This window comes from Cupriavidus gilardii, assembly GCF_008801915.1.
GTDB lineage: Bacteria > Pseudomonadota > Gammaproteobacteria > Burkholderiales > Burkholderiaceae > Cupriavidus > Cupriavidus gilardii.
This window is the reverse complement of sequence record NZ_VZOV01000005.1, coordinates 113,671-170,085: the sequence shown is the minus strand read 5'-3', so window position 1 is coordinate 170,085 and position 56,415 is coordinate 113,671. Positions and strand designations below refer to the sequence as shown.

At 65.7% G+C, this 56,415-nt stretch carries 53 protein-coding genes and 1 pseudogene (1 of these 54 only partly in view); 25 read left to right on the top strand and 29 right to left on the bottom strand.

Annotated features, from left to right (window positions below):
• From F7Q96_RS09360 to sctV, 8 genes are all read right to left on the bottom strand, one after another.
• On the bottom strand, positions 1–114 hold the start of the coding sequence (locus F7Q96_RS09360; RefSeq protein WP_151022528.1) for a type III secretion system protein SctK. It extends 708 nt beyond the left edge of the window; only the first 114 of its 822 coding nucleotides appear in the window; the start codon lies at positions 112–114; its stop codon lies off the left edge, out of view.
• Positions 114–923: a type III secretion system inner membrane ring lipoprotein SctJ gene (sctJ, locus tag F7Q96_RS09355; protein ID WP_226995067.1), complete on the bottom strand. Its 810-nt coding sequence runs from the start codon at positions 921–923 to the stop codon at positions 114–116. Before sctJ ends, F7Q96_RS09360 begins: the two co-directional genes overlap by 1 nt.
• Positions 920–1,348 (bottom strand): hypothetical protein, encoded by a 429-nt coding sequence (locus F7Q96_RS09350; protein WP_053823831.1) that lies wholly within the window; start codon positions 1,346–1,348, stop codon positions 920–922. Before F7Q96_RS09350 ends, sctJ begins: the two co-directional genes overlap by 4 nt.
• 101 nt (positions 1,349–1,449) lie before the next feature.
• A complete protein-coding gene (locus tag F7Q96_RS09345; RefSeq protein WP_006580119.1) occupies positions 1,450–1,653 on the bottom strand; it encodes a hypothetical protein in 204 nt (67 codons plus the stop codon).
• Positions 1,654–1,782: 129 nt separating this feature from the next.
• A complete protein-coding gene (locus F7Q96_RS09340) occupies positions 1,783–2,982 on the bottom strand; it encodes an FHA domain-containing protein (RefSeq protein ID WP_244959173.1) in 1,200 nt (399 codons plus the stop codon).
• The gene (gene sctC, locus F7Q96_RS09335; protein WP_226995064.1) at positions 2,982–4,727 is read right to left on the bottom strand and encodes a type III secretion system outer membrane ring subunit SctC; all 1,746 of its coding nucleotides are present in this window, start codon (positions 4,725–4,727) and stop codon (positions 2,982–2,984) included. Before sctC ends, F7Q96_RS09340 begins: the two co-directional genes overlap by 1 nt.
• Positions 4,728–4,847: 120 nt before the next feature.
• Positions 4,848–5,114 carry a flagellar biosynthetic protein FliQ gene (locus F7Q96_RS09330; protein WP_006580269.1) on the bottom strand — a complete coding sequence of 89 codons (267 nt, stop codon included), beginning with the start codon at positions 5,112–5,114 and terminating at the stop codon, positions 4,848–4,850.
• Between the two features lie 3 nt (positions 5,115–5,117).
• Positions 5,118–7,253 carry a type III secretion system export apparatus subunit SctV gene (sctV, locus tag F7Q96_RS09325; RefSeq protein ID WP_053823830.1) on the bottom strand — a complete coding sequence of 712 codons (2,136 nt, stop codon included), beginning with the start codon at positions 7,251–7,253 and terminating at the stop codon, positions 5,118–5,120.
• A 513-nt stretch (positions 7,254–7,766) separates the two neighbouring features.
• Between sctV and sctQ the strand changes: the two genes are divergently transcribed.
• Complete coding sequence (gene sctQ, locus F7Q96_RS09320; RefSeq protein ID WP_249041660.1) at positions 7,767–8,936, top strand: type III secretion system cytoplasmic ring protein SctQ; 1,170 nt, start codon at positions 7,767–7,769, stop codon at positions 8,934–8,936.
• Positions 8,933–9,592 carry a type III secretion system export apparatus subunit SctR gene (gene sctR, locus F7Q96_RS09315; protein ID WP_006576043.1) on the top strand — a complete coding sequence of 220 codons (660 nt, stop codon included), beginning with the start codon at positions 8,933–8,935 and terminating at the stop codon, positions 9,590–9,592. The genes sctQ and sctR overlap by 4 nt, the downstream gene beginning before the upstream one ends.
• A 54-nt stretch (positions 9,593–9,646) precedes the next feature.
• Here the strand turns inward: sctR and F7Q96_RS26795 are convergent, their stop codons facing one another.
• Positions 9,647–9,820, bottom strand: a complete 174-nt coding sequence (locus F7Q96_RS26795; RefSeq protein WP_170265853.1) for a DUF6726 family protein — start codon at positions 9,818–9,820, stop codon at positions 9,647–9,649.
• Positions 9,821–10,025: 205 nt separating this feature from the next.
• On the opposite strand from F7Q96_RS26795, the gene F7Q96_RS09310 reads away from it, so the two are divergent.
• Together F7Q96_RS09310 and F7Q96_RS09305 are read left to right on the top strand one after the other, a co-directional pair.
• On the top strand, positions 10,026–11,603 hold the full coding sequence (locus F7Q96_RS09310; protein WP_151022559.1) for a L,D-transpeptidase family protein: 1,578 nt from the start codon (positions 10,026–10,028) through the stop codon (positions 11,601–11,603).
• A 51-nt stretch (positions 11,604–11,654) separates the two neighbouring features.
• Complete coding sequence (locus tag F7Q96_RS09305; protein ID WP_053823827.1) at positions 11,655–12,218, top strand: YcbK family protein; 564 nt, start codon at positions 11,655–11,657, stop codon at positions 12,216–12,218.
• A 15-nt stretch (positions 12,219–12,233) separates the two neighbouring features.
• Here the strand turns inward: F7Q96_RS09305 and F7Q96_RS09300 are convergent, their stop codons facing one another.
• The 3 genes from F7Q96_RS09300 to F7Q96_RS09290 form a co-directional block, all read right to left on the bottom strand.
• Complete coding sequence (locus tag F7Q96_RS09300; RefSeq protein ID WP_170265854.1) at positions 12,234–13,460, bottom strand: amidohydrolase family protein; 1,227 nt, start codon at positions 13,458–13,460, stop codon at positions 12,234–12,236.
• 19 nt (positions 13,461–13,479) lie between these two features.
• Positions 13,480–14,454 carry a Bug family tripartite tricarboxylate transporter substrate binding protein gene (locus F7Q96_RS09295; RefSeq protein ID WP_082371726.1) on the bottom strand — a complete coding sequence of 325 codons (975 nt, stop codon included), beginning with the start codon at positions 14,452–14,454 and terminating at the stop codon, positions 13,480–13,482.
• A gap of 73 nt (positions 14,455–14,527) precedes the next feature.
• Positions 14,528–15,787, bottom strand: coding sequence for an NAD(P)/FAD-dependent oxidoreductase (locus tag F7Q96_RS09290; protein WP_053823823.1), 1,260 nt, complete (start codon positions 15,785–15,787; stop codon positions 14,528–14,530).
• Between the two features lie 119 nt (positions 15,788–15,906).
• On the opposite strand from F7Q96_RS09290, the gene F7Q96_RS09285 reads away from it, so the two are divergent.
• From F7Q96_RS09285 to F7Q96_RS09235, 11 genes are all read left to right on the top strand, one after another.
• Positions 15,907–16,770, top strand: a complete 864-nt coding sequence (locus tag F7Q96_RS09285) for an IclR family transcriptional regulator (protein WP_053823822.1) — start codon at positions 15,907–15,909, stop codon at positions 16,768–16,770.
• 183 nt (positions 16,771–16,953) lie between these two features.
• A complete protein-coding gene (locus F7Q96_RS09280; protein WP_053823821.1) occupies positions 16,954–18,927 on the top strand; it encodes a PhoX family protein in 1,974 nt (657 codons plus the stop codon).
• A 171-nt stretch (positions 18,928–19,098) separates the two neighbouring features.
• Positions 19,099–19,671 carry an OB-fold protein gene (locus tag F7Q96_RS09275; protein ID WP_053823820.1) on the top strand — a complete coding sequence of 191 codons (573 nt, stop codon included), beginning with the start codon at positions 19,099–19,101 and terminating at the stop codon, positions 19,669–19,671.
• A gap of 287 nt (positions 19,672–19,958) precedes the next feature.
• The gene (locus tag F7Q96_RS09270; protein ID WP_053823819.1) at positions 19,959–21,044 is read left to right on the top strand and encodes a LacI family DNA-binding transcriptional regulator; all 1,086 of its coding nucleotides are present in this window, start codon (positions 19,959–19,961) and stop codon (positions 21,042–21,044) included.
• 83 nt (positions 21,045–21,127) lie between these two features.
• Positions 21,128–22,150, top strand: a complete 1,023-nt coding sequence (locus F7Q96_RS09265; RefSeq protein WP_053823818.1) for an ABC transporter substrate-binding protein — start codon at positions 21,128–21,130, stop codon at positions 22,148–22,150.
• Between the two features lie 70 nt (positions 22,151–22,220).
• On the top strand, positions 22,221–23,054 hold the full coding sequence (locus F7Q96_RS09260) for an ABC transporter permease (protein ID WP_053823817.1): 834 nt from the start codon (positions 22,221–22,223) through the stop codon (positions 23,052–23,054).
• Positions 23,055–23,064: 10 nt separating this feature from the next.
• The gene (locus F7Q96_RS09255) at positions 23,065–23,985 is read left to right on the top strand and encodes an ABC transporter permease (protein WP_053823816.1); all 921 of its coding nucleotides are present in this window, start codon (positions 23,065–23,067) and stop codon (positions 23,983–23,985) included.
• Positions 23,978–25,054, top strand: coding sequence for an ABC transporter ATP-binding protein (locus tag F7Q96_RS09250; protein WP_053823815.1), 1,077 nt, complete (start codon positions 23,978–23,980; stop codon positions 25,052–25,054). Before F7Q96_RS09255 ends, F7Q96_RS09250 begins: the two co-directional genes overlap by 8 nt.
• Entirely contained in the window at positions 25,051–25,935 is an 885-nt protein-coding gene (locus F7Q96_RS09245) for a phosphodiesterase (RefSeq protein WP_082371725.1), read from the top strand. The genes F7Q96_RS09250 and F7Q96_RS09245 overlap by 4 nt, the downstream gene beginning before the upstream one ends.
• 365 nt (positions 25,936–26,300) lie before the next feature.
• Positions 26,301–26,996, top strand: a complete 696-nt coding sequence (locus F7Q96_RS09240; protein ID WP_053823814.1) for a hypothetical protein — start codon at positions 26,301–26,303, stop codon at positions 26,994–26,996.
• A gap of 373 nt (positions 26,997–27,369) precedes the next feature.
• The gene (locus tag F7Q96_RS09235; RefSeq protein WP_151022522.1) at positions 27,370–28,179 is read left to right on the top strand and encodes a hypothetical protein; all 810 of its coding nucleotides are present in this window, start codon (positions 27,370–27,372) and stop codon (positions 28,177–28,179) included.
• Positions 28,180–28,480: 301 nt separating this feature from the next.
• Here the strand turns inward: F7Q96_RS09235 and F7Q96_RS09230 are convergent, their stop codons facing one another.
• Entirely contained in the window at positions 28,481–30,457 is a 1,977-nt protein-coding gene (locus F7Q96_RS09230) for an AAA family ATPase (protein WP_170265855.1), read from the bottom strand.
• 515 nt (positions 30,458–30,972) lie between these two features.
• Positions 30,973–32,115: a citrate/2-methylcitrate synthase gene (locus F7Q96_RS09225; RefSeq protein ID WP_151022518.1), complete on the bottom strand. Its 1,143-nt coding sequence runs from the start codon at positions 32,113–32,115 to the stop codon at positions 30,973–30,975.
• A 119-nt stretch (positions 32,116–32,234) separates the two neighbouring features.
• On the opposite strand from F7Q96_RS09225, the gene F7Q96_RS09220 reads away from it, so the two are divergent.
• From F7Q96_RS09220 to F7Q96_RS09200, 5 genes and pseudogenes are all read left to right on the top strand, one after another.
• Entirely contained in the window at positions 32,235–33,188 is a 954-nt protein-coding gene (locus F7Q96_RS09220) for a 2-hydroxyacid dehydrogenase (protein WP_053824601.1), read from the top strand.
• A gap of 162 nt (positions 33,189–33,350) precedes the next feature.
• A pseudogene (locus tag F7Q96_RS09215) lies at positions 33,351–34,110 on the top strand (SDR family oxidoreductase).
• 107 nt (positions 34,111–34,217) lie between these two features.
• The gene (locus F7Q96_RS09210) at positions 34,218–35,198 is read left to right on the top strand and encodes a Bug family tripartite tricarboxylate transporter substrate binding protein (RefSeq protein WP_053823811.1); all 981 of its coding nucleotides are present in this window, start codon (positions 34,218–34,220) and stop codon (positions 35,196–35,198) included.
• Positions 35,199–35,327: 129 nt separating this feature from the next.
• The gene (locus F7Q96_RS09205) at positions 35,328–36,494 is read left to right on the top strand and encodes a GGDEF domain-containing protein (protein WP_053824600.1); all 1,167 of its coding nucleotides are present in this window, start codon (positions 35,328–35,330) and stop codon (positions 36,492–36,494) included.
• A 156-nt stretch (positions 36,495–36,650) separates the two neighbouring features.
• Positions 36,651–37,883 (top strand): methyl-accepting chemotaxis protein, encoded by a 1,233-nt coding sequence (locus F7Q96_RS09200; RefSeq protein ID WP_082371723.1) that lies wholly within the window; start codon positions 36,651–36,653, stop codon positions 37,881–37,883.
• A 14-nt stretch (positions 37,884–37,897) separates the two neighbouring features.
• On the opposite strand, the gene F7Q96_RS09195 is transcribed toward F7Q96_RS09200, so the two are convergent.
• The 5 genes from F7Q96_RS09195 to F7Q96_RS09175 form a co-directional block, all read right to left on the bottom strand.
• Complete coding sequence (locus F7Q96_RS09195; RefSeq protein WP_226995061.1) at positions 37,898–38,743, bottom strand: phytanoyl-CoA dioxygenase family protein; 846 nt, start codon at positions 38,741–38,743, stop codon at positions 37,898–37,900.
• 23 nt (positions 38,744–38,766) lie between these two features.
• On the bottom strand, positions 38,767–39,174 hold the full coding sequence (locus F7Q96_RS09190) for a cupin domain-containing protein (RefSeq protein WP_053823809.1): 408 nt from the start codon (positions 39,172–39,174) through the stop codon (positions 38,767–38,769).
• A gap of 29 nt (positions 39,175–39,203) precedes the next feature.
• On the bottom strand, positions 39,204–39,704 hold the full coding sequence (locus tag F7Q96_RS09185) for an Ohr family peroxiredoxin (protein ID WP_053823808.1): 501 nt from the start codon (positions 39,702–39,704) through the stop codon (positions 39,204–39,206).
• Between the two features lie 13 nt (positions 39,705–39,717).
• A complete protein-coding gene (locus F7Q96_RS09180) occupies positions 39,718–40,470 on the bottom strand; it encodes an SDR family oxidoreductase (RefSeq protein WP_053823807.1) in 753 nt (250 codons plus the stop codon).
• A gap of 164 nt (positions 40,471–40,634) precedes the next feature.
• The gene (locus F7Q96_RS09175; RefSeq protein WP_053823806.1) at positions 40,635–41,651 is read right to left on the bottom strand and encodes a GlxA family transcriptional regulator; all 1,017 of its coding nucleotides are present in this window, start codon (positions 41,649–41,651) and stop codon (positions 40,635–40,637) included.
• A gap of 255 nt (positions 41,652–41,906) precedes the next feature.
• Here F7Q96_RS09175 and F7Q96_RS09170 point away from each other — a divergent pair, with 255 nt between their 5' ends.
• Positions 41,907–42,935, top strand: coding sequence for a LysR family transcriptional regulator (locus F7Q96_RS09170; protein ID WP_053823805.1), 1,029 nt, complete (start codon positions 41,907–41,909; stop codon positions 42,933–42,935).
• A 36-nt stretch (positions 42,936–42,971) separates the two neighbouring features.
• Here F7Q96_RS09170 and F7Q96_RS09165 read toward each other — a convergent pair whose 3' ends face one another.
• From F7Q96_RS09165 to F7Q96_RS09155, 3 genes are read right to left on the bottom strand one after another with little or no spacing between them, the layout of a single operon-like run.
• Complete coding sequence (locus F7Q96_RS09165) at positions 42,972–43,730, bottom strand: enoyl-CoA hydratase/isomerase family protein (protein ID WP_151022516.1); 759 nt, start codon at positions 43,728–43,730, stop codon at positions 42,972–42,974.
• A gap of 53 nt (positions 43,731–43,783) precedes the next feature.
• On the bottom strand, positions 43,784–44,524 hold the full coding sequence (locus F7Q96_RS09160) for a glutathione S-transferase family protein (protein ID WP_053823803.1): 741 nt from the start codon (positions 44,522–44,524) through the stop codon (positions 43,784–43,786).
• 50 nt (positions 44,525–44,574) lie between these two features.
• Complete coding sequence (locus F7Q96_RS09155) at positions 44,575–45,555, bottom strand: quinone oxidoreductase family protein (RefSeq protein ID WP_053823802.1); 981 nt, start codon at positions 45,553–45,555, stop codon at positions 44,575–44,577.
• A 213-nt stretch (positions 45,556–45,768) separates the two neighbouring features.
• On the opposite strand from F7Q96_RS09155, the gene F7Q96_RS09150 reads away from it, so the two are divergent.
• Positions 45,769–46,968, top strand: a complete 1,200-nt coding sequence (locus F7Q96_RS09150; RefSeq protein WP_053823801.1) for a CaiB/BaiF CoA transferase family protein — start codon at positions 45,769–45,771, stop codon at positions 46,966–46,968.
• A gap of 106 nt (positions 46,969–47,074) precedes the next feature.
• A complete protein-coding gene (locus F7Q96_RS09145) occupies positions 47,075–48,076 on the top strand; it encodes a Bug family tripartite tricarboxylate transporter substrate binding protein (protein ID WP_053823800.1) in 1,002 nt (333 codons plus the stop codon).
• A 65-nt stretch (positions 48,077–48,141) separates the two neighbouring features.
• Here F7Q96_RS09145 and F7Q96_RS09140 read toward each other — a convergent pair whose 3' ends face one another.
• Complete coding sequence (locus tag F7Q96_RS09140) at positions 48,142–48,825, bottom strand: GntR family transcriptional regulator (RefSeq protein ID WP_053823799.1); 684 nt, start codon at positions 48,823–48,825, stop codon at positions 48,142–48,144.
• Between the two features lie 317 nt (positions 48,826–49,142).
• Between F7Q96_RS09140 and F7Q96_RS09135 the strand changes: the two genes are divergently transcribed.
• On the top strand, positions 49,143–49,781 hold the full coding sequence (locus F7Q96_RS09135) for a DUF4142 domain-containing protein (RefSeq protein WP_053823798.1): 639 nt from the start codon (positions 49,143–49,145) through the stop codon (positions 49,779–49,781).
• Here F7Q96_RS09135 and F7Q96_RS09130 read toward each other — a convergent pair.
• The 3 genes from F7Q96_RS09130 to F7Q96_RS09120 form a co-directional block, all read right to left on the bottom strand.
• Positions 49,690–50,160 carry a hypothetical protein gene (locus tag F7Q96_RS09130; protein WP_144425941.1) on the bottom strand — a complete coding sequence of 157 codons (471 nt, stop codon included), beginning with the start codon at positions 50,158–50,160 and terminating at the stop codon, positions 49,690–49,692. The two genes, F7Q96_RS09135 and F7Q96_RS09130, sit on opposite strands and share 92 nt — an antisense overlap.
• Before the next feature lie 41 nt (positions 50,161–50,201).
• Entirely contained in the window at positions 50,202–51,884 is a 1,683-nt protein-coding gene (locus F7Q96_RS09125; protein ID WP_053823797.1) for a hypothetical protein, read from the bottom strand.
• Positions 51,885–51,949: 65 nt separating this feature from the next.
• Positions 51,950–52,912, bottom strand: coding sequence for a Bug family tripartite tricarboxylate transporter substrate binding protein (locus tag F7Q96_RS09120; protein WP_053823796.1), 963 nt, complete (start codon positions 52,910–52,912; stop codon positions 51,950–51,952).
• Positions 52,913–53,156: 244 nt separating this feature from the next.
• Here F7Q96_RS09120 and F7Q96_RS09115 point away from each other — a divergent pair, with 244 nt between their 5' ends.
• Complete coding sequence (locus tag F7Q96_RS09115; RefSeq protein ID WP_053823795.1) at positions 53,157–53,855, top strand: GntR family transcriptional regulator; 699 nt, start codon at positions 53,157–53,159, stop codon at positions 53,853–53,855.
• Positions 53,856–53,936: 81 nt separating this feature from the next.
• On the opposite strand, the gene F7Q96_RS09110 is transcribed toward F7Q96_RS09115, so the two are convergent.
• From F7Q96_RS09110 to F7Q96_RS09100, 3 genes are all read right to left on the bottom strand, one after another.
• Complete coding sequence (locus tag F7Q96_RS09110) at positions 53,937–54,689, bottom strand: amino acid ABC transporter ATP-binding protein (RefSeq protein ID WP_053824598.1); 753 nt, start codon at positions 54,687–54,689, stop codon at positions 53,937–53,939.
• A gap of 40 nt (positions 54,690–54,729) precedes the next feature.
• Positions 54,730–55,383 (bottom strand): amino acid ABC transporter permease, encoded by a 654-nt coding sequence (locus F7Q96_RS09105; protein ID WP_053823794.1) that lies wholly within the window; start codon positions 55,381–55,383, stop codon positions 54,730–54,732.
• A gap of 67 nt (positions 55,384–55,450) precedes the next feature.
• Positions 55,451–56,254 (bottom strand): amino acid ABC transporter substrate-binding protein, encoded by an 804-nt coding sequence (locus F7Q96_RS09100; protein ID WP_053823793.1) that lies wholly within the window; start codon positions 56,252–56,254, stop codon positions 55,451–55,453.
• Positions 56,255–56,415: the final 161 nt, after the last annotated feature.

Below are 56,415 nucleotides of genomic sequence, written 5' to 3'. Positions count from 1 at the left end.
ATGCGCGAGCGGGCGCTGCGCGAAATCGGCGACCGCGCGGGCCAGCGCAAGCGACGGCACATGCGAGGACGCATGCAGGCCATGCGGCAGACCCGGCGCGGCCAGCGCGACCATCAGGCACGGCTCCTCGTCGACGGACGGGCGCCAAGGCGGCCGAACGCCTGCCGCAGGCCGCCGCGTTTCCACGCCAGCACGCCGAGCCCGGCGAGCGCCAGCGCGGCGATCACCGCCCCCGCGATCGCGGCGAAGCGGCCGACCGGGAAGCCCTGGCTGGCCGGTGCACGGGCGACCGGCCCGATGGGCGTAAACGGCCGCGCCTCGACCAGCGACAGCGAGACCTTGTCGTGGGTCACGCCCTCGATGCTGTGGGCGACCATGTCCTTGACCGTCGGCACCAGCAGGCGCAGGTCGGTATCGGGACGATGCTTGATGAAGACCGCCGCCGACGACGGCCGGATCTTGTCCGACAGCGGATCGGTGGCCGGGATCACCACATGCACCCGCGCAGTCACCACGCCGTCGATGTTGCGCAGCGTTTCGGACAGTTCCTGCGACAGCGCGAAGATATAGCGCATGCGCTCTTCGGTCGGCGTGGCCACCAGTCCCTGCTTCTGGAATACCTGGCCCAGCGACGAGAAGCGCTCGCCGGGCAGCCCTTCGCTGCGCAGGATCTCCAGCGCGGCGGGCAGCTGCGCCTCGTCGACGCGCACGCTCCAGCCGGTCTCGCCGGCGCGGACCTTGTCGGCGTCGATGCCCTCGGCGGTCAGCACCGCCAGCATCTGGTTCGCCTCGGCCTCGTTCAGCGAGGCATACAGGTCGACGCGGCAGGCCGCGAGCAGCAGCGCCAGTGCGAGCGGGGCAAGACGCGACAGCCGGCGCCGCCGCGTGGCCGGCATGGCCGAAGCCGCAGAGATCGGCGTCATTGCTGGTTCTTGAGCAGGCTGTTGAACAGATTGGTGCCCGCGCTGCCGATGCTCGACGTGACATGGATCGACGAGAACAGCTCGAGCGATTCGGTCTGAAGCATCATGGCCTGATACACCACGTCGCTGGTGCTGCCCTGCTGGATCGCGGCGAACATGCTCTCGCGCATCTCGTCGAGCCGCGCGGCCTGGCGTGCCGCCTCTTCGCCCGCCGACACATAGGTGGTGCGGATCGCGGCGCCGAGCGACGACGAGCTCGGCTCGCTGGCGGTGGTGCCGCCGGCGGCGCCATGCTGCACCATCTCGGCAAACGTGCGCGCGTCGGCCGGATCGGCGGCCTGGTTGGCCTGTGGCGCCTGCTGGTGCGCGGACACGGTAGCCGTATCGGCAACGGCGCCTTGGGCGGCGATCGCGGTGGGATCCATCGCTGTTCTCCTCGACTGAAATCAGGGACAAGCGGGTCAGGGTGCGCGGCGCGCCGGACCGGCGCCGTGGCCGTCCGGCGACGCGCGCGACCCCGCCGCCGTCAGTTGGTCCTCGACGTCTGCTTGACGTCCTGCATCGCGCCCTGGACCAGGTTGGCCTTCTGCGTGTTGTGCGCCATTTCGCTGCTGACCACGGCGTTCTGACGGGTCAGCGTGTCCTGCAGGGCCATGATGTTCACCGAGAACTCCTGGGCCTTCTGCTGGATTTCCTGCATCTTGGCGTTCAGATCGACTTCACCAGCCATTTCCATCTCCTTCGTCAAGTGGTACTCAAGTGGTACTGCCAAACACTCCACATCGGCGATGCGGAACCGATCTGCCGCGGCCCCTTGCGAGAGACCGCGGCGAATTCCTGCGGCGCACTCCAGCGCTCCCTAGCGCTGCGGCGGCGGCTCGCCGCCCTTGCCTTCCTTCAGCACCAGCCCGTCCGCTTCGATCTTCTCGATCTCGGCGCCGTTCTTCAGCACGGCCCCTTCGAAATACCGGCTGCCGTTGGCCAGCTGCACATAGCGCGTGCCGTCGCCGTTGTCGGTAATGCTGACCACCCGCGCCGGAAACACGCCCTGCCAGTTGTCCCAGCGGCCCTCGCGCAGATGGCGCCGCCGGCTGTCGGCGGTCTCGCGGTAGTCGATGCGGTCGGACACCAGCACGCCGGGGTGCAGGTCCTCGATCACGCGCTTGACCTTGTCGCGGCCCGCCACCGGGTCCGCCGTGCCGGTCAGCACCACGCGGCCATTGCCCTGATAGGCGATGCCGACGCCCGGCTCGTCGACGTAGCGCTGGATGTGTTCGATGATGTCGTCGGCCGAGCGGACCTGCTGCTGCACGCCGCGCCCGAACGGCGCCAGCGCCTGCGCGATGCGTTGGCGATCGACGCGCGAATTGACGAAGCCGCGCACGGCGACCGCGCCGTTGGGCAGCGACACCACCTCCAATTCCGGATAGCCGGCGACGGTCTCGCGCACCGCGGCCGGGTCGACCTGCGCGGTACGGGCGAATCCGCCGTCTTGCGACAGCGTGGCGGCCAGCCAGCCGGCACCGATCAGCAGCGCCACCACCAGCACGCCGATGCCGCCCAGCACCCAGCGGCTGGACTGGCGCACCGGCTCGTCGCTGTCGGCGCGCGCGGCGCGGCGGCCCGATTCGGCCCACGCGAACAGCGTGTCGGTAGTCTCGGAAGCCGCCGGCGCGGCGCGCAGCAACTCCATGTCGAGCGAGCCGACCGTCAGGATGTCGCCACCGGCCAGCGCGATCACGCGCTGCGTGGTGTCGCGGCCGTTGACCTTGACCTGCGCCTCGCCGATGCGCTCGGCCGACACCGCCAGCTCGCCGACGTTCAGCACCAGATGGCGCGGCTGCACGTCGTCGCCGGGCACGCTGATGTCGACGTCGCTGGCGGCGCCCAGCACATTGGCACCGCGCCGCAACGAGATCACCCGCCCGTAGACGGCGCCGCCCAGCAGCCGCAGCGTCCAGCCGGCGGCGCCGGCCTCCTGGCGCGGCGGGCCGGCGAGCGGATCGGCGTGGGGATCGACGTACGAATCGGCGTGCGGATCGGCGTGCAACGTGGCCATCAGCTCATCCCCGGCATCACCAGACGCGGTGTCAGCAGGTAGAAGCGTTCCATGTTGGCCTGGCGCTTCTCCTGGTACTTGAACAGGTTGCCGATGATCGGCACGTCCTGCAGGAACGGCACGCCCGACGATGCGCGCAGCTTCTCTTCCACCGTGTAGCCCGCTATCAGCAGGCTCTTGCCCTCGTCGACCATCGCCTGCGTGGTGATCGAGCGGCGCCGCACGATCGGAATGTTGTCGACGGTCTCGCCGGACAGGTCGCCATCGGCGATATCGATGCTCAGCATCACCGCGCGCCCTTCCCGCTCGTCGATCACCAGCGGCGTCACCCGCACCGCGGTGCCGGCGACCACGTTGAACAGGCCGGCATCCTGGAAGCCGTCGACGCGCACGTAGAACTCGCGCATGTTCTCGAGCGCGGCCTCGGTGTTGTCCAGCGTCAGCACCTTGGGGCGCGCGACGAAGTTGGCCTGGCCGCGCTCGGCCAGCGCCTTGACGCGGGTCAACAGGTAGCGCGTGACGTCGTTGCCGATCGCGCCGGTGAACTGCAGGCCCGAGCCGGCGGTATTGCCGGTGGTGCCGCCCTCCGAACGCGCATTGCCGAAGGTCAGCGGCGAACCGCCGCCACCGCCAAGCTGCAGGTCGACGTGCCGCGTATGCAGGCGCCAGTCGACGCCGAGGCTGTCCAGGTTTTCCTGGCTGATGTCCATGATCGTGACCTCGATCTCGATCAGCCGCGGCTTGACGTCGAGCGACGAGATCAGGCGCTGGTACTGCGCCATCCGTTCCGGAACATCCCGGACGATCACCGCGTTCAGCCGCGTATCGGCCTGGAACTGCGGCAGGCCGCCAAAGCCCCAGTTGCCGAAGCCGGGCTGGCCGATGCCGGTGGAGCCGTCGTTCATCGACTCGAGCACCTGGCGCGGATTGGCCTGCGGCAGCGTCATGTTGTTGGCCCCGCCGCTGCGCAATTCGGCCATGCGGCTGGCGCCGCGGCTCGGGCCCATGCTGACCGGCGTGGTCGCCGTGCCGGCGCGCTGGCGCCCGTACAGGCTGCGCAGCACCGTGACGACGCCCGGCACCGTGATGTCCTTGCCGGAACGATTGATGCGGAAGTCCGACGCCCACGAGTACTTCAGCGGGAAGATCTGCACCTCGGCGCGGTCGTCGTTGACGGCGCGATCGTCGAAGGCGCGCACCGCCGAGCGCACGGTCTCGACATAGCGCTTCGGGCCCGAGACCATCACGGTGCCGTCGTCGTCGTTGATCGTGATCGGATAGCGCGAGTCGATGACCTGCATGTGTTCGAGCGCATCGTTCAGCCGGTCCCCTGCCCCGCGCGCGAACGGAATGACCTCGCTGCGCGCCTCGCCGGCCGGCTCGATATAGAGCAGCGAGCCGTCGTAGTAGTAGGTCAGGCCATAGCTGGCGCAGACGCTGCGCAGGATCGACAGCGGCGAATCGGAGAAGCGGCCGCTGATGGTGCCGTCCACGCGCGAATCGACCACCGCGGTGGTGCCCTGCGTCGACGCCAGCTCGCGCAGGAAGTCCGCCACGCGCTTCTCGCTGGCCGAGATCTGGAACGGCTTGCCGGGCCAGTTCAGGTCGGCCGCGTGCAGCGGCCCGGCCGCGCCGAGCCACAGGGCGAGCAGCAGCGCCACCGCCACCATCATGCGCAGCGCGCCCGCATACCGCGGCGGCAGCGTCTTATCTGTCGACGGACGGCCCTGCATTGCGCCCGCCATGGCCAGACATCGAGGTCCGAACCGTTCGCTTGTCAACATATCCTCCCCGGTTTTCCACTGCGTGATTTTGCGTAGCTGTCGTGCGTAACTGTCGTGCGTAACTGCCGTGCGAATCTGTCGTTACAAGAAGGTCAGCATGGTCTGGATCGCGCGCTGCGAGAACCGCATCACCTCGCCGCCGAGCCAGCCGCCCAGCAGCACCAGCGACACCAGCACCGCGATCAGCCGCGCCGAGGTGCCGATGCTCTGATCCTGGATCTGGGTGACCGCCTGCAGCACCGCCACCACCAGCGCCACCACGGTGCCGATCAGCACCACGGGCAGCGTCACCCACAGCACCACCAGCAGCGCCTCGCGCGTGATATCGAGAATCGTGTCGGCGCCCATCGCTCACTCGACCTCGGGATTGCGGATCCAGCCGACCGGCACCAGGCGCACGTCCTCGTCGACTTCCTGGTAGGACAGCACCGGCAGGCGCGGTGCGACCGGCTCGATCAGCCGCTTGATGTAGCGGCGCACGTCGACGCTGACGACCACCACCACGCGCGCGGCGTTTGCCTTTTCCAGCAGTTGGCGCAACTGCTCGCGGATCTCGCGGGTGACGTCGTGGCTCAGCAGCAGCAGGTTGCCGCGCGCGGCCTTCTCGATCGCGCCCTGCACGCGTTGCTCCAGCGCGGGTTCGAACAGCACCGCGTCGATCGCGCGTTCGCCGCCGACATGGCGGCTGGTGATCAGCCGGCCCAGATCGACGCGCACCAGTTCGGTCAGCGCGATCGCATCGGTTTCCTTGGGTGCCCAGGTCACCAGGCTTTCGAAGATCGTGCGCAGGTTGCGGATCGGCACGTCTTCCTGCAGCAGGCGGCGCAGCACCTCGGTGACGCGCTGCAGCGGTACCACGCGGGCCAGTTCCATCACGAGGTCCGGCGCCTCGGCCTGCACCACGTGCATCATCTCCTGCACGTCCTGGATGCCCAGCAGCGGCGCGGCATGCTGCTTGATCACCGCGCCGACATGGACGGCCAGCACTTCCTCGCAGGACAGCGTGCGCGGCGCCCCCGGGGCCCGCGCGTCGCTGATGGCTTCGCGGCCGGCGCGGCCGGTCGGCTTGTCCTGCGGAATCCATACCGCCTCGGCAAACGGCCCGAACGGCGCGCCGACCACAGCGCGGCCCTGGTCCACCAGGGCGCGCGAGCCCGGCTCGACCAGCTCCATGCCCGGCCGCAGCGCGCCGCGCGAAGCCACCACGTCCTGCACGCGGATCGCGTAGGTATCCGGCTCGCCCAGCGGGCGGTATTCGATCCGCAGCCGCGGAAAGACCATGCCCAAGTCCGATTCGACCTGGCTCTTGGCGATCGTCATGCGCTGCTCGAACTGGCGCATGTCGAGGCGATCGCGCAGCGTCGGGTCCAGGTCGAGCGCCAGCGCGGGCGCCACCGCCGAGCGCGTATCGTCCGACTTGCGCTCGTCCGGCATCTCGATCCAGGTCACCGTGCCGGCGGTCCGTTGGCCGCGGCGCATCAGCCAGTAGCCGCAGCCGGCCACCACCAGCGCCATCGTGGCGAACGTCCATTTGGGGAAGCCGGGCACCACCAGGAACACGGCGATCGCCACGCCCGACACCAGCAGCGCCTTCGGCTGGGCCAGCAGCTGGCGGCCGATCACGGTGCCGAGGTTGGCGGCACGGCTGTCGCTGTCGTCCGACGACACACGGGTGATCACCACGCCGGCGGCGATCGACACCAGCAGCGACGGGATCTGCGAGACCATGCCGTCGCCGATGGTCAGGATCGCGTAGCGCTGCAGCGCGTCGCCGATGCTCATGTCCTTCATCAGCGTGCCGATCGTGATGCCGGCCAGGATATTGACCAGCGCAATGACGACGCCCGCGATCGCGTCGCCCTTGACGAACTTCATCGCACCGTCCATCGCCCCGTGCAGCTGGCATTCCTGCTCCAGCTCGCGGCGCCGCTCCTGTGCCTGGGCGGCGCTGATGGTGCCGGCGCGGACGTCGGCGTCGATGCTCATCTGCTTGCCCGGCATCGCATCCAGCGCGAAACGGGCGCCGACCTCGGCCACGCGCTCCGAGCCCTTGGCGATCACGATGAACTGCACGATCGCGATGATCAGGAACACCACGCCGCCGACCACGACGTTGTTGCCGACGATCAGCTTGCCGAAGGTCTCGATGATGTGGCCCGCATTGGCGTGCAACAGGATCAGCTTGGTCGACGCGATATTCAGCGACAGCCGCAGCAGCGTGGTGAACAGCAGCAGCGAGGGAAACGTCGACAGCGACAGCGCCGACGGAATATAGGTGGCGACGATCAACAGCGTCAGGCTGATGCCCAGATTGATCGTCAGCATCAGATCCAGCAGGAAGGTCGGCAGCGGCAGCACGAACAGTGCGATCACCGCAAACAGCAGCAGCGTCAGCGCGATGTCGGACTGGCGCGAGGCCGCCGCAGCCATCTGCTGCAGGCCCGGCGCGGGGCCGATCCCCTTGGTGAATCCCGACAGTTTTGCCATGACGCGATATGTGGGCTGCTATTGGGCTGCTTTAGGGCTGCTTTAGGGCTGCTATTGCGGTGCTTTTGGGCCTTCTGGCCCCTGCAATGGTTCGATCGGCCGTCCCCGGGGCGAGCCTGCCCGACGCGATGCCACGGCAAGCCGAGCCACGCCGCCGCGGCGCACCCCTGGCGAACGGTGAGCGCAGTGTATGGCGGCTGCGCCACGCGACCAATACCGAGGATTCGTAGCAGCGGGACTGCGCAGGGGGTGCCGGGGGCCGCCCCTACCAAGGCTCGTAGTGGACGGCGCTGCACCTGCTTCCGTATCGTTCTCCCGTCGCGCATCTGCCATGCAGCTGCGTACTTCGTTTGCGTACTTCGGTCACCGGCTGCGGCCGCTGCGGCCAGCATCGCGCCGCCGGCGGGCCTTGCCATGCCTCTGCCATTCATGACGTCATCCGTTGCGCTCAGCGAATCCCCAGCGTCGGCAGGCCCCTTGTCAGCGGGCCGCGGCGGGCCGGCGCGTGCGCGCGTGCGGCTGCACCGCCCGGGAACCGGCGACACCCCGATCCGCGAACTGGACGCCGCGCCCGAGCTGCCGCATGTCGAAGCCGATGTGGCGGCCCTGGCCAATCGCCTGCTGTGCCGGACGGCGCCATTGCGGTTGCGCCTGGCCGGCGCCGACTGGTTGCTGCATTTCGAGCCGCAGGACGGCCCCGCGGCCGGCGGGTCGGCCTCTTCGCACGGCGGACTGGACGTCCACCGCAACGCTTACGCCTTCACGATCGGCGAAACGCGCGGACAGCTGTCGTTCGATATTCCGAGCGAACGCCGGCTGCTCGGCGTGGACGGCGCCGCGGAGACGCTGCCCGCGCTGCTGCGGCAAGCGTTGATGGCGGATGCACTCGCCCAGGTCGCGGAAGCCGCGGCCGCCGTATCCCGGCAGCCGTTCGCCTGGCAAGGGGATGGCGCCGGCCCGCGCTCGCGGGCGCCCTGCTTCGGCCTGACGCTGCGGCGTATCGCCGATGGCGGCGACGACCGCGACGGCACCAGCGGCAGCGAGGCGCTGCACGCGACCCTGCAGCTTGACGAGCCCGAACGCCTTGCCGCGCTGCCGCTGCTGCAGCGCGGAGCCGATACGCCGCTGGCGCCGTGGCTGGCACAACTGCGCGTGCCGCTGGCCGTGCGCATCGGCACCACTGCCATCGCGGTCGGCGAGATGCGCGATATCCGTCCCGGCGACATCGTCGGCATCGAACAGTGGCAGACGCATGGCGGCGCGCTGGCCGTCCATTGCACCACCGGTGCCGCGGGACTGGGCTGGCCCGCGCTGGCCGAGGGGCGCCGCATCACGATTCAACGCCCGACCGGCGCCCCCGCCGCGCCGTCGGCTCATGGAGACAGCATGGAAGACCGCAACAACGGGCAGCGCGACTTGCCGCATCCGGACGCCGCCCCGGCCGCGCTCGATCGGCTGGAAGAACTGGAGGTGTCGCTGCGCTTCGAGGTCGGCGACGTCTCGCTGGCGCTGGCCGACCTGCGCGAGGTGCGGCCCGGCTACGTATTCGAACTGCCGCAGCCGCTGAAACAGAGCGAGGTGCGCATCGTCGCCGGCGGCCGCATCCTGGGCACCGGCACGCTGATCGCGGTGGGCAACCGGCTCGGCGTGCGCGTGTCGAGCTTCGCCGCGGGTGACGCATGAGCGGCAATCTGTACAACCCGGTACTGATCCTCACCGTCATCCTGGCGTTCGGCATTGCGCCGTTCGTCGCGCTGATGGTGACCAGCTATACCAAGCTGGTGATCGTGTTCGGGCTGCTGCGCGCCGCGCTGGGGCTGCAGCAGGTGCCGCCCAACATGGTGCTGAACGGCATCGCGATCATCCTGACCGCCTATATCATGGCGCCGATCGGCGCCGATGCCTTCGACGCGATCGAGCGGCGCGCGCAGAGCAATGCGCCGTTCAACGTGGGGGATGTGGTGACCGTCTACGACTCGGTCAGCGGGCCGCTGAAGGAATTTCTGATCAAGCACACCGAGGAACGCAACCGCACCTTCTTCGTGCAGTCGGCCAAGCGGATCTGGCCGGAGGGACGCGCCGACGATCTGCAGCCGGACGACATGATGGTGCTGATCCCGAGCTTCACGCTGTCGGAGCTGACGCGCGCGTTCCAGATCGGCTTCATCATCTATCTGGTCTTCGTGGTGGTCGACCTGATCGTCGCGGCGATCCTGCTGGCGCTGGGCATGTCGATGATCGCGCCGACCACGATCTCGGTGCCGTTCAAGCTGCTGCTGTTCGTGATGCTGGAGGGGTGGACGCAGCTGATCCAGGGGCTGGTGCTGTCGTACCGCTAGGTTGCTGCGGCCGGTGCGGCCGCGGCATCGGCCTCGCTCTCCATCCTCTCTGCCTCAGTCGATCACCTCGGCGCAGGCATCGGTCGGCAGCGCGGCGACATCGCCGATCACCGGCACGATCTTCAGGCCCGCGGAGGCAACCCGGCACGGGGCGGCCAGCACGCCGCAGCCCCCGAGCGCAAGGACCGATGCAAGGAGCAGCGGCAATACAATCAGCAATCGTTTCATCGGGCATGGCCTCGTCAGCGGGAACGCGCATTGTGCACGATTCCTTGCCTGCCGGCATCCTGGGCTAGCATACGGACTGATACGCCCTTCCGGATCGCCGATGACTTTTGCCGCAACGACCCATCTGCACGACCTGCAATCGCCCTTCCCGGTTCCCCGCACGCGGCGCCGCCGCTGGATCGCCGGCGCGCTGACCGCCTTGCCGATGGTCCTGCTGGCCGCCCTGCTGACGGGCTTCGCCACCGGCGCACTGGCCCAGCCGCTGTGGTTCGCCAATGGCAAGCCGACTCCCGCCGCGCAGCAGGCAGTCGCCGCACTGGCCAACGCACCGGCCGACGGCCTGGACGCCGAGGACTACGACGCCAACATGCTGCGCGACGCGGTGGCGAAGGCCGCCAACGGGCCGGCGCTGCCGCCCGAGGCGGCCGATCGCCTCGACGGTGCGCTGACCGCGGCAATGCAGCGCTATCTGTCCGACCTGCACCGCGGCCGCGTCGACCCGCGCAAGGTCGGCGCGAACTTCAATATCGCCGAGGAGAAGCCGTTCGATCCCGATGGCTATCTGCGCGCCGCGCTGGCGGCGAACCGTCTGCCGGCAGCGATCCGCGAAGCCGCGCCGTCGTTTCCGCTGTATGGCACCCTGCGCGATGCGCTGGCCCGCTACCGCGCGCTGGCCACGCAGCCCTACTGGAAGTCCCCTCTGCCGGCGCTGCCCGAGCGCAAGCTGACCGAGGGCAAACCCTATGACGGCCTGCCTGCGCTGGCCCAGCGCCTGACCGCGCTTGGCGATCTGCCCGCGGGCACGCCGGTGCCTGCCACCTATACCGGCCCGCTTGTGGCCGCGGTCAAGTCGTTCCAGACCCGCCATGGCCTCGAAGCGGACGGCGTGATCGGCCCGGCCACGCTGGACCAGCTCAATACGCCGCCGTCGGCGCGCGTGCGGCAGATCGTGCTGACGATGGAACGACTGCGCTGGACTCCGCTGGCGGAAGGCTCGCGCATGATCGTCGTCAATATCCCCGAGTTCATGCTGCGCGCCTACGAGTTCCACGAGGGCAAGCTCGATATCCGGCTCGAGATGAAGGTGATCGTCGGCAAGGCCCTCGACACGCGCACGCCGCTGTTCAAGGAGGACATGCGCTATATCGAGTTCAGCCCGTACTGGAACGTGCCGCGCTCGATCGCCACGAAGGAGATCATTCCGCGGCTGCAGCGCGATCCCGCCTACTTCAACCGGCAGGGCTTCGAATTCGTGGCCGGCAACGAGGTCATCAAGCAGCTGAACGCCGCCAATATGCAGGCGGTGATGGACGGGCAGATGCGCATCCGCCAGCGGCCGGGCCCGCTGAACGCGCTCGGCGACATCAAGTTCGTGTTCCCGAACAACCAGGCCATCTATCTGCACCACACGCCGGCGCCGCAGCTGTTCAAGCGCGGCCGGCGCGACCTGAGCCACGGCTGCATCCGCGTCGAAGATCCGGTGGCGCTCGCCAGGTTCGTGCTCAAGGACATGCCGGAATGGACCGAGGAGCGGATCCGGCAGGCGATGGGCGCCGGCAAGGCCAGCACCGTCTCGCTGATCAATCCCTTGCCGGTAACGTTGGCTTATGGCACGGCCATCGCAAGAGCCGATGGACGGGTATACTTCCTCGCTGACATTTACGGCCAGGATAAAGTGCTCGGCCAGGCGCTGCAGCAGCGCGCCGCGCGCCGGGCCTCACATACGCCAGCCGTCAGGGCCACGCCGCCGGCCAAACGCGCGGCCAGCGCCCCGCCCTCCTGAGACAGGCAACATCGAGCCAACTTCGAGCCAAGCAAGCTAGAACATCACATCATGACGTATTCACGTGATCCGGCACGGCGCCGCTTCCTGCAACGTACCGGCGGCCTGGCGCTGAGCGCCGGCCTGACGGCCCTGGCGCCCAGGCTGGCGCTGGCCAATGTGCCGGGCGCGCGCGCGCTGGCCTTCGACCACACCCATACCGGCGAGCATCTGTCGCTGGTCTATGCGATGGGCGAACAGGTCCTGCCGCAGGCCCATCTGAAGCTCAATCGCTTCCTGCGCGACCATTATTCGGGGGACGTCGGCACGATCGATCCCGAGTTGTTCGGCGTGCTGTACCAGCTGCGCACGGTGCTGGGCAGCGACAACCCGTTCCAGGTCATCTCCGGCTATCGCAGCCCCCATACCAATTCCCGCCTGCGCAAGACGCGTGGCGGCGGCGTGGCCAAGCACAGCCTGCATTTGGACGGCAAGGCGATCGACATCCGCCTGCCCGGCGTGCCGCTGGACGATCTGCGCGACGCGGCCGTGTCGCTGCAGGCCGGCGGCGTCGGCTTCTACCGCAGCGAAAACTTCATCCACATCGACACCGGCCGCGTGCGCCGCTGGGGCTGATCCCCACGGCAACCGTTATTGGCGCGGCTCGCTTCGGCCGCGCTTGTCCGAGACGATCCGGCCATCCTTGAAGACCAGCTGCAATTGACGGACGTTGTTGACGTCCTCGAGCGGATTGCCGCCGACCACGATCAGGTCGGCGATCTTGCCGGTCTCGATCGTGCCGAGCCGATCGCCGACGCCACAGACCGCTGCCCCATGCGCGGTCGCCGCGCGAATCGCCTGCCACGGCGTGGCGCCATCGCGCACCCATAGCCCCAGCTCCAGCAGGGCCGCGTCCTTCAGCGGCCGGATATCGGAGCCCAGTGCCATCCGCACGCCCGCGCGCAATGCTTTCTGAAAGGCCTCGGTGTGCTGCTCGACCGCGGCTTCCGCACGGCAGCACAGCGCCTGCGCCAGATTGCGTTCGCTGGACCAGCGCCGTTCGAAGATATTGGTGGCCTGCACCGGCGTCAGATGGCTGATCGCCAGCGTCGGCACATACCAGGTGCCGTGCTCCACCAGCGCCTCGATGCACTCGTCGTCCATGATGTAGCCATGTTCGATCGAATGCGCGCCGAGCCGGACCGCGGCCTTCACCGCCGCCGGATTGGTGGCATGCGCCATCACCTTGAATTCGCGCAGCTTGCAGATATCGAACGCGGCGCGGATCTCGTCGTCGAGCAGGAAGCTGTGCCGGTGCAGGTCCCACGCCGGCCCCAGGATGCCGCCCGACAGGTTCAGCTTGATATGGTCGACGCCATGCTTGATCTGCTCGCGGATCGCCTTGACGAAGCCATAGGGACCGTCGCATTCGAGCGCATGGCCCGAGGTCAGGAAGTGCCCGCCGGTCGTGGTCAGGAAATGCCCCGCGGCAAAGACGCGCGGGCCCAGATGCTGGCCGGAATCGAACGCGCGCTTCCACGCGACATCCATGAAGCTGTGCGCGCCCGCGCTGCGAAAGCCGACGATGCCCGATTCGAGCAGGCCCTGCTGCAGCTTGTGGCCGAACAGCGTGACCTGGTCGGGCAGGGGCATGTCCATCAGCGTCGGGAAGTAGTCGGGATGGATATGCACGTCCCACAGGCCCGGCATCAGGAAGGCGCCGTGCAGGTCGACCACCTCGCAGTCGCCTACGCCGGCAGGATCGCCGGCATGGAAGATCTCGCGGATCTTGCCGTCCTCCAGCAGCACGGCCTTGTCGGGCTGCGCGGCCGGCTCCACGCAGTCGATCAGCGTGGCGTGTTTCAGCAGCGTTCTCATGCTTTCCCCTTCTCGGTCGTCATCGTTTGGCGGCAGGGGCCATCTGCCTGGCCAGCTCGCTCCATTTGGTGATTTCCGCGTCGATATAGCGGCCGAACGCCTCCGGCGACGAGCCCTGCACCACCGCACCCAGCGACGCATAGCGCTGGCGCACCTCGGGCATCTGCAGGATCGCGTTGACCTCGCGGTTCAGGCGCGCGACCACCGCATCGGGTGTTTTCGCGGGCGCGAGCAGGCCCCACCAGGTGCCGCCGCTGAAGTCGGGCAGGCCCGCCTCCGCGAAGGTCGGCACATTGGGCAGCGAGGGCAGCCGCGACGGCAGTGCCACCGCCAGCGCGCGCAGCTTGCCGGCCTTGACGTGCTCCTGCACCGCGGGCGGCGTGTCGAGCGTGTAGTCGATATGGCCGGCAATCACGTCGGCGATCGACGGGCCGCTGCCTTTGTATGGAACATGGGCCGCCTCGATGCGCGCGATCCGCTTGAACAGTTCGCCGCCCATATGGTTGGACGTGTTCTCGCCGAACGACGAATAGTTGAGCTTGCCGGGATTGGCGCGGGCATAGGCAATGAACTCGGCCAGCGTCTTTGCCGGCACCGACGGATTGACCACCAGCAGGAACGGCACCGTTCCGACGGTCGACACCGGTTTCAGGTCACGCCGCGGATCGTAGGACAGGCTCATCGTCGAAAGCGCGATCGAGACCTCCGGCGACGCCGCCAGCAGCAAGGTATAGCCGTCCGGCTCGGCCCGCACCACCGAAGCGGCGCCGATGGTGCCGCTGGCGCCGGGGCGGTTCTCCACGACGATCTGCTGACCCAGCCGCGACGACAACTGCTCGGCCAGCAGCCGGCCGCCGACATCGGTGCTGCCCCCTGGCGGATAGCCGATCACCATGCGAATCGGCCGCTCGGGCCAATCGGCGGCCGCGCCGAGCCGGGGTACCGCCGTCGTCAGCATTAGCGACGAGGCGGTGAGGAAAGTGCGTCGTTTCATCGTGAGCTCCCCTGTTTCACATCAGCATGGCAATGCGTCATCGGTCGAGCTGGGCGGCTTTCTGATCAGCGTGTCAGGCCGCCGGGCTTACCATCGCATCCGCAATCCGGTAGGCGGTATTGACCGAATCGGTGACGCCCAAATGCCCGTGCCCCACCGCCAGCCACAGGCCCGGATGACCCTCGGCCGGCCCAACGATCGGCACCGAGTCCGGCATGCACGGCCGGTGCCCCATCCATCGGCTCGGCGCCGGATCGTCGAGGCCATCGAAGGTTTCGCGCGCGATCCGCTCGAGCATCGCCGCGCGGCGCATATCGGGCGGACGCGACAGCCCGCCGATTTCGACCGTGCCGCCGACGCGCAGCCCCTCCTCCATCGGCGTCACGAAGACCTTGCGGTCCGCCAGCACCACGGTGCGCGATACGACTCGCGCCGCATCGCGGAACTGCACGTGATAGCCGCGCTGGCTCTCCAGCGGAATGTCGAGCCCCAGCGGCGCCGTCAACTGGCGCGACCAGGCGCCGGCGGCGACCACGATCTCGTCGAAGCACTGGTCCGTGCGGCCGTCGGCCTCCACCACACACCAGCGCGGCCGGCCCGCGAAGTCCGCGCGGCGCAGCGCGCGGACTTCGGTTCGCAGCCGGCTGCCGCCGCGCTGCTCGAACGCCCGCACGATGGCTTGCACATAGCGGCCCGGATTGACGATGGTCGCGTGGTCCTGCAAGAACATGCCGACCTGATAGCGCCTGCCGACATTGGGCTCCAGCGCCTCGATGCCGGCCCGGTCCAGCCTCTCGACGTCGTAGCCGAACTCCTTGCGCATGCGCCACGACGTCGCGTCCTTGTCCAGCGCCGCGGCATCGGGATACAGATGCAGATGCCCGCGCCGCACCAGCAGCTCGGGCACCCCGATCTCCTGCGTCAGCTGCAGATGCCGCTGCACCGCATTCACGTGGATCGCATGCAGCCGCTCCGCAGCCTGCTCGACGCGGCGCGGCGACGCCGACGCGATAAATCGCAGCAGCCACGGCAAGGCGCGCGGCAGATAGGGCAGCGGCAGATACAGCGGACTGCGTTCGTCCAGCAGCATCGCCGGCAACGACGCCAGCACGCCCGGCATGGCCAGCGGCGCGACCGAGCCCGGGCTGATGGCCCCGGAATTGCCATAGCTGCAGGCCTGGCCGGGCTCGTCCCGGTCGATCAGCGTGACCTCGGCCCCGCGCTTCTGCAGCTCGTACGCGATCGCCGACCCGACGATGCCGGCGCCGACCACGGCAACGCGTGGCGGGCGGGACGAAGCGGACGGAGGGATCGGCGTGTTCTGATGTTGCATGGAAATCTGTTGGATCGGTGGATGGCTTGACGGCTTCGAATGTAAGTGGCTCACTATCGCGGGCGCAATAGCGGATATCGGCATGCGATATCTGGGCAGCTCAGCGAGGAGACCCTGGAATGGGAACGGCGAAGGCAGTGCGGGCACCGACAGCCCGGATCGCGGGGGCGAACGGCGATGGCGGACAGCGCGACGAGCGTGAAGACGACACGCGGCCGGCCAATCCGCTCTTCATCGCGTCGATCGGCAAGGCCTTCGAAGTGCTCGAATGCCTGGCGGACATCGGCCGCCCGGTCGGCCTGACCGAGCTCTGCCAGCATGCCTTGCTGAGCCGCAGCGCGCTGCAGCGCATCACCCATACGCTGACCGCCCTCGGCTATCTGCGCCAGGACCCGAAAACCCGCGCCTTTACGCTGTCCGGCAAGGTGCTGCACCTGAGCCACGCGATGCTGTCCAGCGACTCGCTGCGCGACCGCGCCCTGCCCCATCTCGAAGACCTGAATCGACGCACCGCCGAGACCGTCAACCTGATGGAGATGGAAGGCGACGAGATCGTCTATGTGGTGCGCTTTCCCGGCTTTCGTGCGGTCAGCGTCGACCTGCACGTCGGCTCCCGTCTGCCAATCCACTGCTCCGCGGCCGGCCGCGCGATCCTCGCGGAAATGGACATCGACGATGCGATGCGCTTGCTGGCGCGCGTGCCCCGCCGCGCGATGACGCCGCACACGCGCACCGAGCTGTCCGACCTGCGCACGGCGCTGCAGACCGCGCGCAAACGCGGCTACGCGCTGAACGACCAGGAATCCTTCATCGGCGATATCTCGATCGCCAAGGCGATCCTGAACCGGCAGCGCGAGCCGATCGGCGCCGTGAACATCGCGGTGTCGACCTCCCGCTGGACGGTCGAGGAAACGCTGCGGCAATTGCTGCCGCAGCTGCTGGTCACGGCACGCGCGATCGAACGCGACGTCAACGCGCGCTGAGCGATTTGCGCGGGGCGCGGCCGCTGCAAGGGCCGAATCGCATCCGCCGCCGTTGTCAAAAAACTGTCATCGACGCTGCCTACCATGCTGTCTGCGCTCCCCCAGAGCGGTCCCCCTCGATGCCCGGCCACCCGCCGGGCATCGTCGTTTGCAGCGTCGAACTTTCAGATTGCTTTCAACAACATGAAGCCAACACCGAACCCCTCTCGCCGCACCCTCCTCAAATTCCTTGCCACCTCGCCGATGCTGCCGCTGGGCTCGGCTTCGGCCGCGCTGCTGGCCGGCTGCGGCGGCGGCGACGACGCGGACACCGCGCCGAACCCCGGCACGCCGGCCGCCACCTTCACCACCGCCGAGTTCATCGGCATGGCGGCGCCGACCCTGGCCGCACCGGCCGCGATGGCCACCACCACGGTGGGCTCGGAGCTGAAGGTCTCGTTCAGCGACGGCAGCAGCCAGACCTACAAGCTCGCCTATCAGCCCTTCTTCATCACCGGCGATACCGTGCCGGACGGCAAGGGCGGCAGCGTGGTGGCCGGCGGCTACTTCGACATCCACAACCAGCCGATCCTCGACCGCTCGGTGCCCGGCAGCGAGCGCCAGTTCTTCTCGGATTGCGTCGACGGCAGCTCGCTGCTGACGCTGCCGAACGCCAACGTGCCGGGCGTCAAGGGCAAGCCGGTGTTCGCCGTGGTGCAGTTCGAATACACCACGCGCGACCAGGCGGGCGGGTCGACCTACGGCATGCTGCCTTCGCCGATCGCGATCCTGACGCTGGACCAGGACCCGGCCACCGGCAAGCTGACGCTGGTCAAGTACCACAACGTCGACACCTCGTCGGCCCGCGGACTGTGGATTACCTGCGGCGCCAGCCTGTCGCCGTGGAACACGCACCTGTCAAGCGAGGAATACGAGCCGGACGCCTTCACCATCGCGTCGAACACGCAGTTCCAGCGCTTCAGCACCTTCACCTTCGGCGACGCGACCGCGGCCTCGCCTTACGACTACGGCCATCTGCCCGAAGTCACGGTCAACCCCGACGGCACCGGCTCGATCGTCAAGCACTACTGCCTCGGCCGCATCTCGCACGAGCTGGTCTGCGTCGCGCCCGATGAGCGCACCGTGCTGATGGGCGACGATGCCACCAACGGCGGCGCCTTCATGTTCATCGCCGACCGCGCGCGCGACCTGTCGTCGGGCACGCTGTACGTCGGCAAATGGAACCAGACGTCGAGCACGGGCCCGGGCTCGGCCACGCTGAGCTGGATTCCGCTGGGCCACGCCACCAGCGACGAAATCCGCGCGCTGGTCCGCGGCGGCATCAAGGCCACCGACATCTTCGACGTCAAGACCACCGATCCGGGCGATGCCAGCTATACCCGCATCCCGTTCAACGGCGGCTTCCAGTGGGTCAAGCTGATGCCCGGCATGGAAAAGGCCGCGGCCTTCCTCGAGACGCACCGCTACGCGGCACTCAAGGGCGGCAGCCTGGGCTTCACCAAGTGGGAAGGCACGACCATCAACGTGCGCGACAAGGTAGCCTATATCGCGATGTCGCGCATCGAATCGTCGATGCTGAACGGCTCTGGCGACGTCAAGGTCGAAGGTCCCTACTCGGGCGCGGTCTACGTGCAGAACCTGCGCGGCGGCCAAGCGGATACCACCGGTGCGCCGATCAACTCCGAATGGGTGCCGGTCGATATGGCCGCCGTGCCGGAACTGATCGCCGAGGACTTTGGCGGCGGCAAGCTCAAGCAGCAGGATGCGCTGGGGAATTTCGCCAACCCCGACAGGATCGCGACCCCGGACAACCTGAAGTACTCGGAAAAGCTGCGCACGCTGTTTATCGGCGAGGACAGCAATACGCACGTCAACAACTTCCTGTGGGCCTACAACATCGACACGAAGAAGCTGTCGCGCGTGTTGTCGACGCCCGCCGGCGCGGAATCGACCGGGCTGCATGCGGTGGACGAGATCAATGGCTGGACTTACGTCATGAGTTCGTTCCAGCATCCGGGCGATTGGGAATCGCCGCTGCATGACATCGTCAAGCCGACGCTGGATCCGCTGGTTCGGGCCAACTACAAGGACCGCTTTGGCGCTGCCGTTGGCTATATCACCGGAGACGCGACCTCGGTGAAGCTGGCGAAGGGATAAGCCGTTGAGGCAGGGAATGAAGCCCGGGCGGGGATCGCCCGGGCTTTTTTATTTCACCGGTATCCGACGGGTACGCATTCAACGGGCGCCATATGCCTATAGACTGTCGCCCTCGCCTGCCTCCCGCATCCGCCGCCCCGCGAGGGCCGGCCCCCTCCTCACCGCTTACCGATGACCGACAAGACCCGACAAATCGCCATTGCCCTGATCGTATTGGCGGTCATTGCCATGCTTTGGCTGGTTGGCAACGACCAGAACAATGCCGGCGATGCCGCCCCCTCATCCGTTGCGGACGCGTCGCCAGCCGCAGCAGCCAGCGCGGCGGCCGGCATTTACCGCGGCGGCACGCTGGAACCGTACAGCATTGACCCCGCGCGCCCCGGGGACCGCCTGCCGGTGTACCAGGCAGCCGCGATCCTGCAGGACTATCGCGACGACCGCGACAGCGCCGAACAGCGTTATCGCGGCGCCTACTTCATCGTGGAAGGCGTCGCCAGCGGGATTCGCCGAGAAGGCGGCACGCAGGTCTATCTCGAAATCCGCACCAGCGAACCCGGCCAACCGGTACGCGCGAACCTGCTGCCCCAGCAGAACTGCGGGCTGGCGCGGCCGGTCTGCGAAGTCGAAGCGCGCGCCACGATGGTCCGGCGCGGGCAGAAGGTGGCGGTCGAATGCACGGGTGCGGGCATGGTGGACGCCACGCCCATGCTGGACGGTTGCCTGCTGCGCGGCGGCGCCAATTGATCCGAGGGGCAGCAACTGCCCCGGCACCTCTTTCGGCATTCGATGGGTCCCGGCCCGGACGGATGGCAGGATGAACCACGCCCCCGTGGCCGGTTCCCGCCCGCGTGTCATCCCGCTGTCATTTCCGCCCCGCACAATCGCCGCCATTCGGCCTCCCATGCCGAATCGCATGACCGCGCCGGCTTCCTCGCGGCGCGCCGCACCACCGGTTGTCCTTGACACCGGTTTTTTTGCGGCTTGAATGAAAACGTTTTCATTTCACTCCACTTCGCCTCGCTTCCAGCCGAATGATTCGCAAAGCCGCCGCCATCGCCACCACGCCCGCGCCGCCCAACGGCGCGACGCTGATGAACGTTGCGAAGGCGGCGAGCGTGTCGCTGGCGACGGCATCGCGCGTGTTCAGCAATCCGGAGCTGGTCCGTCAGGACACCGCCGAGCGCGTGTTGCGTGCGGCGGGCGAACTGGGCTTTCGCCCGAACCTGCTGGGCGCCAAGCTGCGCGCCCAGCGCACCCGCATCGTCGGCGTGATGCTGCCGACGATGGAAAACGCGGTCTTCGCCGAATGCTGGCGCGGCATCGAAGAGGCGGCGCTGGCGCAAGGCTATTCGCTGATGCTGGTGACCAGCCGCTACGACCCGCAGCGCGAACGCGAGCGGATCGAATATCTGCTACGCCATCGGGTCGACGGCATGGTGCTGACGGTGGCCGATGCCGCCCGCAGCGCGGTGCTGGACCAGCTCGATGCCGAACGCGTGCCTTATGTCCTCGCGTATAACCAGGGCCCGCGCAGCGGCAAACGCTATTCGGTATCGGTGGACAACCGCGCCAGCGCGCGCGCCGGCGTGGAGACGCTGATCGCCGCCGGGCATCGCCGCATCTGCGTGGTATCGGGCGCCTTCGCCGCATCGGACCGCGCCAGGCAGCGCCACGCGGGATATCGGGACGCGATGCGCGCGCATGGTCTAGAACCCCTGCCGCCGCTGCCCTTGCCGGCCCATACCCCCACGCAGACGCCGGCGGAAGTCGAGCGCATCCGGCAGTTCGTCACCGCGCCGTCCGCGCCCACGGCGCTGTTCTGCACCAACGACATGCTGGCCATCGGCGTGATTTCGGTGCTGAAGCGCCTGGGACTGTCCGTACCCGGCGACATGTCCGTGCTCGGCTACGACGGCATCGAACTCGGCCAACTGCTGGAGCGGCCGCTGTCCACGGTCGTGCAGCCCAACAACGAGATCGGAGCCCGCGCGCTCGCTTGCCTGCTGGCACAGCTTGACTCCGGCAACGCCGGCGCCGGGCCGGATCAAGGCTTGACGCGCGCGACGCTGCTGCCGCACGCGTTGCGCGCCGGCGCCACCGTCGCGCCGCCGGCCTAGCGCCGCCAGCAACAGAACGAACCCCGTCTCGCATCGTCATGCGTCGTCTTCCCCCACCGTCGTCTCTAGAAAAGGAGTGCATCATGCAATCGACTTCGTCCTGGCTGCGCCGCCTGCGCTGGGTGCTGCCCACGATCGGCGCGGTCGTATTCAGCCACGCCGCGGCCGCGCAAACCGCGATCTGCTACAACTGCCCGCCGGAATGGGCGGACTGGGCCGCGCAGATCCGCGCGATCAAGGAAAAGACCGGCGTCACGGTGCCGCACGACAACAAGAACTCGGGCCAGTCGCTGGCCCAGATCGTCGCGGAAAAGGCCAATCCGGTGGCCGACGTGGTCTATTACGGCGTGACGTTCGGCATCCAGGCGCAGAAGGAAGGCGTGACCGCGCCCTACAAGCCCGCCAACTGGAATGACATCCCGGACGGCCTGAAGGACCCGCAGGGCAACTGGTTCGCGATCCATTCAGGCACGCTGGGCCTGATGGTCAATGTCGACGCGCTGCGCGGCAAGCCCGTGCCGCAATCGTGGGCCGACCTGCAGAAGCCCCAGTACAAGGGCATGGTGGGCTATCTCGATCCCGCCAGCGCCTTCGTCGGCTATGTGGGCGCGGTCGCGATCAACCAGGCCCTGGGCGGTTCGCTCGACAACTTCGGCCCGGCGCTGAAGTTCTTCAAGGACCTGCAGAAGAACCAGCCGATCGTGCCGAAGCAGACCGCATACGCGCGCGTGCTGTCCGGTGAAATTCCCATCCTGCTGGACTACGACTTCAACGCCTATCGCGCCCGCTACAAGGACCGCGCCAATGTCGCCTTCGTGATTCCCAAGGAAGGCACGCTGGTGGTGCCCTACGTCATGAGCATGGTCAACAAGGCGCCGCACCCGGTGGAAGCCCGCAAGGTGCTGGACTTCGTGTTGTCCGACGCCGGCCAGGCGCTGTGGGCGAATGCCTACCTGCGCCCGGTACGCGCCAAGGCCGTGTCCAAGGAGGTGGAAGCCCGGTTCCTGCCGGCTTCGGACTACGCCCGCGCCAAGACCATCGACTACGGCAAGATGGCTGAAGTGCAGAAGGCCTTTAGTGACCAGTACCTGAAGGAAGTGCGCTGATGCCGCGCCGGGGCGCACGTCGCCCCGGCCGCCGCCTTGCCGGCTCCTTCCAGTTGGAGACACTTGCACCATGCGCCGTCGCCCCCCTTCCCCCACCGCCCGCACGCTGATCGTCTTCGCGCTGCCGGCGCTGATCGTTTTCCTGGCGTTCTTCTGCCTGCCGATGGCCAAGCTGCTGGCGGTCAGCGTAGCGGGCGACGACGGCGCCGGCGTCTACTGGACCGTGCTGTCCAGCCCGCGCTATCTGCACAGCCTGCTGTCCACGGTGCTGCTGTCGGCGTCGGTGACGCTGGTTACGCTGGCGATTGCCGGCGTGGCAGGAACCTTCCTGCAGCGCCATCCGGTCCCCGGCAAGTCGGTACTGGTTGCCATGCTGACCTTTCCGCTGGCGTTCCCCGGCGTGGTGATTGGCTTCATGGTCATCATGCTGGGCGGCCGCAACGGCTTGCTCGCTTCGATCGGCGATCTGCTTGCCGGCGAGCGCTGGACCTTCGCCTATGGCATGGCGGGGCTGTTCGTCGGCTACCTGTATTTCTCCATTCCGCGCGTGATCCTGACCGTCATGGCCGCGGTCGAAAAACTCGACACCTCGCTCGAGGAAGCGGCCCGCTCGCTGGGCGCCGGCCGCTGGCGCGTGGTGCGCGACGTCATGCTGCCCGCGCTGATGCCGGCCTTGATCTCCAGCGGCGCGATCTGCTTCGCCACCAGCATGGGCGCGTTCGGCACGGCATTCACGCTGGCCACGCAGCTCGACGTGCTGCCGCTGACCATCTACAACGAGTTCACCAACTACGCCAACTTCGGCATGGCCGCCGCGCTATCGATCCTGCTCGGTGCCGTGACCTGGGCCCTGCTGGCGGTGGCTCGTCATCTGTCCGGCAACGCGGTTGCCGCTACCGCGTAGGAGCGCAAGCATGAAGACCAACCGTCGTGGCGCCGCGTATTGGGCCCAGCTGGCACTGACGCTCGCCGTTTGCGCGTTCATGACCGTACCCGTCGCGCTGTCCGTGCTGGCCGGCCTGACCAACAATATTTTCGTCGGGCTGGAAAGCGGCCTGACCACGCGATGGGTCCAGGAGGTATGGGGCCTGTACCGCAACACCATCTTCCTGTCGCTGTGGATTGCGCTGGCGTGCCTCGCTTGCACGCTGGTGCTCGGCGTTCCGGCCGCCTACTACATGGCGCTGCGCCGCAGCCGCGTGACGCGGCTGATCGAGGAGCTGCTGATGTTGCCGGTGGCGATCCCCGGATTGGCGACGGCACTCGGCCTGATCCTGCTGTATGGCGGCCTGCCATGGCTGCGCACCAGCTGGGTCTTCATCCTGATCGGGCATGTCCTGTTCACGCTGCCGTTCATGGTCCGCTCGGTGCTGGCCATCATGTCGGCAATCGACATCCGCACGCTGGAAGATGCCGCCGCGAGCCTGGGCGCCACGCGCATGCAGCGATTCTTCACCGTCGTGCTGCCCAATTGCCGGCAAGGGATTCTCGCCGGCGCACTGATGGTCGTCACGCTGTCGGTCGGCGAATTCAACCTGACCTGGATGCTCCATACGCCCACCACGCAAACGCTGCCGGTGGGCCTGGCCGACAGCTATGCGTCGATGCGGCTGGAGATCGGCTCCGCCTACACCATCGTGTTTTTCCTGATGATCATCCCGCTGCTGGTGGTGATGCAGATGGTGTCCGCACTCGGGGCGCGCGCGCAGCGACATCCAGTAGAGGACACCCCCACGCCGTTCGCCGGCACCGTCACCACTTCACCAAATACACCAGCCGGCCTGGACAGCGCGCCGCAGTCCCAGCCGCAGACGGAGGCTCCCCGCCATGCATGAACCCACCACCATCGCGCTGCGCCACTGCGGCAAGACGTTCCCCGACGGCACGCGCGCGCTCGAACCGCTGGATCTGGACATCGGCGCCGGCGAAACCGTCGTCCTGCTCGGGCCCTCGGGCTGCGGCAAGACCACCACGCTGCGCATGATCGCCGGCCTGGAATTTCCTGATGCGGGCGGCGAGGTGCTGTTCGGCGGCGCACCGGTCACGCACCTGCCGATCGAGCAGCGCGGCGTCGGCATGGTGTTCCAGAACTACGCCCTGTTCCCCAATATGACGGTGGCCGAGAACATCGGCTATGGCCTGCGCGTGCGCAAGGTCGACGCGCAGACCCGTCGCCGGCGCGTCGACGACATGCTGGCCATGATGCAGCTGGGCGCCTTCGCCAACCGGCGCGTCGACCAGTTGTCCGGAGGCCAACGCCAACGCGTGGCCCTGGCCCGCGCCATCGCCGTGCAGCCGCGCGTCTTGCTGCTGGACGAACCGCTGACCGCGCTCGACGCCAAGCTGCGCGACGCACTGCGCGCCGACATCAATCGCCTGCTGCGCAGCCTGCGCATTACGACGGTCTATGTCACCCACGACCAGGCGGAGGCGATGGCGCTGGGCGATCGCATTATCGTGATGGACAAGGGACGCATCGCGCAAAGCGGTACGCCCCAAGAGGTGTACCGGAATCCGGCCAACGCCTTTGTCGCCGACTTCATCGGCACCATGAATCGCTTGCCCGCGGCCGCGGACACGCACGTATGGCGCGTGCCGGGCGGCGCGTTGCCGCGTGAGGCGCAACACATCGAGGCGGCACAGGCCGAGCTGATGTTCCGGCCGGAGGACGTGTCGCTGACCGACGCGCCCGGCGCGCCCGATGTCCACGTGACCGGCAACGTCGTCACCGCACTGTTCCTCGGCCATGCGACCCGGCTGCTGGTCGACGTGGGCGCCCCCGCCCCGATCGTGCTCGATACCCCGCGACGCGACCGCTGGGCGGCCGGCGACCGCGTTGGCCTGCGCATCGATACCAGTCATCTGGTGACGGTGCCCGCTGAGGCGACACGGAACGCCGCATGATGCAGACCGCTTCCCAACCCGCTTCCCAGCCCGCCTCCCAGGCCGCGCCCTACCTCGTCGCCCACATCACGGACCTGCATATCAAGGCCGGCGGCAAGCTCTCCTACCGCCGCGTGGATACCGCGGATGCGCTGCGCCAGTGCATTGATACGCTATTGGCGCTGCCCCAGCGCCCCGACATTGCCGTGGTGACCGGAGACCTGGTCGACTTCGGCAGTGAGGACGAATATCGCTTCCTGCGGGGGATTCTGGAAACCTTGCCGATACCTGTGCGGCTGATGCCCGGCAACCACGACAGCCGGGAAGCCCTGCGCCGCGTGTTCCCCGATCACGCCTACCTGTTCGCCGCGGGCGATGGCGACGCGCCCGTGCACTACCGCATCGACGCGGGGCCGTTGACGCTGATCGCCTTCGACTGCACCGTGCCATGCCAAAGCGGCGGACGCGTGGACCCGGACGCCCTGTCATGGCTGGAAGCCGCGCTGGCTGTCGACCCCGAACGCCCTACGCTGCTGATGCTGCATCACCCGCCCTTCCACACGGGCATCGGCCATATGGACCAGCAGGGCCTGGAGAACGCCGCGCTGCTCGAGGCCGTAGTCCGGCGCCATCCGCAGGTCGAGCGCGTGCTATGCGGCCATCTGCATCGGCATATCACCCGGCGCTTTGGCGGCACCATCGCCATGACCGCGCCCGGCCCGGCCCACCAGGTGGCACTGGACCTCGACCCGCAAGCGCCTTCGCGCTTTCGCATGGAACCGCCGGGGTTTTTGCTGCACTGGTGGCATCCGGTGTATGGGCTCGTTACCCATGCGGCGCCGATTGGGGATCATGGGCCGGCTTATCCGTTTTTTGATTCGGAGGGGAGGTTGATTGATTGATGGAAGCAGGGGTGGAACGCCATGGAAGGCATGACGATCAACGTGCGCGACAACGTCCCCTACATCGCGATGTCCCGCATCGAATCGTCGATGCTCAACGGCTCCACGATCCATTCGAAATGGAGGCCGACCGTAGACCCCATACCGCGAGAGCAAAGCTGGAGTTACGCAACGTGCATGTCCGGGAGTATGCGGGCCGAGCGTTCATACACGCTTAAAGCGGTATCCGAACGGTCTGCGATATCAGCCAGCTTTCGCGCAGCACCCCCACTTCCGTTGGGTTAAGTCCATTCGTATGATGCCGACACCGAATACATAGCGCGGCGACTTTCCGCCCGTGCCCTATCAGCATCGCACCGTCCATCATGCAAAACTCGCCAACACGCGCCGAACGCATCATTCCGCTCATCAGCCATATTGCCCAGATCGGTCTTTTCATTTTTACTGGCCTTGGCTTCTATTTTACGGTAATTCCGCTATATCAAAAGGCTGCGGTTGACGAACAGCTAGCGAAGCAGCAACACGCGCTTGCAATAATCGAGGCGCAACTCAAAGAACAGTACGTAAAGCTACGCAATCGCGCTATCTCACAATACATTGCAATCGCTGGCCCAGAATGCACGGCCCTGCTTACTCCGCCAATTGAGATCGGATCAGTACCGCCAAGTAGGGACTTTTATGACATCGCTCTGGAGACCGACATGAACGCTTGTCTGCAAGAGGCGTTGCAACGAAGCGCCATCGCGAGCGAGTTGGACAAGAAGGACGTGGCAACAATTGCACAAGCCGTGGCCGGCATAGCGAGCGAATTAACAGATTCGCAACGGGCGGCGAGGCTCCGCATCCAACGAATCCACGCTCTCAAGGGACCGCTTGCGACTACACAGTCCGAAGACTTAGCAATCGCAACCATGAAGGCCCTCGGTGCATCCTCTGAGGATATCGCGCGGGCACGCTCAAATTTCGCATATCAAAGGCAGCGCGCAGAAATTGGCAACAAGTACTTGAAAACCGTGACCGATGCACTGGTGGAGTTGAGGAACCTTGAATTCGGTACTTGAAGTCAGCGCAACTCCCTGGCCTCGCACGTGGCCACGGATTTACCTTCGATCTAAGTCGTCCCTCATCAACCAATACCCGTCGTTTTTTCCGCAAATGCCAACACACTATCTAGACTTGTTTCAGTCCGACAGACCGCGCGCGCATGTCGTCGACAAACTGGAGGCTCTCTATTAGGACGTACCTGACAAAGGAGAACGCCTCGGCATGGTCACCGTGAACGGCTCGCCACGCCCTGCATTTTCTTGACGAGTATGGTGAAAAAATGCGTTCGAGAATGAGGCTGACGGATTTGCAGACCTATCGCGCTACGTTGTTAGAGTTGCATGGTGGGAGAGCAACTCAAATGCTAGTGGGGTAAATACTTTGCAGTGCATGAACGGGTCCATTTCGCATGCACGGCAGCCCGCCTCCGGCTACACTGACGCGATTGCAGTAGTCGGTCATTATGCGGCTGCACCGGACTCGCCCAAAATTCCCATGGTCAAGCTCATGCGCTTCTCGGAAGCGCTCACCCACCTTCCCAATGTCCATGCGACGAAGACCCGAAAGCTGTTCCGGGACGGATTCAATGACTGGGCGAACAGCTTGATTGGCGCCGGCTGTCAGGATCGTCCACTCGAGCTCGACATCGGCGGTGCGCTCATCGACGACGCCGCCTACAACGAGATGTATCGGAAGGATGGGGCTATTGAAACGAGCCCGCGTGGAGCGCAATTTCTGATCGAACTCTATCTCGAGGGGAGGCTGCCCACGAAGGGCGAGCCGATGCAGCCGAGCGAGGCTCTGCTGTCATACGCTCGGACCGGAGAGACGTTTGCCGAGATCTTCGAGGCTCGCCGACTGGTGCAAAATGCGTCGCGACAGGCCGACGAAGAAGCCAAGAAAGCAAGGTATGCGACGCCCGAAGAAATTTCTCCCTCGGAGTTCACGTACCGCTTGCTCAATGAGCTGTTCTTTCATCACAAGAAGAAGGGCTACGGAGTCTTTTCGATGGTGGTCGGCGGCGTTGAGGTAATCAAGACGGTCAGTCGATATTGCAGCAATTCCGGAAAGAATAGCGATGCGTCGGTGACGTTTAGCTGGATGGATCCAGACGGCACGCCGAGGAAACTCGACAAGACGAGCATGTTCGAAGGTAACCGGCGCAACGATGAGGCACGCAATTGGGGGCTACCTGAGTAGCGCGGCTCACCCACTAAAGCGCGACGGGGCATTGGCTATATAAAGCCTTAGCGCCCTTCGTGAGCGTCAAGCAACAGCGACGCAGCAAAGAACTGATCGACCGGTCGAGGTCCAGATTTCCGTAGCAGACACACGATAGCATTGCTGCGTGGAGTCGATTCCGCGGCCTGTGTCCATCAGACTATCTACACGCCGGCCGGTGGCCGGTGCGTCAGATTGTTCGAGCGGAACACCGGGCGTCCTGTTTTCAAACTACTCCTCCGCGGCTCGCTATGGTTGAACCCAATGCATAACTTTTGCACTAGTGTGTGGGACCGCGCTGGAGATCCTGAAACACGTTTAGAATGCAAATTGGCACAAATTGCGGAAGATCGTCTATAACCTTTTCCAATACCGCCATCTTCAAAGCAGAGTCTCCCCCCCTGTTAAAAGCATTTAACTTAGGAAAAGCATCCTTTAGCGCTCGCTCATAGTCATGTCCTTGCATCAGAAGCAAATGCTTTGGAACTTTTACCACCGCCCCGCCAACGTAGCTACAATCTACTCGGTCCGGGTCATTAGCAGTACAATAGCCGCACAAGCGAGAAACAACACAATCGACCGCTACCTGCAACCTTTCGTTATCCATTCGCTCAAATGCAGAAAAGTTTTCGTTATCCGAAAGACCCATATCCGCCCTATCAACAAACTTTTCGCGCACCAAGAGAATAGCGATTAAAAGGGGATCTAAAATATAATTTTCGATACTATATCGCTGCCCACATCCCAATACAAATATATTTCCTTCCGGGAAATTACTCATATCCCAATCCACCAGTCCGTACGCAGTATTGTTCCCCGCATCTGCCAGCACGCCAGCAAAATATTTCACACGGCTCGAACCGCCATCGTGCTTCCCGGTCCCAGAAGAAATAAAGCTAATAGAAATACTTGGATCCAGCTTCGATTTCAGTTTTTGAAAGAGAGCATCATAGTAATCAACGTCATAACAACTTTCCACAAACACTTGCCTACGGTTCTCTGATCTTACGCTGAGTGTCGGAACACCAGCCGTCAAAAGCCCGATCGCTGCATCGCGACTTACGCGAATCAAACGGTTACGGCCCGTCTTTTGCATAGCAAACAATGACTCGGCAGGAGCTAATGCCACCGTCGACGGTGAGTGAGTTGTCATTATTACCTTGATCCCACGCTCCTGTACCAAAACACGCTGAATGGTCTGCAGCAAGGATTGAGTCATCGATGGATGCAGCGGCGCGTCTATTTCGTCAAACAAAAGCAACGCAGGGTAGTCTACGATTTGCCGTCCGTCTTGCGCGTAGTAGAGGCATAACGCAAACGACATTAGAATTCTCTCACCGGAGGAGAGATCGTTAAATCTTACGGTCGTTCCCCTTACTGAATCGGTAAGTTCAGGTTCGTACATTGAGTCCGAAAATTTTTCCGGCGCGTTTATACGGAAATCCAAGTGTGCCGCCTCTAATACCGAGTTCACAAAGTCCCAAGGTGGCTCACCGTATGCCTCATTAAATTCAGCGTCCGTAAGGGCCAGCCTAGGTCCATCTCGCTCTTGGTCCTCCAACTTCTTTAGTTGATTCTCTCTCCAGATTCCTCGATATTGAACAAATAACCTAGCGAAGCTTTGCTGAAACATATCAACCGGATGCCAAAATCGCGGCTTATTTTCATTGAAATCATCGTCGTCAAGCTTCGACAGAAGCTTTCCAGTCGATTTCTCAACAGCATCCATAAACCTTCGCTGATTGAGATCATGAGTAGCTGAAGCCCGAATATTCGCATTAGCCGTGCGAAAATGTTGCGCAACTTGCTCTAAAATTTGCTCTTTAGCCTCCTGTTGGACGCTAGCAAAACACATATGATCTGCGCTCAGGCACGCCAAATCTCGCTTGCTCATGCCACGTAAGATGGGATGCGAGGCCGCGAACTGCAACAACGAAGTCGTTTGATTTTCAATTTGTTGCCGCAGCTGCATCCAAGCCTGATGCTGCTCCTGCAATGCTTGAAATGAAGTGAACGAACCAGTATCCGTGGTCGCGAGACTATTCCAATCGAAGCGTCTGATACTTCTTTTTTGATGGTCGACCGGAATTGAATCGATCCGAAGAAAGCCCTGCTCAATAGCCTCAAGCATTTGGCTTTTCCCCGCTCCGTTTATTCCGGTTATGATTGTGAAATCAGGCACCTCAATATCTTCGAAAGCGGTAATTGATTTATGAGGTCGAAACAATGATATTTTCATAGTAAGAATGGTTTTCACATCAGAGATCCCCATTGTAGCTTTCCCGTCACGTCTAAGCCGTCACAAACCCATGTGGCAGAAATACTCATTGACAAACAGGCATGTTTTAAGCTAAGTGAATCGCTCGACCATTACCAAATCGGGCAATTGAGCGTGGAGATCGCGATTCTCAAATGTGTCTTTACGCTCGTTAGCCGAATTCGCCGGTTCAGGATTGACACTACGCCAGTAGAGATCCACCGCCGGTGGGCTTAAATATAGAAATGGAAGCGCCTCAAAAGGATCGGAACAGCAGCTGAATTCCCCAAGCGCCACGATGCACGTCTTTTACGAATGCCGCTTACGTTCCGATCTGGTCTTTTTGCGACGCTCTCACGGCCAATGGCGCGAGTGTCTGGATTGCCTCCGGTCCTCCACCCGAGGCATCCTCAGAACTGTGTTGCGGGTCCGCTCGATGGAAACGATCGCAATTTTGCCGACGTCACGGATCGCTGCGCACTCCGAAGATGACCAAGCGCAGCGACCTTATCCCCTCACATCCTCCCTGGCACCAGTCCCACATACTTCCCCCGCGGCCGTATCACCTGCCCAACACCCAATTGCTCCAGACTGTGCGCCAGCAACCCAATACTGCGCGCCGTAGCAAACATCCCGAACGCAGCATCGTCCGGCAGCCCGCAATGAATGACCATCGCCGCGAGCGCGACGTCGATATTCGGCTGCAGCCCCGTTAGCCTCGTCGCCTTCTCGATAAACCGGCCAATGACTTCCGGCAGCTCGAACAACGCCAACAACGCCGCGGCGCGCGGATCGCCATCGGGATACAGGTGATGCCCAAACCCGGGCAGTGGCAATCCAGTGGACAGATGATGCGCAATCACCTGTTCCTCGCCCTGCCGCTCTACTTCATCGAATAGCGCCTTGACGCGGCCCGAGGCATCGCCGTGCAAGGGGCCGGAGAGCGTCGCCAGTCCGCCAAGCAGGCAGGCCGGCAGCGATGCGCCCGTGGATGCCGTGATGCGGGCGGCAAAGGCCGAGCTCGTCAATTCGTGGTCCACCAGCAGGACCATGGCCGTCCGCAGAAGCTCGGCCACGTGCGCCGGCTGTTTCCACCCCTGCGCAAAGCGAAGGTGCAACGGTTGTTGGCCCGGTTGCGCACCAAACGCATTGGCGAGTTGGCCGACCAGGCTTTGGCATTCGACATGCAGCACCCTTGTCATGCGTCCATGCGTGGAGTGGCCCGTGGCGGCGAGCGTAGCAAGGTTTTTGAATGCCGCGACACGTCCGGGCTTGGCGACGCGGGTAGAGCATGAAAAGTCCACCGGTTGTTGCGCGTCCCACAGCAATTGCGCCACGTCCTCGAGGGTGGCCGAGCCAGCCAGGGACACAGCGTCCTGCCCTCGGTAGTACAGCCGCTCGCGCACGAAGGTGGAAAGCGCGGTCGGGATGCTCGGTTCCGCGCCGAACAGCGTATTGGTCGCGAGGGTTTCGTGCTTTCGGCCGGCCTGTTTGCGTTTGGCAAGGCCCGCGACGTCCTCTGCGCGGTACAGGCTGCGGCGCGTGTCGGCCGGGTCGGTCATGACTTCGAGCTTGCCGCGGCTGACGTAGGCGTAGATCGTTTGCGGCCGCACGCCGAGCTGTCGGCACGCCTCGTCCATCGATATCCAGGAGCTCATGGGGGTGTCGTCAATGTTTATATGTTGATTTTATAGATCAATATTGCCATGCCGATCAAGTATTACCTACTATGCCGTCAACGTTCAACGCCTCGCTCAAACACCAAACGCTGACGCACATGAAGCCGCAAATCCTGCAACTGAATCCGATCCTGATTCCCGCGATCAATGACGAGCTCGCCTCGCTGTACCACGTTCACAAGTACTTCGAGATCGCCGATCAGGCGGCGTGGTTGCGGGAACACGGGCCTTCTATCCAGGCTGTCATTACCGGAGGACATACGGGGATTCCGCGGGCGATGCTGGAACAGTTGCCTGCGCTGAAGGTAGTGGCCATCAATGGCGTGGGCACCGATGCGGTGGATCTTGAATATTGTCGTGGCCGCAATCTGCCGGTCACCGCCACCCTCGGAGCGCTGACCGAAGATGTGGCCGACCTCGCGATCGGTTTGCTGATCGCGGCCTGCCGCAACATCTGCGCGGGGGATCGTTTCGTGCGCGATGGCCAGTGGGAGCTATATCCGCAGCCGAGCGCGATTCCGCTTGCCCGACGCTTCAGCGGCATGAATGTCGGCATCGTCGGCATGGGGCGTGTCGGCCGGGCGGCGGCGACGCGGGCGGCGGCCTTTGGCTGCCCGATCCGCTACACCGACCTGCGCCGCATGGATGACGTGCCCCACGAATTCGTGGCCGATCTTCGCGAGCTGGCGCGCCGCAGCGATGCGCTGGTCCTTTGCGCAGCGGCGGACAAGGCGGAGGGCATTGTGGACGCCGCGGTGCTGGACGCGCTAGGCCCGCGCGGGTATCTCGTCAATGTGGCGCGTGGCCGGTTGGTCAATGAGGCCGACCTGGCCGAAGCCGTGGCGGCCGGCCGCATCGCGGGCGCGGGCCTGGATGTGTTCGTCGACGAGCCGCGCGTGCCGCTGGCCTTGCGCGAGTCTGATCGCACTACGCTGCAGGCCCATCGTGCCAGCGCGACCTGGGAAACCCGTACCGCGATGGCGCAGATGGTGCTCGAAAGCGTGGCGCAGGCGCTGGCCGGTGGCCGTCCGACGATGAGCCTGACCACCTGAGCGCAGGGCTATCCGTTTCACGCCCCACCGCACGAGCGCACGAGCGCACGAGCACGCGAGCGCACGAGCACGCGAGCACGCGAGCACGCGAATGCACGAACGCCCGGGCGCCTCTGCGCGCAGAAGCCTTCCAGCCTAACGCCCCATTAAGGAGACTCGCCCTTGAACGCTTCCCGAAAAATCGCCCTCGTCACCGGCGCCGGCAGCGGTGTTGGCCGCCTCAGCGCGATTGCGTTGCTGGAGGACGGCTGGACCGTCGTGCTGGCCGGCCGCCGCGCCGAACCGCTGCAAGCGCTGGCCGTCGAGGCTTCGGCGCGCGGACAGCATGCAGTGCCCCGTGCCCACCGATGTCACCGATCCCGCCAGCGTGCAAGCCTTGTTCGACACCATCGAACAAGAGTTCGGTCGGCTGGACCTGCTGTTCAACAACGCCGGCGTCAATGCCCCGGCCGTGCCGATGGACGAGCTGCCGCTGGACGCATGGTTCAACGTGATCAACACCAACGTCACCGGCGTCTACCTTTGCGCGCGGGCGGCGTTCGGCTTGATGCGCCGGCAGTCGCCGCAGGGCGGACGCATCATCAATAACGGCTCCATCTCGGCGCACACGCCGCGCCCCTACACGGCGCCCTACACCGCCAGCAAGCACGCCGTCAGCGGCCTGACCAAAGCCCTCGCGTTGGACGGCCGCCCGTTCAACATCGTGGCCGGCCAGATCGACATCGGTAACGCGCTGACGGAATTGTCGGAGCGGATGACGCGCGGCGTGCTGCAGGCCAATGGCACGACAGCGCCGGAACCGATGATGCACGCCACGCACGTCGCCAATGCCGTGCGTCATATGGCATCGCTGCCGCTCGAGGCGAACGTCCTGACCATGACGGTCATGGCCAGTGCCATGCCCTTCGTCGGGCGCGGCTGATATCGCTTGGCATCTCACATCGTCCTCGCGCCGCCGGCTCGCTGGCGCCGCGAGGACGCGCAGCATCAGAGTTGACACAACAGTTGACCAAAACAGAGGAGACAACCATGCCATTCACCAAGCTGATTACGTCCCTGGCCGTCCCGGCCGCCCTGATCATGGCCTCCGGCCTGTCATGGGCACAGGCACAGAACTACCCCACCCGCCCCGTCACCATCATCGTGCCCGCACCGGCCGGCGGCGGCATCGATCTGATCGCCCGCGTGGTCGGAGAAAAGCTGGCGGTCAAGCTTGGGCAGCCCTTTATCGTCGAGAATCGTCCGGGCGCGTCGAACAACCTGGGCACCGCCGTGCTGGCCAATGCCAAGCCGGACGGCTATACGATCGGCATCGTGGGCGGCAGCCACAACATCAATAAATACCTCTTCAAGAATCTGGGCTGGGATCCGGAGAAGAGCTTTGAGCCGATCGTCTATACCCACGTGATTCCGCTGGTGTTCGCGGTCAATCCGAAAACTCCCGCCAAATCGGTGCCCGAACTGGTCAATTGGATGAAAGCCAATCCGGGCGAGGCCAAGGTGGCGACTTCCGGTCGTGGCAGCGCGCAGGAGATGGCCGCGGAAATGTTCCGCATGGTCAGCGGTGCGAACATGCTGCTGATTCCGTACAAGGGCTCGTCCGCCGCCCATCCGGACCTGGTGGCCGGCCGCACGGTGCTGTTCATCGACACCATCAGCGCGATCCAGGAACAGGTGAAAGCCGGCAATGTCCGCGCGCTGGCCGTTTCGACCCGGAGCCGCTCCAAGGCGCTGCCCAATGTCCCGACCGCGGAAGAGCAAGGACTGAAAGGCTATGACGCCAATACCAATGGCGGCTTCCTGGCGCCCGCGGGTACGCCCAAGGACATCGTCGCCAAGCTCAATACCGAGATCAATGCGGCCTTGAAGCTGCCCGAGGTGCGCGCCAAGCTCGAAGCGGCGGGCATCGAGATCCAGGGCGGCACGCCGCAGGAATACGCGGCGCTGATCCATTCCGATCTGGCCAAATGGGGGAAGGTGGTCAAGCAGGCCGGCATTCAGCAGGAATAGCGCTCGTCAAGCAAATCAATCGATCAATCGAGGCTTTCCCGCAGCCCACGTTTGGTCATCGACCAATGCCTTTCCCACGTAGAATTGGCGGCCGCCGCCATGTATCGGCGCAATGTCTTTACATTTGGCATGCACGTCGATCTCCTTACCCTTTACCACCTTGCCATCGGAACGCTCCTTGTCAGTGCGGGCATGATCTTCTGGGAGCGTCGGGCCAACCCCGAGCGCAGCAGGGAATTGCGAATGCTGGCGGCGGGGTTCGCGACGCTGGCAATCGGCTGCGCGGCGGTGTTGTTCCGCCGCGATCTGCCCGGGGCCATCGGTTCGGCAGTCAGCAACCTGCTTGTGCTGACCGGCTATCTTTTGGTGCTGCGCGGCGTCGCATCGTTGAACAGCCGGGAATACCGGGCCGGCTCGATCGGGCTGTTGACCGTGATGGCGCTGGTGTGGGTCGGATGGGGCCCGCAATATCGCGAGTTCGTATGGAGCCACGTCAGTTCTGTGCCGATCGCGATCATCAGCGCCTTGACGGCTTGGGAGATGTGGCGATGCGAGGCGATGAAGGCATTGCACTCGCGGCGCATCGTCGTGATCGTGGCCGGCATCCATGCCGCGGTTTACGCGGCCAGGAGTTCCTTGCTGCCCTGGTTGGTGGCTGCGCACGGCCCATCGGTGCAGTCGATTGCCAGCAAGATCACGATCTACGAGGGCGTGCTGTATTCAGTCATCTTGCCGATGGCGCTGCTGAAATTGATCCGCGACGAATCGCACGGGCAGCTGTTGCGGCAATCGCAGACCGACTATTTGACCGGGCTTGGCAATCGTCGATGGTTCTTTGAACACGGTGCGCGGATCGTCGATCGCTGCAAGGAGGGGCCGGTGTCCGTCCTCGCTTTCGACCTCGATCATTTCAAGGCCATCAACGACCGGCACGGGCACGAGATGGGCGACCAGGTGCTGAAGTCCTTCGCCGAGATCGCGCACAGCGTGCTCGGGCCGCATGCGGTTCTGGCGCGCATCGGTGGAGAGGAATTCGCGGCGCTGCTGTATGGCGCCGATGCGGGGCGCGCCAGGACGTTGGCAGAGACCGTCGTCAAGCGTTTTGCCGAGGCGAGCCCGAGCCGCAACGACGGCGCCGCGATACGCACCACGGTCAGCGTCGGGCTGGCCCAATTCCACGAGCAGGGGCCGGTGCTGGTCGATCGCCTTGCGGCCGCGGACCGCGCCTTGTATCGGGCCAAGTCCCTGGGCGGCAACCGCGTCGAGCAGGCGGAAGCCGAAGCGATCGAGGCCTGAAGCGCCCTATCTTTTTTGCTGAAGTTCTCCCTAAAGTTTTTCCCTCCCCTGCCGTCAATCCGCGTTGGGGGCTAAAAAACGGACCGTTGCAGTCCGGCCGCCAACTCGCCCTGACGCGGGGCGCCAATCCACAACAACAGGGGAGCGGAGGGAGAAATGCATATCGGAAACTGGTCCATCCGGACAAGGCTGACGGCGTGCTTCTGCGCGGTGCTGCTGGTACTGGCAATCGCGCTGGCCATCGGCGTGACGCAGCTACGAGCCATCGGCGAGGCGGCTCATTCCGTCGATGCCGCCGCAAGGAACGCACCCGCGCTGACCCAGCTCGATCGACAGATCACCACCACCACCGAGTGGATGGCCGGCCTGGGCATCGCCGCCCTGCTGCTGGCCGTAGCAAGCATCCATACGCTGTCCAAGGGCATCCAGCAGCCGCTGGCCGAGGCCGAGCTGATCGCCGAGACGGTAGCCGCCGGCGACCTCAGCCAGGAATTCGAGACCGAACGCACCGGTCCCTTCGGTCCCCTGCTCGGCGGGCTCGGCCGGATGGAGGACATGCTGACCGACCTGATTACGCGGATCAAGACGTCCACCGACTCGATTACCGAGGCCTCGCACCGGATCGCGGCCGGCAATACCGATCTGTCGCAGCGCACGGAGCAGCAGGCCGCGACGCTGGAGGAAACGGCGTCCAGCATGAGCGAGTTGACTGCGATGGTGCAGCAGAACACCGAGCGCGCCCGCGAAGCCAACCGCTTCGCGCAGTCGGCATCGGGCATCGCCGAGCGCGGCGGTGAGGTGATGACCGCGGTGGTCGACACGATGCAGGCGATCGATACCAGTTCCAAGAAGGTGGCCGATATCGTCGACGTGATCCAGGGCATCGCCTTCCAGACCAATATCCTGGCGCTGAACGCGGCCGTGGAAGCGGCGCGCGCCGGCGAACAAGGCCGCGGCTTCGCGGTGGTCGCCGGTGAAGTCCGCACGCTGGCCCAGCGCAGCGCGGCCGCGGCGCGCGAGATCAAGGACCTGATCGACGATTCGGTGCAGCAAGTGGGCAGCGGCTCGACGCTGGTCGGCAAGGCCGGCCAGACGATGCAGGAAATCGTCGGCGCCGTTCGGCACGTGACGACATTGCTTGGCGAAATCGGTACCGCGTCCGAGCATCAAAGCAGCGGCATTGCCCAGGTGGCCGAGGCGGTCACGCAGATGGATACCGTGACGCAGCAGAACGCCGCGCTGGTCGAACAGGCCGCCGCGGCGTCGAATGCGCTGGCCGACGAAGCCCGCGAGCTGCAAAGCGTGGTGGCGCGATTCCGGCTGGAGGCCGGCCCTGCCCCGATGTCGGCGTCGCGGGAGCCGTCGCTTCAATTGGCGGCGGCGCGATAACCGACGACATCGTCCTATAGGCCCAGCCCGAGTCGGATCGCCGCCTCGACGGGCGAATAGGCGCCATCTTCCCGCTCGAGCTGTAGCGGCTCCCGCGGCAGCAACGGCGGCTGCGCCATGAAGCGCGGCGTCGTGCCGCGATGGGGCTGGGCGGAATGCACCAGGAACGGGTGGCACAGGTACACCGTTCCGGCTTCGCCGGTGGCCAGGACCTCTGGACGCCCTTCCGTCTCAGGCAACCGGCCGACGATTTCGCGCAATGTCAGTCCGGCGTCTCCGGCAGGCGCGAGCATCCTCGCGACATCCAGATGCGAGCCGATCCGAAGGCGCGTTGGCGCGTCGTGCTCGCTGACGTCCGAGAACAGGAACAGCATCAGCAGCGCCCTCCCCTTAGAGTTGACGTTGGCGCGCCACTCCATGAAGTCGGGATTGTCCCAGCCGAAGCTCACGTCGACATGCCAGCCGGCATCGCCGGGATCCTCTGGCGAGGGAAAGCGAACGGGGAAGGTCCCCATCGCCTTGCAAAGCAGCCAGCGCCCGGCGCCGACCAGCTGATCGAACGCCTGGCGCAACACGGGCGTGTTTGCGGCCTCGATAAACGGCGGCTGGGAATACATGCCGAGGCGGATCACGGGCTTGGTCCAGCTGGAGGGATCGGCTGAATCGCAGCCCGTGTCTCGCCACAGGATTGCCCTTGCCTTCTCCGCCACCGCACGGGGAAAGGCACCGTCGATCCGGATGAAGCCCTGATCGACAAAATTGCGGATCTGCACCTGGCTCAGTGCTGCGCCTCGTCGGCCGTCGCCCTGCATCGCCTTCCCTTTACCGTAGTTCGAGAAGCAGATTGTAAGACCCGGCATGGCCGGGTCCTACGAGAAGCGCCCTACTTCACCGGCGTCAGAATCGGCGCACCCTGCTTCTTGATCAGGAACACAACGAACTTCGCCGGTTGCGTCTTGCTGGCGTTGCGCCCGACCGTGTGGATATCGTTCGGGCCTTCGTGGAAGGTCTCGCCGGCCTTCAGCGTGACCTCCTTGCCGCCCTTGACGCCCATCACGATGCTGCCCTCGAGCACATAGACGAAGCCGTGGGCGTCGTGGCGATGCACCGGGTCGGCGCCGCCGGGCGCGTAATCGACGACGATCATCTCGACTTCCTTGCCGGGGTATTCGGGCAACGGCTGCGTCAGCAGCGGCTTGACCGAGACGCCTTCTCCGGCCGCGGCGGCGGGCTGTCCCACCATCAGCGACGAGAGCAGCAGCGTTGCCGCAAAGGCAGTGACTGGTTTCATGGTTTCACTCCAGATTCTTCGACAGTTCCTCAAACCGACACGGTGATGACGGTATGCATACCCTCGCGGGCGATCTTTGCGTAGGGACAAAGCCGTTCGGTATGGCGGACCAGCTCTTCGGCGACCGGCTTGTCGACACCGGGAATCCGGATGTGGATGTCGGCAATCAAGGCATAGCCGCCGTCGGCGGGATCGCGGCCAAACGACACCTTGACGGCGACCGTCGCCGCGGCAATGTCGATCTGCTCGCGTTGGGCCAGCAGGCTCAAGGCGCCGTGGAAGCACGCCGCGAAGCCTGCCGCGAAAAGTTGTTCGGGATTGGTGCCTCCGCCCGGGCCGCCGAGTGCCGCCGGCAAGCGCAGGTCGAGATGCAGGTTGCCATCGTCCGATCGCGCGACGCCCGATGCGCGGCCATGCCCTGCCTCGCCTCCCGACACCGTCACGGTGGTCGTGTACAGCGCGGCAAAGTCGCTGCCGCGATATCGGTCGAGCAGCGTCAGCGGCGGCGGCTTCAGCCCCTTGGTTGTCATAGGGCCTCCGCGCCTACTTGACCTGCGATTGGCGCATCCAGTCCTCGAAGCTGATGCGCCCCAGATGGGCCTGTCCCTCGGGCACGAGCGAGCCTGTCTGCAGCTCGGCGCCGAAATAGCGGGCGGCGGGATCGACCTTGACCGTGCGCGAATCTCCGATCGCCTGCAGATAGCGCTGCACGATATCGCTCATCTTGAACGGTTCCGGGCCGGCGATCTCGACGATGCCGTTGGCCGGGGCGGCCAGCGCGCAATCGGCCACGGCCTGCGCGACGTCCTCCGACGAAATCGGCTGGATCAGCGCGGGCGACAACCGGATCGTGTCGCCCTGCGCCGCCGCTTGCGCGATGCCGCCGAGAAACTCCAGGAACTGCGTCGAGCGGACGATCGTATAGGGCACGCCGGACTCGCGGATCAGGGTCTCCTGCGCGAGCTTGGCGCGGAAGTAACCGTTCTGCGGAAGCCTGTCGGTGCCGACCACCGACAACGCAACGTGGTGTGCGACGCCCGCTTCCTTCTCGGCGGCAGCCAGGTTGCGCCCGGATGTCTCGAAGAAATGCAGTACCGCGGCGTCCTCGAACGACGGCGAATTGGCGACGTCCACCACCACCTGCGCGCCGGCCAGCGCCTGCGCGAGCCCTTCGCCGGTCAAGGCGTTGACGCCGGTTTGCGGCGCCGCGGCGACCGCCTGGTGCCCCTGGGCCGACAGCCTCGCCACGACTTTCTTGCCGATCAGGCCCGTGCCGCCAATGACAACGATCTTCATGATGCTTCTCCCTGCTGTGAGTGGAAGTGGAACAACTTCACGCTCATGCTAGGGGTCGCGCATCGCGCGCACCAGACCGATGCCGAAACCACGGTGTTTCCCGATCGGCACCAATCGAAGCGGGCAGACCGGAGCAGGCAGACCGCTCGAAAGAAATGCGCGGATCAGCGATTGACCTTCAACCGGTATTCGCTGGGCGAGAGCCCGAAGTGCCGGTGGAAAGCGACACGCATGCGTTCCTCGCTGCCAAAGCCGCATTCGCGCGCAATCTGGTCGACCGGCTTGTCGATGTCCTGCAGCATGCCGCGCGCCGCTTCCATGCGGAAGTGCTCGACGCCCTTGGCCGGCGTGCGCCCGGTCTTTTCCTTGTAGACCCGCGCGAAGTTGCGCGGGCTCATGCCGACGCGATCGGCCAGTTGTTCGACCGACAGGTCTTCTCGCGACAGATTCTGGGCGATCCACAAATGCAGCGTCTCGAACACCGGCACCTGCCGGCTCTGCGCGATCAGCATTTCGCTGAGCTGCGGCTGCGCGCCGGGCCGCTTCATGTAGACCGCGAGCTCCTTGGCGACACTGAGCGCGACCTCGTGGCCGCAATCGGCCTCGACCATGGCCAGCGCCAGATCGATGCCGGTGGTGACGCCCGCGGACGTCCACAGGTTCTGCTGCTGGACGAAGATCGCATCGGCATCCAGATCGACCATGGGGAACATCTCGTGGAACCGGGCCAGCATCGCCCAATGCGTGGTGGCGCGCTTGCCATCGAGCAGGCCGGCGTGTGCCAGCAGGAATGCCCCGCTGCAGACCGAGGCCGTCCGCCGGACCTTGCCGGACACCGTGCGCAGCCATGCGATCAGCGAGCCGGATTCTTTCGCCACCTGCAGGATCTTCGGCGAGCCCGGCACGATCACCGTATCGACGGTGCGCGGGTCCAGGCTGTCGAGCGCCACCGTTTGCATCGCCGTGCCCTCGACCGCCGGCACGGCACCGCCGAACTCGCTGGCGACATGGCAGCGATATTCCGTCATGCCGCGCTCGCGCGCGTACTGCGATGCGGCCCAGAACACGGTCTGCGGGCCGGCGAAATCGAGCAGGCTGACATCGGGATACAGCACGAACACGACGTTGCGCGGCGTTGGTTCGATGGTCGCGGAGACGGGGAGAGAAGAATTCAATTCCATGGCAACCGGGAAGGAGACACCGGATGTTATGTCCCGCCGACGATCGCGTGCAAGATCGCATCAATGTGGCAATGCGGCAAAGCGACGCCGTTTCCATTCCTGCACCAATCGCGAGCGCGCATCGCAAATCGCCTGGAAACGAGATGGCAGCCTGGCAGAAATTCAGGGAACGCTGTCATTTACGGTACAGCGACGCCTGATTAGCATCCAGGCACGCCATATCTCTGCGCGGCCATGCATTGAGGGAGTGCTGAAATGAACCAACCGGAAACAGCGGAACGCGCCTTTCGCCTCAGCCTGCCGAATCGCGCGGACGCGCTCTCCACCAGCTTCGCGGCCAGCTATGCCGGCATCATGGCATTCATGGCGGTGGCCAGCGAGGGCAGCTTTGCCAAGGCCGGCGAGCGCCTGGGCATCGGCCGCTCGGCCGTCAGCCGCAACGTGCAGAAGCTGGAGACCCAGCTCAGCACGCGGCTGTTTCTTCGTACCACGCGCACCACGCAGCTGACCCGCGAAGGTCAGCGATTCTTCGAAAACTGCCATCAGGGCGTCACGCATATCGTCGAAGCGATGAACGACATGCTGGAGCTACGGGAGGGCCCGCCGCGCGGGCTGATCCGCATCAGTTCGACGGTGGGCTTCGGCCGCAAGATCGTCGCCCCGCTGCTGGAGCGCTTCATGAAGGCCTATCCGGATATCGCGATCGACCTGCTGCTCGACGACAAACCCACGGATTTCGCCTCCGAGCAGATCGATGTCGCGTTCCGCAATGGCCGCATCGAGGACTCCAGCATCATCGCCAGGCGGCTGATTCCGATGCAGATGGCCTTGTGCGCGTCGCCCGCTTATGCGGCCGCGCGCGGATTGCCGCGGACGCTCGAACAATTGTCGGAGCACGACTGCATCAATTTCCGCTTTGCCAGCGGGCGGATATTCGAATGGGAATTCAAGGTCGAAGGCAATGTGCGCAAGGTCTTGCCGACGGCCCGGCTCACCTTCAACGACGCCGATCTGGTGCTCGATGCGGTGCTGCAGGGCTGGGGCATCGCGCAGATGGCCGGATACCAGATCTGCGGCCACCTCGCGAACAAGGAACTGGTCGTCGCGCTGGACCGCCATTCGCCCGACGATCGCGGCCACTACATCTGCTACCTCAGCCGCCAGCACCTGCCGACCCGCATCCGGGTCTTTATCGACTTCATGACCGAGCAGATCCGCGCGCTGGATCTCGATTGCCTGACCCAATTCAACGACCACACGTTGGGACAGGAATTGGCGGCTTGAAACCCGGTGCTTCGGCCCGGCGCGCTTCACTGCTCCCTATCGCCCGACAAAGCGCGGCACGCGTTTCTCCTTCCACGCCAGCGCCCCCTCCTTGATGTCCTCCGATTGCACCGAGCGCTGCATGTCGGCGGTCAACGCCTCGACGTCGAGCACGCCGCGCGCGATCGCGTTCAGATGCTTTTTCATGCCGAACACCGAGATCGGCGCCAGCGAAGCGATGGTGGAAGACAGCTGCTCGACGCGCTCGCGCAGCGCACCGGCCGGCACCAGCTCGGTCAGGAAGCCGCAACGGAACATCGCCTCGACATCGATCTTTTCGGCGGTCAGGAACAGATGCTTGGCGGCATTCAGCCCCAGCCGGGAGACATAACGCTCCATGCCGCGCTGGTAGAAATGCAGGCCCAGGCGGGCGGCCGGCATGAACATCTCGGTGGCCAGTGTGCCGATACGGAAGTCGCAGGCAAGCGCGAGATCGGTGCCGCCGCCATAGACGCCGCCGTGAATCTCGGCAATGGTCACCGGGCGGCAATCCTCGAGCGCATTGACCAGCGGCTCGAACCCGGCGCCGCGCTGCCCCGCGGCCAGCTTGCCGATATCGAAGCCGCTGCAGAAGTACTTGCCGCTGCCGCGAATCCGCAGCACCAGCACATCGGCCTCATTGACCGTGTCGACATGCTGGCGCAGCGCGGCCAGGTCGTCCGGCCCCAGCCGGTTGGCGACGTCAGGCCGGCTCAGCGTGATGGTGGCGATGCGGTCTTCGATCTGGAGGATGGGGAGCGATCCGGTGTCTGACATGGCTGACCTTGTAATGAGAGGGAGTAATCGAATCAAGGGGAAAGAAATGCCGCCTATGCGCTTGCCAGGGCATCGTCGAAACGGTCGATCCGCGCTTGCGCAAAGGCGGGACGGGCCTGCACCCGCTGCCACCAGTCGGCCACGGCGGGAGCGGAATCCGCTGACAGCGCATTGACATCGAGTTCGGCGAGCCGCGCGACGAACGGCACGGCGGCGATATCGGCCAGCGTGTAGCGATCGCCAAGCAACCAAGGACCGCCATCCGCCAGCATCGCCTCCATCTTCGGCACGATGGCCTTCAGCTGGTCCAGCGCGGCGCGCTTCTCGTCCTCGGTATAGGGCTGCCGCGCGACGCGCAGCCACGCCTCGCGCCGTTGCGCGGTCGGCACGCGAGCCAGCCGTTCGGCCAGCTCGGCGTCCGTCCATTGCGACGCCTGAGCCTGGAACACCAGGCTCCAGTTCAGGATCAGCAGGTTCGGCAGCGCGCGCTCGTCGGTCCAGCGAATGAAATTGCGCATCACGGCGCGCCGATAGGGATCGGCCGGCCGCAGCGGCGGCTGCGGATGCGTGTCGTCGAGGTATTCGCAAATGGTGCTGCTTTCGTGCAGCGCCCGGCCGTCGTCCAGCACCAGCCCCGGCACCACGCCGTTGGGGTTCACGGCCAGATAGGCCGCGGAGTGATGCTCCTGCCGGCGCATGTCGACCGGCACGCTGTCGTAGCGGATGCCCTTCTCCGCCAGGCACAGGCGCACCCGCCGCGACGCGCTGGACAGCCAGCTGTGATAGAGCTTCATGCCGGTTCTCCTCGCTACACCGGCGATGCCGGTTCCATTGATCGTTGGGCCTAAGGAATCAGCACCACGGCGCCGCTGGTCTGCCTGGCTTCGAGCTGCCGATGGGCCTCGCGCGCATCGGCAAAGGCAAAGCGCTGCCCCACTTCGAGCCGGACATGGCCAGCGGCAACCGCTTCGGTCAGCGCCGCCATGCCCTTGCGTAACGAGGCGGCATCGGCAATGAAGGTGCGCAACGTGGGACGACAGACCATCAGCGATTTGGCATGCAGCAACTGCAGGTCGAACGCCTCGACGTCGCCGGACGCGGTGCCGTAGTTGATCGCCATGCCGAGCGGCCGCAGGCACGACAGCGACGGCACGAACACGTCCTTGCCGACCGCGTCATAGACCACCGCGACGCCGCGGCCATCGGTCAGTTCGAGCGTGCGCGCGACGAAATCCTCGCGGCGATAGTCGATCGCGTGATGGCAGCCATGGGCCAGCGCGATCTCGCGCTTGGCCTCCGAGCCCACGGTGCCGATCACTGTCGCGCCCAGCGCCCGTGCCCATTGGCACAGGATCACGCCCATGCCGCCGGCCGCCGCATGCACCAGCACCGCATCGCCGGCTTGAACCGGCGAAATCCGGCGCAGCAGATATTCCGCGGTCAGGCCACGCAGCAGCGTGGCACCCGCCACGTCCTCCGGGATCTGCGGGGGTAATGGCACCACGCGTGCCGCGGGAACATTGCGCACCACCTGGTAGGCTCCCGGCTGGAAACACGCCACCGATTGCCCGACCTGCAGTCCGCTGACGCCCGGCCCCACCGCTTCGATACGCCCTGCCCCCTGCGAGCCGAGAACGACCGGGAACGACGTCGGCTGATGCGGGCCGTGGCTGCCGCGCCGTTGATAGATGTCGGCGAAATTGACCCCGATCGCGCGCTGCCGGATCCGGACCTCGCCCTCGCCGGGCGGCGGCACGGCGACCTCGATGAACTCCAGTTCGTCCGGGCCGCCGTTTCTCTGTATTTGTATTGCCGCCGAATGCATACGGTTCCTTGAAGGGAAAAACGCACCCGCGTACTCAACGTCACTTGCTGGCGCGGGGCCATGACCGACTCGCAAAGTGTGAACGGGCTACCGCCAGCCGCACAGCGCAAAGTCTAGGACACGATGTGGCCGTCCGCATCCATATAACCCCCTATTCGTATACACACGATTGTTGTGCGTATACTCGCCGCACCCTCTCATTCCTTCCGCGCCATGGCCCAATCCGACTCCCGACTCCCCCTGCACGGCATCAACGTCCTGGACCTCACTGTCGCCCGCGCCGGCCCTGCCGCGGTCCGGCTGCTTTCGGACTGGGGCGCCAATGTGATCCGGCTCGAGCCTCCGCCGCCGAAGGACCACGGCTCGGTGACGGGCCAGCGCCGCGGCTCGGACGAGCAGAACCTTCACCGCAACAAGCGCAGCATGTGCGTGGACCTGAAGACGCCGGAAGGCGCGCAGATCCTGGCGCGGCTGCTCGAGAACACCGACGTGGTGGTGGAGAACTTCCGTTCGGTGGTCAAGGCGAGGCTCGGGTTGACGTACGAGGCGCTGAGCGCGCGCAATCCGCGCGTGATCCTGGCCAGCATCTCGGGCTTCGGCCAGGACGGCCCGTACAGCGAACGGCCCGGGGTCGACCAGATCGTCCAGGGCATGTGCGGCCTGAGCTCGGTGACCGGCGAGCCCGGGCGCGGGCCGGTCCGTGTCGGCATCGCGATCTCCGATACGACGGCAGGCATGTTCCTGGGCCAGGGGATCTTGCTGGCGCTGTTCCATCGCGAACGGACCGGGCGTGGCCAATGGGTCCATACCTCGCTGATCGAGTCGATGCTGAACAAGCTCGATTTCCAGGCGGCGCGCTACACGGTCGACGGCGAAGTGCCGACGCAGCAGGGCAACGCGCATCCGACCCTGGTGCCGATGGGGACCTATCGCGCCAGCGACGGGCTGGTCAATATCGCGGCCAGCACGCAGCGGATGTGGGCCAACTTCTGCCAGGCGCTGGAGGCGCACGATCTGCTCGACCACGCCGACTATCGCGACGCGCGATCGCGTGCCCGCAACCGGACGCGGCTCGACGAAGCGATCGAGGCCTACACCTCGCGCTTCACCTGCGCGGAACTGATGGCGCGGCTCAATCCGGCCGGCGTGCCTTGCGGCCCCGTCCTCGATATCGGCCAGGCGTTCGAGGACCCGCAGGTACGCCATCTCGGCATGACGCGGTCCGTGCGCCACCCCGTGCTCGGCGAACTGGACCTGCTGCGCTCGCCGATCAACCTGTCCGCCGCGCCCCACCCCGAGCGCTTTGCGCGCGCCGCACCCGACCCCGGCGAGCAGACCGACGAGCTGCTGGCCGAACTGGGCTATGCGCCGGAGCTGATCGCGCAGTGGCGCGACAAGGGCGCGATCGCCTGACGAACGGCCCAAGGATCGGACTGAGGACCGGACTGAGGATCGGCCTGACGATGGATGCGGGGCCGCAGAGCCCCATCGACCCATACAACACGACAAGGAGACACCGATGCACAGCCATTCCACAGCGACCTCTGCGGCCTCTGCCACTGTCGCGGCCCTGGCGGCCGTGGGTCTGATCGCCGTCGCCGCGCCCGGCGCCGCCAGGGCGGAGGGCTATCCGAACAAGCCGATCCGGCTGGTGATCGGCTACACGCCGGCAGGCGCGGCCGACTTCGTTGCGCGCGTGGTCGGCGAGGCGATGTCCAAGGAGCTGGGGCAACCGGTCGTCGTCGAGAACAAGCCCGGGGCGGGCAGCACGCTGGCATCGGCATGGCTGGCGCAGGCCCCGGCGGACGGCTATACGCTGGGACTCGCCACCGCGACGATCTACGGCATGGACCAGCACCTGTACAAGGTCAAGTACAAGGCCGACAGCTTCACGCCCATTACCCGCCTGACCATCTCGCCGCTGATCCTGGCCGTCAACAAGGACCTTGGCATCACCGATGTCAAGACGCTGGCCGCCAAGGCCAAGGCGAATCCGGGCAAGTTCAACTATGCGTCGTCAGGCATCGGCGGCTCGCCGCATGTCGCGGGGCTGTCGTTCGCGAATGCGATCGGCGTCGACATGACGCACGTGCCGTACAAGGGCGGCGCGCCGGCCTTGCAGGCGGTGGCGGCCGGCGAAGTGGAATTTTCCTTCGGCACGGCATCGTCGGTGCTGCCGCTGGGCACGCAGGGCGTGGTCAAGATGATCGGCGTCACGACACCGCAGCGCTCGGCCGTGGCGCCGGGCCTGCCGACCATTGCCGAGCTGGGACTGCCGGGCTTCGACTACACCTTCTGGTTCGGACTGTTCGGACCGGCGGGACTGCCGAAGGACGTGACAGACAAGCTCTATGCGGCTGCCACCAAGGTGCTGGCCGATCCGGCGATCCGCACGCGCCTTGTCGACAACGGCAGCGAGCCGGCGCCGTCGCGCTCGCCGGCGGAGTTCAAGCAGTGGGCGCAGCAGGATGGCAAGGTCGCGCTGCAACGCACGGTGCAGGCGGGTGTGAAGATCGACTGAACGCCGACTGAATGATCGACTGAACGGTCGACTGAATCGCGGCGCGCACCCAGGCGCGCCCTCCTTCAGCGCGGCGCCTTGGCGCCGACCGCCTCGTCCGGCATCGACGCGATCATGTCCGCATAGACGTTGCCGCCGGTCGAGATGTGCTCGACCATCGCGCGGGCCGCCGCTTCTTCATCGCCGCGCAGGATCGCTTCCATCACCGCGCCATGCTCTTCGAGCGAGGCGCGGATGCGCGCGGGCTTCTCGAAGCGGTAATCGCGCATGCCGCGCATGCGGGCCCGCATCGTGCGGATCTGCGCGCTGAGGATCTCGTTGCGGCAGGCCTCGTAGATGACCGCGTGGAACCCGTCGTTGGCCTCGCGGTAGCGGTCCGCGCTCGCCTGCGCCGCGGCCTGCTGGCAAGCCGCGTAGGCCTCGCGCAGCGCCTCGCGTTCGGATTCGGTAATGCGCCGCGCCGCGAGCTGGGCCGCCAACGCCTCCAGCTGGACCAGGATCTCGCTCATCGCGACGTATTCGCGCAGCGTGATGGCCGATACGATCGCGCCGCGGCGCGGCACCAGGTCCACCAGCCCCGCCGACGCCAGCCGGATCAATGCCTCCCGCACCGGCGTACGCGATACCGAGAAACGCGACAGCAATTGCTGCTCGTCGAGTTGGGCGCCGCTGGCCAGCTTGCCGGAGAGGATCTCCTGTTCGATGGTGGCGCGGATCGTTTCCGCCAGACTCGTTCGCTCTTCGGGCATGCGGCAGGGACATCGGTTTTGAGTGGGGCCAATTCTACTACGGCGCCCCTCGAAACCGGCTTTTTTGCATGCACTGCGACGCGTTGTGTGTACGAAGCGGAAGACGGCGGCTCGATCCGCGGCGGAAACCTCGGTGGTCCCAGCGTTTTTACCGCCGCATGCAATTTTTTCGCCGGCGGGCACGCCCGCGAAGGCCGCCGTCGCGGGCGTCCTGCGTTCGCTGGCCTCATTGCACCGCCTGGCGGCGCGCGGGACAGAGCTGGGCGTGGATATTGCTGAACGAGGCATACCCATCCACGATCAAGGGAGAACATGCCATGCCCATTCGTATCATTCGCACCAAAGCACTCTGCGTCCTCGGTGCCGCCGCCTGCTCCCTGCTGCTGTCCTCGGCGGTGATGGCGCAGGGCACCAGCACCGCGCCGAAGAACACGGCGCCCGGCAATATGCCCGCCACGACCGCAACGGATGAGAGCGGCACGCGCGGCACCGCCCGCGATACCAGCAAGCTGGTGCGCGCCGACCGCAGCTTCCTCGAGAACGCCGCGCAAGGCGGCCTGGCCGAGGTCGAAGGCAGCAAGCTGGCCGAACAGAAGGCCTCCAGCGCCGACGTCAAATCGTTCGCGGCCCGCATGATCAAGGACCACACCATGGTCAACGAGGAGCTGACCAAGCTGGCCTCGAGCAAGGGCTATACGCCGCCGACGGAACCGTCGGTCGTGCAGCGCACCGAGCTCAAGGGGCTCAGCGCGCTGGACGGCGAGCGCTTCGACAAGATGTACGCCAGCCGGATCGGCGTCGCCGCGCATGAAAAGACCGTCAAGCTGTTCCAGGAAGCCGCGAAGAATGCGAAGGACCCCGATATCAAGGCCTTTGCCGCCAAGCACGTGCCGGATCTGGAGCAGCATCTGCAGATGGCGCGCGACCTGAACAAGAAGGTCGGCAACGACAAGTAAGCCCTCGTCGGGCCCGCAACGCGGGCAGGCCGCCGTCGATGGCCAGCGTCAGCAGCCACATCGTCGCCAGATAGGCCGCTACCTGCAAATTCGGCGGCATCGCGGCGGCGGCCTGCAAACCCGGCGCGCACAGCACCGGCATCGCCACGACCATCGCGGCGATCCGCAGTGCCATGGCGCTCGTCCCGTTCCGTATCCCCGCACGCGGCAGTCCGCAACCGAGCATCATTGCGGCGCTGCTGACCGGAAAGGCGCGCAAATGGTCGGCCGTCCATTGCCCGAAGACGGTTGGGTCGATCCACGGCCCCGAGGTGGCGCAGCGCTGCAGGTAGAGCGTGGCGCCGCGCCACAGGCCATCGAGCGCGAGATCGGCGGCCATCGCGCCGGCCGCGATGGCAATGGCGAGGGACAGGCGAGCCCTCAATCCGATGCCGCCCCGCCATGGCAGCAGTGGCCGGCCTGAGCCGGCGCGGCATCCTGTACCGCCGAGCCCTCCGTGCCGCAGCAGTTGCCCGGCAGCACCGGCGCCTGCACGCCGCTGTGGTTGCAGCATCCGCCCTTCCACCAGCGCGCGCCCTCGCCTTCGCAGTACTTGGCATCGGCATCGACCATCCGCATGAACATCGGGTGGTAGTTGCGGCAGACCTCCAGCTCGGTCTTGACCCAGTGCAGCGGGTCCTTCGCATAGTGCGACCAGTAGTCGCCCTGCATATTGATGCCGGGCACCGCCGGATTCCAGCTCTCGTCGAGCCACAGGTCCGGATCGCCGTACTTCGCGCACAGCTTGCGGATCGCGGGATCGTCGAGCGCCAGCAGCCGGCCGTTCTCGATGATGTTCTCGTTGTCGCCGGACCGTTCGGTCGTGTACGTCGGGAAGTAGAGGTGCAGGTGCCAATGGCCGACCAGGTGCCCCATCCTGGCGGCCTCGCGCTCGGCCATCGACGAGATGATGGTGCCGAAGCCCATATGGATGACGCCGGAGCGCACGCGTTCGTACAGGCAATTGACGAACCCCGACGGAAAGTCCTTGCGCGGCCGATGGATATGCGGATTGGTGCCGATCGACGCCTCCCACCAGTACATCAGGCCCTTGCCCGGGAAGGTCGGATACTGGATGTCCCTGGTCTGCTCCATCACGTTGCGCAGCTTGTCGCCGAATTCGCCGCCGGCGTTGATGCGCGTGATCTTCGAATTCTCGACGACGAGCTGGGTCCAGTCGCAGGGCGCGATATGGTTGGTGGTGCCGGCGATCACGCCGCAGCCGTCCTCCTTGAACGGGTGGAACATCCACGGGCGTCCGGTGATATGGCCCGGCAGATAGGTCTTGCCGAAATGCTCGTTGCCGCGCCAGGTCGCCGCGGTCAGGTCCGGGTGATAGAACTCGCGCCGCGCGTCCCAGTAGTCGTCGTGATTGGTGAAGCTGATGTCGGTGCCTTCGGGGTCCGTAATGCGCGCGCGCCGCGCGGTACGGATCCGATCCCAGGTCCAGCGGTCGATCGCATTGATCACCTCGATCGGCATCGCGTGCGCGGGCGAGGCCAGGATCTCGGGCGTGATGAACGGCATGCGCTGGATCTTGATGAAGCGCTCGGCCAGCACCGGGCCGCCGTAGCCCATCAGGATCTTGTCGTACTGCTGCTTCTTTTCTTCCTCCTCCCACATGTCCATCCACTGCGCCAGCTCGCGCGTGCGGAACAGGTAGTAGTCGACCTCGTCGGCGCCGACCCAGGTCGGGATCGGACCGCGATCGACCTTCTGGATCTCGTACTTGACCTTGTACTTTTCGAGGATGCGCTGGCACGCCTGAATCGTCAGCTCGCTATGCCAGTTGTCGACGCGCAGCAGCACGCGTTCGCCCTCCTTCAGGTCCCAGCAGGCGTTGAGCCCGTGGTTGTACGGACGGCGCGCGACGTGCTCCAGATACGGCAGCAGCTGGTCGGCGTCGGTGATCTCGACGAACGGCGGGCAGCGCGGGCGGCGGCTGTCCTTCAGCGGCGGACGGTCGTAATGCGGCAGCCCGCTGCGATCGTCGGCGGCGGGCGAGCGGGTATCCGGGTTGGCGTTGAGATTGCGGTCGGCGTTGGTGGCGAGATTTGCGGTCATGTCTGTCTCGGTTCTTGTGAGGGATCGAGGGGCGTAGAGAATCCGGCGATGCGAAGATCCGGCGATCAATCGACGCTGGCCCCGGAGCGCTTGACCAGCGCCCCCCAGCGTTCGTATTCGGCGCGGACGAACTGCGCGAAGGCCGCGCTCGATTGCGGTACCGGCTCGGCGCCGCGGTCCAGCAGTTGCTGCCGCAGCGCGGGATCGGCCAGCGCCTTCTGGATCGCCGCGTGGACCTTGGCGGCCACCTCCGCCGGCGTACCCTTCGGCACGAAGATGCCGTCCCACGCGCTGACCTCGAAGCCGGCCACGCCCTGCTCCGCCACGGTCGGCACATTGGGGAAGCTGGGCACGCGCTGTGCCGTCGTCACCGCGAGTCCCTGCAACTTGCCGGCGCGCACCGCCGGCATGACGTTGGGCATCACCTCGATCATCAGGTCGACCTGGCCGCCCATCAGATCCGTCAGCGCCAGTGCGCCGCCGCGATACGGCACATGCACCATCGAGACGCCGGTCGACGCCTTCAGCAGTTCGGACGCCAGATGCGAGGTGGTGCCATTGCCGGCCGACGCGACCGTGTATTTGCCGGGATTGGCCTTGAGCACCTGCAGCAACTCCGGGAAGGTCTTCGCGGGAAAGCCGGGACGCGTGACCACCATCGTCGCTATACGCGTCAATTGCGCGACGGGCACGAAGTCCTGCATCGCGTCGAAGCCGGTCCGCTTGTACAGCGCGTGATTGATCGCGAAGGTGCCGTTGGTGCCGTACAGCAGCGTGTAGCCGTCGGGCGCCGCCTTGGCCGCGGCCTGCGAACCGATATTGCCGCCGGCGCCAGCCACGTTTTCGATCACCAGCGTCTGGCCGAGCTCCTTGCCGACGCGGGTCATCACCAGGCGGGCCAGCGTGTCGCCCCCGCCGCCGGCAGGGAACGGCACGATCAGGCGGATCGCCTTGGACGGATAGGGCTCGGATGCGGCGAACGCAGGTGCGGCGCCGGCCAGCAGCCCGGACGCGATGGCGATGGCCACCGCTCGGCGGCGCAGGGAAACGGCGGGCGAGCGAGAGGCTCGCCGCCTGGGAAGGCGGGATGGCACGGTCTTGTCTCCTGTCCGGCATGTCGGCGATGTTTGCATGCAAACACGCATTTGTATGCCTTGTATTGTCGTTACGATCTTGTTTTTGCATGCAGTATTGGCGATGCGCACGACTGCGTCAAGCCGCCCCCATGTCATAATGAAGCTCGGCATGTTCGCCTTAATGCACTTTTAAACGATGGCCTCTCAGATCGAACGCGTGACGATGGAATTGCGGCGCCGCATCCTGGCAGGCGAGCTGCAGGCCGGCGAACGGATCCGCGAGGTGCAGTTCTCCGGGGAGCTGGGCGTATCGCGGACCCCGCTACGGCTGGCGCTGGGCGAGCTGGAAAAGGAAGGACTGCTGGAGCGGCTGCCGACGCGCGGCTTCCGCGTGCGTCAGGTCACGCTCGACGAAGTGGCGATGGCGATCGACGTGCGCGGCACGCTCGAAGGGATGGCGGCCCGGCTGCTGGCCGAGCAAGGCGTCACCAGGGAGGTATTGGAGGAGCTGCAGGCCTGCGTCGACGAAGGGCGCCTGCTGGTCGAACAGGCGCTGCTCGGCCGCGATACGCCGGTCGATACCGCACGCTGGGCCGCAATGAATGCACGCTTTCATCGTGCATTGGTGGAAGGCGCGGCCAATCCCGCGCTGGCATCGGCGCTCGACCATATCGCCAGGACGCCGATGGCCGGCCCCGGCGCACTGGGCGCGGCGGGCGTGCAGCCGTCGCTGGAACTGGCCTTCGTGCAGCGCGCCCAGTTCGATCACGAAGATGTGGTGCGGGCCATCGTCGCGCATGAAGGCGCGCGGGCGGAAGCGCTGATGCGCGAGCATGCACGCCGCAGCCGCGACAACAAGCGCGCGCTGGTGCAGGGGCTGCATCCGGCGACGTAGCGGGCCAGCGCCCGCCTCGCCTTGCCTCGCCTCGCCTTGCTTCGCTTCGCCGTGCCGTGCCGTGCCGTGCCGTGCCGTGCCTTACAGCATATGGGCCAGAAACTCGCGCGTGCGGGGATGCTGCGGCGCGCGGAAGAATGCCTCGGACGGCGCGCTCTCGACGATGCGGCCCTGGTCCATGAAGACGACCCGGTGCGCGACCTCGCGCGCAAAGCCCATTTCGTGCGTGACCACCAGCATCGTCATGTGGTCGTCCGCCAGCTGCCGCATCGTGCGCAGCACCTCGCCGGTCAACTCCGGGTCCAGCGCCGAGGTCGGCTCGTCGAACAGCATGATGTCGGGCTCCATCGCCAGCGCACGCGCGATCGCCACGCGCTGCTTCTGCCCGCCCGACAGCCGCGACGGATAGTTGTCGCGCTTGTCCAGCAGGCCGACCTTGCGCAGCAGCGCATCGGCGGTCGGCACGATGGCCTCGCGCGCGATGCCCTTGACCGTCATCGGCGCCTCGATGATGTTCTGCAGCACCGTCATGTGCGGGAACAGATTGAACGACTGGAACACCATGCCCATCTTGCGGCAGATGCGGCGCACCTCCGCGTCGGGCACATAGCGGCTGCGCTGGTCCGCGCCGGGCTCGGCCAGCGTCTCGCCCTCGATCTCGATGCTGCCGCCGTCGATCGTCTCCAGATGATTCAGGCAGCGCAGCAGCGTGCTTTTGCCCGAACCGGACGGCCCGATCACCGCCACCACCTCGCCCTTGCGCAACGTCAGCGAGACGCCGTGCAGCACGCGATTGGCGCCGAACGACTTGACGATATCGCGGGCGTCGATCATCACCGGGCGCTCCTGCCCTTCGCCCCCGCGGGCCTGCGGCTCATTGATCGTGTGCGGCATAGCGTTTTTCCAGGCTTTGGAACATCCAGGTCAGCAGCAGCGTCATCAGCAGATAGAACGCCGCGGCGACCAGGAAAGGCGTGGTGGTGAAGTCGCGCTGCACGATGCCGCGCGCGGTGCGCAGGATGTCGTTCAGCGCCAGCACGTAGATCAGCGAGGTGTCCTTGACCAGCGTGATGGTCTCGTTGCTGACCGGCGGCAGCACGCGCCGCACCATCTGCGGCAGCACCACGCGGCGCATTGTCTGCAGGTAGGACATGCCGAGCGCCTTGCTGGCTTCGTACTGGCCGCGGTCCACGGACTGGATGCCGGCGCGGAAGATCTCGGCGAAATACGCCGCGTAGTTCAACGCGAAGGCCACCACGGCCGCGGGGAAGTCCGGCAGGCGCACGCCGACGACTGGCAGCAACGGCAGCGCGAAATAGACGAACAGCAGCTGCAGCATCAGCGGCGTGCCCCGCATCAGCCAGATATAGCCGTTGACGGCGACGCTCAGCGGCCGCCATGCCGACAGCCGCGCCAGTGCCAGCGCCAGGCCGAGCGGCACCGACAGCGCCAGCGTGATGAAGAACAGCGAGAGCGTGATCCGCGCGCCCTGCGCCATCGGTCCCAGCAGGGAGAGAACGTAGTCCATGGATCGAAACCCGGCGCGCGGGATCCAGAAAAAAGCGGCGCCCCGTGAAGGGGCGCAGCGAGCTTGCTTACTTGATCAGATTCGCGCCGAACCACTGCTGCGCGATGCGGGCAGCCGTGCCGTCCTGCTTCATCTCGGCCAGCGTCTTGTCCAGCTGCGCCAGCAGCTCGGCGTCGTCCTTGCGCAGGCCCACGCCGTAGTCCTCGGTGCCGAAGTTCTCGTCGAGCACGCGGTACTCGCCGGCGCGCTTGCTGACCAGATAGCGGCCCACGACCTCATCGACCACGATCGCATCGAGGCGGCCCGCCGACAGGTCCATCAGCGCGGTCACGTTGTCGCCGAAGGTCTTCAGCTCCTTGATGCTGGCGGCGACCTGCGCTTCCTTGCGGATCGCGTCGACCGCGCTGCTGCCGTCCTGGGCGCCGACGATGCGGCCGGCCAGGTCGGCCTTGGCCTTGATCGGCGAGCCGCTGCCCACGACGATGATCTGGTGGTTGCTCATGTAAGGCGCCGTGAAGCTGATGTTCTTCTTGCGCTCTTCGGTGATGGTCAGGCCGTTCCACAGCACGTCGACGCGCTTGCCGTTCAGTTCGGCCTCCTTGGCGCTCCAGTCGATCGGCTTGAATTCGACCGTCATGCCCAGCCGGCGCGCGGCCTCCTTGGCCATGTCGATATCGAAGCCGACGATTTCGTTGTTGCCATCGCGAAAGCCCATCGGCGGGAAGTTGTCGTCCAGGCCGACCACGACAGTCCTGGCGGCCGCGGCGGGGGCGCTGGCGCCGCCGGCCGCCGCCGGGGCTTGCTCGGACTTGCCGCAGGCGGCGAACAGCGCCACGGCGGAGACGATCAGGAGGGCTTTCAGTGTTTTCATGATGTGAGAGGCGCGGAGCGAGAGAGATCAGTGCAAAGGCGGGCGACGCCCGCAGGCCATCCGAATCCCGCCCGTTTCGGCGCGGTGAGATGGCGGCAAACCCGCCATTATACGAAAGACCGATCCGGCCGGAGAATGTGGCGCACAGGCCGGCGGCGTCT

Bases quoted from the DNA above. Each gene is read 5' to 3' on its own strand.
- F7Q96_RS09160 (WP_053823803.1), bottom strand. From the start codon at position 44,524: ATGAAGCTCTATCACAGCTGGCTGTCCAGCGCGTCGCGGCGGGTGCGC.
- F7Q96_RS09185 (WP_053823808.1), bottom strand. From the start codon at position 39,704: ATGACAACCAAGGGGCTGAAGCCGCCGCCGCTGACGCTGCTCGACCGA.
- F7Q96_RS09340 (WP_244959173.1), bottom strand. From the start codon at position 2,982: ATGGCCACGTTGCACGCCGATCCGCACGCCGATTCGTACGTCGATCCC.
- F7Q96_RS09280 (WP_053823821.1), top strand. From the start codon at position 16,954: ATGAAGCCAACACCGAACCCCTCTCGCCGCACCCTCCTCAAATTCCTT.
- F7Q96_RS09205 (WP_053824600.1), top strand. From the start codon at position 35,328: ATGCACGTCGATCTCCTTACCCTTTACCACCTTGCCATCGGAACGCTC.
- F7Q96_RS09170 (WP_053823805.1), top strand. From the start codon at position 41,907: ATGAACCAACCGGAAACAGCGGAACGCGCCTTTCGCCTCAGCCTGCCG.
- F7Q96_RS09130 (WP_144425941.1), bottom strand. From the start codon at position 50,160: ATGGCCGCCGATCTCGCGCTCGATGGCCTGTGGCGCGGCGCCACGCTC.
- F7Q96_RS09235 (WP_151022522.1), top strand. From the start codon at position 27,370: ATGAACGGGTCCATTTCGCATGCACGGCAGCCCGCCTCCGGCTACACT.
- F7Q96_RS09270 (WP_053823819.1), top strand. From the start codon at position 19,959: ATGATTCGCAAAGCCGCCGCCATCGCCACCACGCCCGCGCCGCCCAAC.
- F7Q96_RS09195 (WP_226995061.1), bottom strand. From the start codon at position 38,743: ATGCCGGGTCTTACAATCTGCTTCTCGAACTACGGTAAAGGGAAGGCG.
- F7Q96_RS09255 (WP_053823816.1), top strand. From the start codon at position 23,065: ATGAAGACCAACCGTCGTGGCGCCGCGTATTGGGCCCAGCTGGCACTG.
- F7Q96_RS09285 (WP_053823822.1), top strand. From the start codon at position 15,907: ATGGGAACGGCGAAGGCAGTGCGGGCACCGACAGCCCGGATCGCGGGG.
- F7Q96_RS09330 (WP_006580269.1), bottom strand. From the start codon at position 5,114: ATGGGCGCCGACACGATTCTCGATATCACGCGCGAGGCGCTGCTGGTG.
- F7Q96_RS09140 (WP_053823799.1), bottom strand. From the start codon at position 48,825: ATGCCCGAAGAGCGAACGAGTCTGGCGGAAACGATCCGCGCCACCATC.
- F7Q96_RS09200 (WP_082371723.1), top strand. From the start codon at position 36,651: ATGCATATCGGAAACTGGTCCATCCGGACAAGGCTGACGGCGTGCTTC.
- F7Q96_RS09125 (WP_053823797.1), bottom strand. From the start codon at position 51,884: ATGACCGCAAATCTCGCCACCAACGCCGACCGCAATCTCAACGCCAAC.
- F7Q96_RS09305 (WP_053823827.1), top strand. From the start codon at position 11,655: ATGACGTATTCACGTGATCCGGCACGGCGCCGCTTCCTGCAACGTACC.
- F7Q96_RS09165 (WP_151022516.1), bottom strand. From the start codon at position 43,730: ATGTCAGACACCGGATCGCTCCCCATCCTCCAGATCGAAGACCGCATC.
- F7Q96_RS09260 (WP_053823817.1), top strand. From the start codon at position 22,221: ATGCGCCGTCGCCCCCCTTCCCCCACCGCCCGCACGCTGATCGTCTTC.
- F7Q96_RS09250 (WP_053823815.1), top strand. From the start codon at position 23,978: ATGCATGAACCCACCACCATCGCGCTGCGCCACTGCGGCAAGACGTTC.
- F7Q96_RS09150 (WP_053823801.1), top strand. From the start codon at position 45,769: ATGGCCCAATCCGACTCCCGACTCCCCCTGCACGGCATCAACGTCCTG.
- F7Q96_RS09350 (WP_053823831.1), bottom strand. From the start codon at position 1,348: ATGGATCCCACCGCGATCGCCGCCCAAGGCGCCGTTGCCGATACGGCT.
- F7Q96_RS09225 (WP_151022518.1), bottom strand. From the start codon at position 32,115: ATGAGCTCCTGGATATCGATGGACGAGGCGTGCCGACAGCTCGGCGTG.
- F7Q96_RS09265 (WP_053823818.1), top strand. From the start codon at position 21,128: ATGCAATCGACTTCGTCCTGGCTGCGCCGCCTGCGCTGGGTGCTGCCC.
- F7Q96_RS09345 (WP_006580119.1), bottom strand. From the start codon at position 1,653: ATGGCTGGTGAAGTCGATCTGAACGCCAAGATGCAGGAAATCCAGCAG.
- F7Q96_RS09100 (WP_053823793.1), bottom strand. From the start codon at position 56,254: ATGAAAACACTGAAAGCCCTCCTGATCGTCTCCGCCGTGGCGCTGTTC.
- F7Q96_RS09300 (WP_170265854.1), bottom strand. From the start codon at position 13,460: ATGAGAACGCTGCTGAAACACGCCACGCTGATCGACTGCGTGGAGCCG.
- F7Q96_RS09210 (WP_053823811.1), top strand. From the start codon at position 34,218: ATGCCATTCACCAAGCTGATTACGTCCCTGGCCGTCCCGGCCGCCCTG.
- F7Q96_RS09105 (WP_053823794.1), bottom strand. From the start codon at position 55,383: ATGGACTACGTTCTCTCCCTGCTGGGACCGATGGCGCAGGGCGCGCGG.
- F7Q96_RS09275 (WP_053823820.1), top strand. From the start codon at position 19,099: ATGACCGACAAGACCCGACAAATCGCCATTGCCCTGATCGTATTGGCG.
- F7Q96_RS09295 (WP_082371726.1), bottom strand. From the start codon at position 14,454: ATGAAACGACGCACTTTCCTCACCGCCTCGTCGCTAATGCTGACGACG.
- sctV (WP_053823830.1), bottom strand. From the start codon at position 7,253: ATGGCAAAACTGTCGGGATTCACCAAGGGGATCGGCCCCGCGCCGGGC.
- sctR (WP_006576043.1), top strand. From the start codon at position 8,933: ATGAGCGGCAATCTGTACAACCCGGTACTGATCCTCACCGTCATCCTG.
- sctJ (WP_226995067.1), bottom strand. From the start codon at position 923: ATGACGCCGATCTCTGCGGCTTCGGCCATGCCGGCCACGCGGCGGCGC.
- F7Q96_RS09110 (WP_053824598.1), bottom strand. From the start codon at position 54,689: ATGATCGACGCCCGCGATATCGTCAAGTCGTTCGGCGCCAATCGCGTG.
- F7Q96_RS09145 (WP_053823800.1), top strand. From the start codon at position 47,075: ATGCACAGCCATTCCACAGCGACCTCTGCGGCCTCTGCCACTGTCGCG.
- F7Q96_RS09290 (WP_053823823.1), bottom strand. From the start codon at position 15,787: ATGCAACATCAGAACACGCCGATCCCTCCGTCCGCTTCGTCCCGCCCG.
- F7Q96_RS09155 (WP_053823802.1), bottom strand. From the start codon at position 45,555: ATGCATTCGGCGGCAATACAAATACAGAGAAACGGCGGCCCGGACGAA.
- F7Q96_RS09220 (WP_053824601.1), top strand. From the start codon at position 32,235: ATGAAGCCGCAAATCCTGCAACTGAATCCGATCCTGATTCCCGCGATC.
- F7Q96_RS26795 (WP_170265853.1), bottom strand. From the start codon at position 9,820: ATGAAACGATTGCTGATTGTATTGCCGCTGCTCCTTGCATCGGTCCTT.
- F7Q96_RS09135 (WP_053823798.1), top strand. From the start codon at position 49,143: ATGCCCATTCGTATCATTCGCACCAAAGCACTCTGCGTCCTCGGTGCC.
- F7Q96_RS09115 (WP_053823795.1), top strand. From the start codon at position 53,157: ATGGCCTCTCAGATCGAACGCGTGACGATGGAATTGCGGCGCCGCATC.
- F7Q96_RS09240 (WP_053823814.1), top strand. From the start codon at position 26,301: ATGCAAAACTCGCCAACACGCGCCGAACGCATCATTCCGCTCATCAGC.
- F7Q96_RS09310 (WP_151022559.1), top strand. From the start codon at position 10,026: ATGGTCCTGCTGGCCGCCCTGCTGACGGGCTTCGCCACCGGCGCACTG.
- F7Q96_RS09180 (WP_053823807.1), bottom strand. From the start codon at position 40,470: ATGAAGATCGTTGTCATTGGCGGCACGGGCCTGATCGGCAAGAAAGTC.
- F7Q96_RS09190 (WP_053823809.1), bottom strand. From the start codon at position 39,174: ATGAAACCAGTCACTGCCTTTGCGGCAACGCTGCTGCTCTCGTCGCTG.
- sctC (WP_226995064.1), bottom strand. From the start codon at position 4,727: ATGGCGGGCGCAATGCAGGGCCGTCCGTCGACAGATAAGACGCTGCCG.
- F7Q96_RS09245 (WP_082371725.1), top strand. From the start codon at position 25,051: ATGATGCAGACCGCTTCCCAACCCGCTTCCCAGCCCGCCTCCCAGGCC.
- F7Q96_RS09175 (WP_053823806.1), bottom strand. From the start codon at position 41,651: ATGGAATTGAATTCTTCTCTCCCCGTCTCCGCGACCATCGAACCAACG.